This is a genomic window from Pseudomonas sp. 22189 (assembly GCF_052045635.1).
GTDB classification, from domain to species: Bacteria; Pseudomonadota; Gammaproteobacteria; order Pseudomonadales; family Pseudomonadaceae; genus Aquipseudomonas; species Aquipseudomonas parakoreensis.
In genome coordinates this window covers 1-57,671 of sequence record NZ_JBQEPG010000021.1, presented here as the reverse complement: position 1 = coordinate 57,671, position 57,671 = coordinate 1, and the positions used below count along the sequence as shown (strand labels likewise).

The following is a 57,671-nucleotide window of genomic DNA, read 5'->3' as shown; positions in this document are numbered from 1 at the left end:
GGCGAGCAGAATACCGACGACGATGCCGCTGGTGACCACGCCGACCACTCGACCGCGTTGCGCCGGGATGGCCAATGTCGCGGCGTAGGCCACCAGCACCTGCGTCACCACCGCGAGCAAACCGGTCAACGTCATGCCGAGCAGCAGCCACAGACTGTTGGGTGCCAGCGCAATCATCAGCAGGGCGACTGCCGAGAGCAGGGTCTGGGTGACGATCAGTCGGCGTCGGTTGAGCAGATCGCCGAGAGGAACCAGCAATACCAGGCCGATGCCATAGCCGATCTGCGTCAAGGTCATGACGATACCGATGCTTGCCGGTGACATGGCGAATGCGTCGGCCATGGCGTCCAGTAGCGGCTGCGCGTAATACACGTTGCCCACGGCCAGACCGCAGGCAATGGCGAACAGCAGCACCACGCTGCTTTTGAGCGGTTGAGGTTGCATGCCCTGATTCCTTTTTGGGTTTCAAATTAAAACCAGAATAAAAGTAAGCATTCTGGTTTTAATTTGCAACCTTGTTGGTCATGGCATTTGATCGCGCAAAAAAAAGATCGCAGACAATGCTGCGATCTTCGGGTGGAGCGGGGGAGGAATCAGCGCAGGGTGTCGACCATGTCGGCGATGGTGGTCAGCACGTCTTTGCCCAACTGTTTCGAGCGTTTGCCCGACCAGCCCGTTTCTTTGTTCGGATGATCGTCGTGATCCTTGAACGGCATTTCCAGGGTCAGCGACAGGCAGTCGTATTTTTGACCGACCGCGTTGCAGGCCAGCGTCATGTTGGCCTGGCCCGGTTCGTCGCGGGTGTAGCCGAACTGGGTCTGGAAGTCCTTGGTGGTGTGCTTGAGGTGCGTGCGGAAATGCTCTTCGAGCTTCTCGATGCGCGGCGTGTAACCCGGATTGCCTTCACAACCGGCGGTGAACACGTGGGGGATTTCCTCGTCACCGTGTACGTCCAGGAACAGATCGACGCCATACTTTTCCATCTGTTGTTGTACGAAAAGTACCTCGGGGCTGACGTCCTGACTGGCGCTCTGCCAGGCGCGGTTCAAGTCCTGGCCCATGGCGTTGGTGCGCAGGTGACCGTGGAAGGCGCCGTCCGGGTTCATGTTCGGCACCAGATACAAATCGGCGCTGGCCAGCAGTCTGTTCAGCACCGGATCGTCGTGGCGTTCCAGGCGCTCGATCACGCCTTCCATGAACCATTCGGCCATGTGCTCGCCCGGGTGCTGTTGCGCGATGATCCAGATTTTGCGCTGGCTCTCGGCACCGCTGCCCTTGCGCAGTAACTGAATGTCACGCCCTTCGACGCTCTTGCCGGTGGCCAGCAGTTCGGTGCCGGCCTTGGTCAGCGCCTGCTCGATCAACCAGTCATGACGACCGCGGCTGTAGGGTTCGAAGTAGGCGAACCAGGCGTGGGTTTGTTCGGCTTCAAGGCAAAAGCGCAGGCTGTCACCTTCGAAACTGGTGGGAATGCGGAACCAGTTGACGTGGTCGTAGGAAGCGACAGCCTGATAGCCGGTCCAGGCCTTGTTGTAGGAGGACTGGCTGGCGTTGACCAGGCGAAACCAGTGCTCTTGATGAACATGCAGGCCGCTGGCTTTGAAGTGGAACCATTGAAAATGCGCGCTGCGGGTATCCGGGCGGATGGCCAGAACCGGGTTGAGCGGATTGGAGATGTCGATGACTTGGATGTTGCCGCTGTCGAAGTTGGCGCTGATGTCGAACGAAGATTTGGCCACGGTCATAATCGATTCCTGAATATGATTTTTATGGCGGCTACTTTACACGCAAGGCTGAGGTGAAACCGAGGGAAATTGCGGCTTGCGGTAGGGGGGCGTCTTCCGTGACGCGCAAGCAGCTTAGAGACTGTGCGATTGATTCTCAAGTGCCAATTGTCATTGGTTTGCCCCAATCTGGCCGGGCCAGGCTTGCCAAGCGATATTCTTTTGATATTATCCGCGCCATCGAATTTGCAGCACCCACAGACTTCATTAGCCTGAAGCCATAAGCCCGAAAAACGGGCAAAAAAAGACCCGGCAAAAAGCCGGGTCAAAAACCGTGATTAGCCTGATGAGGAGATAGTCCAGAAGACCGACCTAAGGTCTCTGGTCCATCGACTGATCTCGCGACCAGTTGCTTGCAATAATAATCATTATCATTTGCAAGTCAAACGTTTTTATCTGCGCGATTGGAAAATTCTTTCCTGTCCGTTCATTTCCCGTGTTCGTCAGAGCTGCTCGCCATCAATCGAATGGTCGACCATCGCTCGCGCCATATCCACCATATGCACCACCGAAAAGGCCAGGTCACGGCTTGCGCCCTGCAGGTTTTCGGCTGCCTTGAAGGCGGTGGCCGCTGCGCAACGCAGCAGATCCGACGCATGCACCAGCGCCTCCTCGCCGCTGAGATGGCGTTTCACGTCAAAAAAACGCTCATCGACCTCGGGTTCTGACACAGCTGGTTTCAAGTAATAATCCAGCGCTCGCTGCGCTGCCGCGTTGCCTTGAGGGGAGGTAAACGTGGTGTCCATTTGCAGATCGGGCAAGTCTTTGCTGCTGATATTCATGGTGAAGGGTCACTCCTTGTTCGATTGGAAGTCCGTGCTTTCAGGATAGTACGATGCGTAGTTGTGACCAGAATTTAAATACTACAATATGTGTTTTGCCGGCCGAAGGCGGGGCAAGTAAGGTGCCGCACATGGATAAATGGATTGAGTTGGTCAAGGCCAAGATGAGTGAACTCAAAATCACTCAAACAGAGCTCGGAGAGCGCGTCGGCATGTCCCAGGGCGGCATCGGCCATTGGCTGAACAAACGCCGCGAACCGGGCATCACCCAAATGAACCGCGTGTTGCAGGCGCTGGGCATGGACTTCCTCGAAGTCGTGCTGGTGATCCGTGAACCGCAGGAAGCGGCGGATGACGAAATGCCATTGGCACAGAAGTACAACCCGTACTTCCGCTACCCGGTCAGTGACTGGTCCACCTCGTGCGAAATCCGCGAGAGTGCAGCCACAACCTATGCTCCGACGCAGGACAAGCAGCGCTTCGAACTGACGGATTATCACGCCCGTGGTGCGGCGTTCTGGCTGACGGTGGCGGGGGATTCCATGACCGCACCGACCGGCCAGAGCATTGCCGAGGGCATGCTGATTCTGGTTGACCCTGAGGTGGAAGCGCTGCCAGGCAAACTGGTGATCGCCCAGTGGCAAGGCTGCGATGAAGCGATCTTTCGCAAGCTGGACGAAGAGGGCGGCCAGCGTTATCTGGTACCGCTCAATCCGACCTGGCCCAAAGCCTTGTTCACCGATGAGTGTCGAATCATTGGCGTAGTGGTTCAGGCCACAGCGCGTTTCTAGCCAGATCGATCCTCGTTCGGCGCAGGATCGATCCTCTGGCTACAAGGCTTCCAGTTCAACCAAAGCGCTGCCTTCGCTGACCATTTCGCCTTCCTGGCAATACAGCGCTTTGATCACTCCCGCATGGGGCGCGCGAATGCTGTGCTCCATCTTCATCGCCTCCAGCACCACCAGTTGCGCGCCGGCCTCGACCGATTGCCCGGTCTCTACCAACACCCGCACGATGCTGCCGTTCATGGGCGCAGTCAGACCGCCCTGATGGCTGTGGCTGGCGTCGACGGCGCTGATCGGGTCGTAGGTCTGAATACGCCGTAACTCGCCGTCCCATTGCAGGTGCAGCGAATCGCCCTGGCGAATGGCGCGCAAGGTGCGGCGCACGCCGTCGCGCTCGACCACCAGCGTTTCACCGCAAAGTCGGGCGTGGCTGGTGATGCCCAGCGTCAACGCCCGGTCTTGGCCCTCGCAGCTCAAGTGCAGAGTGATTTCCGCCGGCAGGCCCGCGCGCAAACCACGGTTCAAGGCCCACGGCGATCCCGGATCATCTTCCCGAACAGCGCTCGGCAAACCCTGTGCGAAAGCCTGTGCTGCGGTTTGCCAGAACTCATCGCTCAACTCCCTCGGAGCAGGCAGCAGCGTTTCCTGATAACGCGGAATAAACCCGGTATCCAACTCCGCATCGGCAAATGCCGGATGCGCGATGATCCGCCGCAGGAAGTTGATGTTGGTCTTCAAACCGCCGATCGCGAACTCATCGAGCATGCTCAACAGCCGCAGCCGCGCCTGCTCGCGATCTTCGCCCCAGGCGATCAGCTTGCCGAGCATCGGGTCGTAGAACGGCGAAATTTCATCGCCTTGCTCGACACCGCTATCGACCCGACGCCCTGGTCCCGCAGCCGATTCACGATACAAATCCAGACGCCCGGTGGCGGGCAGGAAATCATTCGACGGGTCTTCGGCATACAGGCGCACTTCAATCGCATGGCCATTGAGCGGCACTTGATCCTGGGTGATCGGTAACGCTTCGCCGCGCGCCACACGAATCTGCCACGCCACCAGATCGAGTCCGGTGATCGCTTCGGTGACCGGGTGCTCGACTTGCAGGCGCGTGTTCATCTCCATGAAGAAAAATTCGCCACGCGCATCCAGCAGGAACTCCACGGTCCCCGCGCCGACGTAACCAATCGCCTGCGCCGAACGCACCGCCGCTTCGCCCATGGCGCGGCGCAGCTCCGGGGTCAGGCCCGGGGCCGGGGCTTCTTCGACGACTTTCTGGTGCCGGCGCTGAATCGAACAATCACGCTCGTTGAGGTACAGGCAGTTGCCATGCTGATCGGCGAACACCTGAATTTCCACGTGGCGCGGTTTGAGCAGGTATTTCTCCACCAGCATTCGCGAATCGCCGAACGACGACTGCGCCTCACGCTGCGCCGAGGCCAGGGCTTCGGCCAATTGGCTGACGTCCTCGACCACTTTCATGCCTTTGCCACCGCCACCGGCCGTGGCCTTGAGCAGCACCGGATAGCCAATACGTGCGCAGGCATCGCGGAAGGTATCGATATCCTGCGCCTCGCCGTGATAGCCCGGCACCAGCGGCACGCCGGCGGTTTCCATCAACGCCTTGGCCGCCGATTTGCTGCCCATCGCGTCGATGGCTGAGGCGGGTGGACCGAGGAAAATCAGCCCGGCTTGTTCAATGGCGCGGGCGAAGCCGGCATTCTCCGACAGAAAGCCATAACCCGGATGAATCGCCTGCGCGCCGCTGGCCTTGGCCGCCGCGATCAGTTTGTCGATTTGCAAATAGCTGTCAGCGGCTTTGCTGCCACCGAGATCAACGCGGACATCCGCTTCCCGGCTGTGCCGCGCTTCGCGGTCGATGGCGCTGTGCACGGCGACGGTGGTCAGGCCCAGCGCCTTGGCGGTACGCATGACCCGGCAAGCGATTTCGCCACGGTTGGCCACCAGCAGGGTGGTGAGAACAGGTGCGCTCATCAACGCGGCTCCTTGGGGGTGGTTGCAGCTTGCCAGCTTGGCGGGCGTTTTTGCAGAAAGGCGCGCAAGCCTTCCTGGCCTTCAGGGCTGACGCGGATCCGGGCGATGGCGTTTTCGGTGTAGCGGCGCAGCGCCGGGGTCAGTGCGCCGTTGCCGACTTCGCGCAGCAGATCCTTGCTGGCGCGCATTGCGGCGGGACTGTTGAGCAGCAGATTGTCGATCCATTGTTCGACGGCTTGATCAAGCTCGGCGACCGGGTAGCTCTCGGACAACAAACCGATTTCCCGCGCACGCTGCCCGCCGAAACGTTCAGCCGTCAGGGCGTAGCGACGCGCAGCCCGTTCGCCGATGGCCTGCACCACGAACGGACTGATCACCGCCGGGGCCAGGCCGATGCGCACTTCCGACAGACAGAACTGCGCGTCATCGCTGCCAATCGCCATGTCGCAGCAACTGATCAGACCCAGCGCGCCGCCGAACGCCGCCCCTTGCACCACGGCCACGGTCGGGACTTTCAGCTTGGCGAGGTTGTACATCAGCTCCGCCAGTTCCCGGGCGTCGTCGAGGTTGGTGTGGTAATCGAGCTCGGCCGATTGCTGCATCCACGCCAGATCGGCGCCGGCGCTGAAGTGTTTGCCGCGTCCGCGCACCAGCAGGAAACGCAGGCTGGCATCGCTGGCCACCTTGTCCAGCGCCAGAATCAGTTCGCGGATCATTTCGGCGTTGAACGCGTTATTCTTTTCTTCGCGGCTCAGCCACAGGGTCGCGAAACCCCGTGGATCGCTCTGCAATTCGAGGGTGTTGAAGTCGCTCATATTCTTCCGTCTCCACGGTTCTTGTGGGAGCGAGCCTGCTCGCGAAAGCGGTGTATCAGTCGAAGTATCCGGAGCTGACAGACCGTCTTCGCGAGCAGGCTCGCTCCCACAAAAAAAGCATCACATCCGGAACACGCCGAAGCGGCTCGGTTCGATAGGCGCGTTCAGCGACGCGGACAAGGCCAGAGCCAGCACGTCACGAGTCTGCGCCGGGTCGATGACGCCGTCGTCCCACAGTCGTGCGCTGGAATAGTAAGGGTGACCCTGCTCTTCGTATTGGTCGAGGATCGGTTGCTTGATCTCGGCTTCCTGCGCGGCGCTGAAGGCCTGCCCGCTGCGTTCGGCCTGCTCGCGCTTGACCTGCACCAACACGCCCGCTGCCTGCTCGGCGCCCATTACGCCGATGCGCGCATTCGGCCACATCCACAGGAAACGCGGGTCGTAAGCGCGCCCGCACATGCCGTAGTTACCGGCACCAAAGCTGCCGCCGATGATCACGGTGAATTTCGGCACTTTGGCGCAGGCCACGGCGGTCACCAGTTTCGCGCCGTGCTTGGCGATGCCGCCGGCCTCGTATTTCTGCCCGACCATGAAGCCGGTAATGTTCTGCAGGAACAGCAGCGGAATGCCGCGCTGGCAGGCCAGTTCGATAAAGTGCGCGCCTTTCTGCGCGGCTTCGGCAAAGAGAATGCCGTTGTTGGCGAGGATCGCGATCGGGTAGCCGTGCAGGTGAGCGAAGCCGCACACCAGCGTGGTACCGAACAAGGCTTTGAATTCATCGAACACAGAGCCGTCGACCAGCCGCGCAATCACTTCGCGCACGTCGAACGGCTGTTTGGCGTCGGCGGAAACCACACCGTACAACTCATCGTTGGCGTACAGCGGCGCAATCGGCGTGCGTTGTTGCACTTCACCGAGCTTGCGCCAGTTGAGGTTGGCGACGCTGCGGCGGGCGAGGGCGAGGGCGTGTTCGTCGCTCTCGGCGTAATGGTCGGCGACCCCGGAAATCTTGCAGTGCACATCGGCACCGCCGAGGTCTTCAGCGCTGACCACTTCTCCGGTCGCGGCTTTCACCAGCGGCGGGCCGGCGAGGAAGATGGTTGCCTGGTTGCGCACCATGATCGCTTCGTCCGCCATCGCCGGCACATAGGCGCCGCCAGCGGTGCACGAGCCCATGACCACGGCGATCTGCGGAATGCCCATCGCGCTCATGTTGGCCTGGTTGAAGAAGATCCGGCCGAAGTGTTCGCGATCCGGGAACACCTCGTCCTGACGCGGCAGGTTAGCGCCGCCCGAGTCCACCAGATAGATGCACGGCAATCGGTTCTGCTGGGCGATGGTCTGCGCGCGCAGGTGTTTTTTCACGGTCAGCGGGTAGTACGAGCCACCTTTCACTGTCGCGTCGTTGGCGACGATCATGCACTCGACGCCTTCCACGCGACCGATCCCGGCAATCACGCCAGCGGCGGGAACGTCTTCGCCATACACCGCGTGCGCGGCGAGCTGGCTGATTTCCAGAAACGGCGAGCCCGGGTCCAGCAGGCGATTGATCCGCTCACGTGGCAGCAATTTACCGCGCGAGGTGTGCCTTTCCTGGGCTTTCGCGCCGCCACCTTGCGCCACGTGGGCGAGCAGGGTGTGCAGGGCGTCGACCTGTTCGAGCATTGCCGCGCTGTTGGCGGCGAACTCCGCTGAACGGGGGTTGAGCTGGGTATGCAGGATAGCCATGGACAGCTCCGTTTAGCGGGTTTCGTTGAACAGTTCGCGGCCGATCAGCATGCGCCGGATCTCGCTGGTGCCGGCGCCGATTTCGTAGAGCTTGGCGTCACGCAGCAGGCGGCCGGCCGGGAATTCGTTGATGTAGCCGTTACCGCCGAGAATCTGGATCGCGTCGAGGGCCATTTGCGTCGCGCGTTCGGCGGTGTAGAGGATCACCCCGGCGGCGTCCTTGCGCGTGGTTTCGCCGCGCTCGCAGGCCTGGGCCACTGCATACAGGTAGGCGCGGCTGGCGTTGAGCTGGGTGTACATGTCGGCGACTTTGCCCTGGATCAGCTGGAACTCGCCGATGCTCTGGCCGAACTGCTTGCGGTCATGGATGTACGGCACGATCAGGTCCATGCACGACTGCATGATCCCGGTCGGGCCGCCGGACAGCACGACGCGCTCGTAATCGAGACCACTCATCAGCACTTTCACGCCACCGTTGAGCACGCCGAGGATGTTTTCTTCCGGCACTTCGACGTCATCGAAAAACAGCTCGCAAGTGTTGGAGCCGCGCATGCCGAGCTTGTCGAACTTGTTGCTGCGGCTGAAGCCTTTCCAGTCGCGTTCGACGATGAATGCAGTGATACCGTGCGGCCCTTTTTCCAGGTCGGTCTTGGCGTAGATCACGTAGGTGTTGGCGTCAGGGCCGTTGGTGATCCAGGTCTTGCTGCCGTTGAGGACGAAACGGTCGCCGCGTTTATCGGCGCGCAATTTCATCGAAACCACGTCGGAACCGGCGTTCGGCTCGCTCATGGCGAGGGCGCCGACATGTTCGCCGCTGATCAGCTTGGGCAGGTATTTGCTTTTTTGTTCGTGGTTGCCGTTGCGGTTGATCTGGTTGACGCAAAGGTTGGAATGCGCGCCGTAGGACAGCGCCACCGAGGCCGAACCGCGGCTGATTTCTTCCATCGCCACCACGTGCGCCAGGTAACCCAGACCCGCACCGCCGTACTCTTCCGGCACGGTGATGCCCAGCAGGCCCATGTCGCCGAACTTGCGCCACAGGTCGGCCGGGAACAGGTTGTCGTGGTCGATCTGCGCGGCGCGTGGGGCGATCTGATCGGCGACGAAGGACTGAACCTGATCGCGCAGCATGTCGATGGTTTCACCGAGGGCGAAATTCAGGGATGGGTAGCTCATGGGTCACCTTTTGGCTTTTTTGTAGGGTGGGGAGGGCAGTCGAACGGCTCTCACCTTTACGTTAACGTAAGCCTGCGCTGGTTGGCTGTCAATCACCCTTTACGTTAACGTCAACTTGAGCGAGAGTAGGGGCACCTCAGGATTGAAAGCGGACTGCTTTTTTGTGGGCGCGAGCTTGTGTGGCGAGGGGATTTATCCCCGATGGTTGGCGAAGCCGACCCAAAACCTGTGAATGCGGTTCGACAGGAAAAGCTGAGGGTACGCTTCGCACACCATCGGGGATGAATCCCCTCACCACAAGGCCACCCGCAAAAAAGTGAGCTCCGGTAAACCCACTAATAAAGACAATAGGGGTCATCATGGATCAACCCAGTGCAAACCCGCAGCGCAGCTACACCCGTGGTTCCCAGAGCAAAGCCTTGCTGGCGATGACCATCGGGCAGAAGTTCGACGAGACCGTCGCGCAGTACCCGGACGGCGAGGCGCTGGTGGTGCGCCACCAGCAGCTGCGTTACACCTGGCAGCAACTGGCCGACGCGGTGAACGTGCATGCCAGAGCGCTGCTGGCGTTGGGTTTGCAGGCCGGTGACCGGCTCGGCATCTGGGCGCCGAACTGCGCGCAGTGGTGCATCACACAGTTCGCCACCGCGAAGCTCGGCGTAATCCTGGTCAACATCAACCCGGCCTACCGCAGCTCCGAACTCGAATACGTACTCAAGCAATCCGGTTGTCATTGGCTGGTCTGTGCGGGAGCGTTCAAGAGCTCCAACTATCACGGCATGTTGCAAGGCTTGCTGCCGGAACTGGCCGAACAATCCATCGGCGAACTGCGCAGTGAGCGCCTGCCGGAGCTGCGCGGGTTGATCAGCCTCGATCCGCAGCCACCTTCGGGTTTTCTCCCGTGGTCGCAACTGGCAGATCTGGCCGCCATTGTCTCTGCCGAACAATTGCGTGAACGCAGCGACAGCCTGCACTTCGACCAACCCGTCAACATCCAGTACACCTCCGGCACCACCGGTTTCCCCAAGGGCGCGACCCTCAGTCACTACAACATCCTCAACAACGGTTACATGGTCGGCGAGAGCATCGGTCTGACCCCGGGTGACCGTTTGGTGATCCCTGTGCCGCTGTATCACTGCTTCGGCATGGTCATGGGCAACCTGGGCTGCATCACTCACGCCAGTACGATGATTTACCCCAATGACGCGTTCGATCCGCTACTGACCCTGCAAACCGTCGCTGAAGAGCAAGCCACCGGGTTGTACGGCGTGCCGACCATGTTCATCGCCATGCTTGATCAACCGCTGCGGGGCGAATTCGATCTGTCGAGCCTGCGCACCGGGATCATGGCCGGTGCCACCTGCCCGATCGAAGTGATGCGGCGGGTCATCAGTGAGATGCACATGAGCGAAGTGCAGATTGCCTACGGCATGACGGAAACGAGCCCAGTGTCACTGCAGACCGGTCCATCGGACGAACTGGAACTGCGCGTCACCACCGTCGGCCGCACTCAGCCACAGCTCGAAAGCAAGATCATCGACGAGGCCGGCAACCTGGTGCCGCGCGGTACCATCGGTGAGTTGTGCACCCGTGGTTACAGCGTGATGCTCGGTTACTGGAGCAACCCGCAAGCCACCGCCGAAGCCATCGATGAGGCGGGCTGGATGCATACCGGCGACCTGGCGAGCATGAACGATGAGGGTTACGTGAACATCGCTGGGCGTAACAAAGACATGATTATTCGCGGGGGCGAGAACATTTACCCGCGTGAGCTGGAAGAGTTTTTCTTCACTCACCCGGCGGTGGCAGACGTACAGGTGATCGGCATCCCGTGCTCGCGTTACGGTGAGGAGATCGTCGCCTGGATCAAATTCCACCCCAGCCACCATGCCTCCGAACTGGAACTGCAGACCTGGTGCAAGGAGCGCATCGCGCACTTCAAGACGCCGCGTCATTTCAAGTTTGTGGAGGAGTTTCCGATGACGGTGACGGGCAAGATCCAGAAATTCCGGATGCGTGAGATCAGTATTGAGGAGTTAAAAACAATCGAACGGTAACCACCACCCCTGTGGGAGCTGGCAAGCCAGCTCCCACAGGGATGTTCGGGAATTCGGGAATTGCAGAAAGCACAAAGGGGAGCCGAAGCTCCCCTTTAATTTTGTCGTCGCGTGCTCTTTTTTATTATTGAGGGGCGGTCTGTTGTTGTTTTTGGCAACCGTGGCCCTTTACCGCTGTTTTTGGCGACCCCCATCCGGGGTCAAGAGCAAACGTATTTTTTTGAGCGCTGATCTGCTTTCTCGTTAAACGATCCAACCGATTCGGGCGCTACCTGAAGGTAGTTTTATTGTTCTCTGCCCGGTTGCGGGTCATTCCGAGGAACACCCTGAAAAGCACACCTTCTCCAAAAAAATCTGTTAGCTGCGTCTCTGCCGTGTTGTTTTTGTTATGTCAGAGTCGGTACGTCTTATTTTTATTGGTTTGCTGCTTTTTATTCTTGTTATGCCATAGAGATAGCAGAAGCCGTGCCAACTTTTTAAAACTCTTTTAAATCAATGGCTTGAGATTTTTGAAGGATTTTTCCTTCAGGCAAAACCAGACAATTTGTTTCCGTGTTACTCGACTATGCCCACGTTTCAGACACCGCGGTAACACCTTCGCCCTCACTGGGCGTTACGGGCCTTGGCCACACGCGAACCGCTCGGGCGACCGAGCACCGCACTGATCTGCTGACCCGCTGCAATCAGGGCGTCGAGGTCGATACCGGTCTTGATACCCAGGCCGTTGAGCATGTACACCACGTCTTCGGTGGCGACGTTACCGCTCGCGCCTTTGGCGTACGGGCAGCCGCCCAGGCCGGCAATAGAGCTGTCGAACACCGCAATGCCTTCCAGCAGACTGGCATAGATGTTGGCCATGGCCTGGCCGTAGGTGTCGTGGAAGTGCCCCGCAAGCTTTTCCCGTGGCACTTGCGCCGACACCACTTCGAACAACCGACGGGTCGCGCCTGCGGTGCCGGTGCCAATGGTGTCGCCGAGGGACACTTCGTAGCAGCCCATCGCGTACAGTTCACGCGCAACCATCGCCACTTGTTCCGGCGCGACCTCGCCTTCATAAGGGCAACCCAGCACGCAGGAGACGTAACCGCGCACGGTAACGCCGTGCTGTTTCGCGGCTTCCATGATCGGTGCGAAGCGCGCCAGGCTTTCGCTGATCGAGCAATTGATGTTGCGCTGCGAGAACGCTTCGGACGCAGCGGCAAACACAGCGACTTCCTTGACCCCCGCAGCCAGTGCGTCTTCAAAGCCGCGCAGGTTCGGCGCCAGTGCGCCGTAGGTCACGCCGGGTTTGCGCTGGATCTGCGCGAACACTCCGGCGGAACCGGCCATCTGTGGCACCCATTTCGGTGAGACAAAACTGCCGACTTCGATGTAGCCAAGACCGGCGGCGCTCAGGGCGTCGACCAGTTGCACCTTGTCGGCCACGCTGATCGGTTGGGCTTCGTTCTGCAGGCCGTCACGCGGGCCGACTTCGATCAGGCGTACTTGGGAGGGGAGGGACATGGGGTTGACCTGTAATTATCTAAAGACTGCGGATGCCCCCTTGTGGGAGCGAGCTTGCTCGCGAAAGCGGTGGATCAGTCGACGAAAGATTTGAGTCGGACCGTATTCGCGAGCGAGCTCGCTCCCACAGGGGATAGGTTTTTCCGTTAAATAGCCTGCTGACCCTTGAGCGTCTGCTCCAACGCCTGCACGCAGCGTTCTTCCGCGGTGTCGAGTTCCAGCTTCATCTGTTCGATGTCGAGCAGCTGCTGCTCGAGCTGTGCCCGGCGCTCGCTGATTTTCGCCAGCATGCTGTTGAGCTGTTTGGTGTTACCGCTGGACGGGTCGTAAAGTTCGATCAACTCGCGGCATTCGGCGAGCGAGAAACCAATGCGCTTGCCGCGCAGGATCAGCTTCAGGCTGACCTTGTCGCGGGGTGAATAGATGCGTTCCTGGCCACGGCGCTCAGGGCTGAGCAGGCCTTGCTCTTCATAAAAGCGGATCGCCCGGGTGGTGATGTCCAGCTCGCGGGCGAGGTCGGAAATGCTGTAGGTCTGGCTGCTCATGAAAGCGCTCGAAAAAAGGTCTTGGCGCTAAGCTAATGGCGAGTTGACGTTTACGTCAAGGTTCAAAATGTGTGGCGCTAGTGCTGGCCTCTTCGCGAGCAGGCTCGCTCCCACAGGATCAGTGGCGTGCACAAGTCCATGTGGAAGCGAGCCTGCTCGCGAAGAACGAAAACGCGGTAGCCAGCCTTACACCTTATCGAGCTTCTTCTCCTGCGCCGCCACTTGCTGGCACAACTCGATGATCTGCTCACGCATCCAACGGTTGGCTGGGTCCTGGTCGGTGCTCTCATGCCAGTAAAGGTGAGTCTCCACCGGCGGCACGTCGTTGACTGGAAGGTTGAACGCATGCAAGTCGTTGCGCCGGGCAAAACGCTCGGGCACGGTCATGACCATATCGGTCTGCTGCATGACCTGCGACGCCATCAAGTAATGCTGCGAGCGCAGGGCGATCTTGCGCTGAATGCCCATTTTCCCCAGGGACAGATCGACATAGCCCAGACCGCTGCGGCGGCTGGAGATGTGGATATGTGTCAGCGACAGGTAATCGTCGAGGCTGAGTTTTTCCTTGCCCGCCAGCGGATGACCCTTGCGCATTGCACAGACGTAACGGTCTTCCATCAGCTTGACGTGACGCACTTGCGGATCGGTGTTGAGCGGCGCATCCACGGCGAAATCCAGACGCCCGGCCGCCAGTTCCTTGGTGGTTTCACGGCGTTTGGACAGGAAACTCTCGATGATCACCGTCGGCGCCAGACGCCGCAAACGCTGGAACAGCGGCGGCAGAATCACCGCCTCCGTCAGGTCGGTCATGCTGATGCGGTAAGTCTTCACCGCCTGCGCCGGGTTGAAAATCCGGCTCTCTTGGACCGACACCCGCAGTAGCGACAGCGCGTTGCGCACCGGGCCGATGATGTTCTGCGCCATCGGCGTCGGCACCATGCCCTGAGCGGTGCGCACGAACAGCGGGTCATTGAAGGTTTCGCGCAACCGCGCCAGCGCGTTGGACACCGCCGGCTGGGTAATCCCGACAATCTGCCCGGCGCGGGTCAGGTTGGCTTCGGTGTAGATCGCGTCGAAGACGATGAAAAGGTTGAGGTCGACCTTACTCAGATTCATTACGCGGCTTCTCTTGTTCTAGGGGCTGACGATCAGCGGATCATATATCGGTGATGAATGTTTATACACGCCGAGAATAGGCTAGGTAAATTATCAGCGCTGTTCTAGCATCGATTGCATGATCTGAACAACCTCTGCCCATAGAAGGTAATTGCTCATGGATTTCGCTTATTCGCCCAAGGTGCAAGAACTGCGTGAGCGCGTGACCGCGTTCATGGACACTTACGTTTACCCGGCCGAAGCCGTGTTCGAACGCCAGGTTGCCGAGGGCGATCGCTGGCAGCCGACCGCGATCATGGAAGAACTCAAAGCCAAGGCCAAGGCTGAAGGTCTGTGGAATCTGTTCCTGCCGGAGTCGGAACTCGGCGCCGGGCTGACCAACCTGGAATATGCACCGCTGGCTGAGATCATGGGCCGTTCGCTGCTCGGGCCAGAGCCGTTCAACTGCTCGGCGCCGGACACCGGCAACATGGAAGTGCTGGTGCGCTACGCCAACGAAGAACAGAAACAGCGCTGGCTCGAACCGCTGCTGCGCGGCGAGATCCGCTCGGCGTTCGCCATGACCGAACCGGACGTGGCCTCGTCTGACGCGACCAACATGGCCGCCCGTGCCGTGCGTGATGGCGACGAGTGGGTGATCAACGGCAAGAAGTGGTGGACCTCCGGCGCTTGCGATCCGCGTTGCAAGATCCTGATCTTCATGGGCCTGAGCAACCCCGACGCACCGCGCCATGCCCAGCACTCGATGATCCTCGTACCGGTCGACACCCCCGGGGTAAAAATCGTCCGTCCGCTGCCGGTGTTCGGTTACGACGATGCACCGCACGGCCACGCCGAAGTGCTGTTCGACAACGTGCGCGTGCCGTACGAAAACGTGCTGCTCGGTGAGGGAAGAGGCTTCGAAATCGCTCAGGGTCGCCTTGGCCCGGGCCGCATTCACCACTGCATGCGTTCGATCGGCATGGCCGAGCGCGCACTGGAATTGATGTGCAAACGTTCGGTGAGCCGCACCGCGTTCGGCAAACCATTGGCGCGTCTGGGCGGCAACGTCGACAAGATCGCCGACTCGCGGATGGAAATCGACATGGCGCGCCTGCTGACCCTGAAAGCGGCGTACATGATGGACACCGTGGGCAACAAAGTGGCGAAGAGCGAGATCGCACAGATCAAGGTTGTCGCGCCGAACGTCGCGCTGCGGGTGATCGACCGGGCGATCCAGATCCATGGCGGGGCCGGGGTGTCGAACGATTTCCCGCTGGCCTACATGTATGCCATGCAACGCACCCTGCGCCTGGCCGACGGCCCGGACGAAGTGCACCGCGCGGCGATTGGCAAGTTCGAGATCGGCAAGTATGTGCCGAAGGAAATGCTGCGCAGCGAGCGCTGATCCAGTACCGCGTCATCGTTCATCGCTGGCAAGCCAGCTCCCACAGGTTTGTTTGGTGTTCACAAACTTTGTGTTCACTGGAAATCTCTGTGGGAGCTGGCTTGCCAGCGATGACGTAAGCAGGTTCAACACATCAACATCAGATTCAGTACACCCAAACCTCAACCCGCCGATTCTTGATCCTGCCTTCATCCGCACTGTTCGCCGCCACCGGCATCAGCGCGCCAAACCCACGCACCTCGCGTATCACCACGCCGTTTCTCACCAGTTCGCGACGCACCGCCATCGCCCGCAGTTTCGACAGCAGGTCGGCCCGTGCCGGGTCGTCTTTCTCGTCGCCAAACCCCACCAGCGTCACCGCGCGCTCGGTCTTGGCGTGGCGCTTTATATAGTCGAGCACCCGCGCCAGATCCTGCCGCGCCTTGTTGTCGAGGCTGGCGCTGCCTTCCTCGAAACGGAAATTCACCGTCAGACGCTGGGCATGGCGGCTGAGGGATTGATAACCCTCGGGCATCAGCGCATTCGGGGTGACGGTCATCGCGTGCACGGTCTGGCTGATGAAACCGTTGGCCGCGACAATCTTCTGGCCCTGTGGGCTTTGCGCAAACGCCACCAGCGCCGATGCCCACGGATTCTGGTTGCTGGGCGGCAAATAAAAGAACAGGCGCCGCGACAGCGGATAGTCCTCGGTGGCAATCAGGCTGTTGAGCGGCAACATCGACTGCGATGCGCCGTCAGCGATGGCCACGGCTTTGGCCTGGCGCACATACGGCAGGCCGATGAAACCGATGCCTTGCGGATCGTTGCTCACCGCATCGGACAATTGCTCGCTGGATTCGAAGCGTTTCGCAGTGGAACTCAGGTGTTTCCCACGACGAACCAGCACCAGTTCCTTGAACGTGTCGTAGGTACCGGACTGATCATCCCGCGCATATAAATGAATCGATCCGCCGTGCCCGCCGACGTCTTCCCAGGTTTTCACCTCACCGCTGAAGATCCGCGCCAGTTGCTCGGTGTCCAGTTGCTGCAGGGGGTTGCCGGGGTGAAGGATGATCGCCAAGCCGTCGATGGCGATCACTTGCTCGGCCTCAGCGCTTTTCAGGTCGCCGAGCGCTTCCAGGTTGAGCAGTTCGCTGTCCTTGATTGGGCGTGAGGAGGCGGCGAGGTCGGCGCTGGCGGTTTTCAGTGCGGTGAACCCGGTGCTGGAACCATGGGCGGCGACTTCAATCACCACCCGTTGGCCTTGCGCAGTCTGAGCCACGATGTGTTGTTCGTTGGCGTTGTCGGGGTTTTCGCGGTGAATCTTCAGCAGACCCTGCTCTTGCAGAAAACCTTCGACCAGCGCCGGGCCGAGATCGGCGCCGATGGTGTTGGAACCCTGAATGCGCAATGCCGGGCCGTTTTCGGGGACGGGCAGGGTGGCGGCACTGACCGTCAGCCATGCACTCGACAGAAAAGCGAACAGAACACGCAGGGTCATGCCGGCACCGAATCAGGCCAAGGGGATTGCCGGGGAGATTAAGTCAGGTGCATGACCAAAACATGACAGATCAAAAGATCGCAGCCTGCGGCAGCTCCTACAGGAAAACGCGTTCNTTCCAATGTAGGAGCTGCCGCAGGCTGCGATCTTTTGATCATGACCAATATCAGCTCAACTCAAGCCAGATTGGCGCATGATCCGACGGCTTTTCCATGCCCCGCAGTTCGTAGTCCACGCCCGCATCCTTGACCCGCGGCAGCAAGCCATGGGAGGCGAGAATCACGTCGATGCGCAGACCACGCTTGGGCTCATCCTCAAACCCGCGGCTGCGGTAGTCGAACCAACTGAACATGTCGGTCACGTCCGGGTTCAGGTGCCGATAGCTGTCAGTCAGGCCCCAGTTTTTCAGGCGGGCCATCCATTCACGTTCTTCCGGCAGGAAGCTGCATTTGCCGGTTTTTAACCAGCGCTTCATGTTGTCCGGGCCGATGCCGATGTCGCAGTCTTCCGGGGAAATGTTTACATCGCCCATCACTACCAGCGGCTGTTCGTTGTGGAACTGGCTTTCCAGCAGGGTTTGCAGGTCGCTGTAGAAGCGCTGCTTGGCCGGGAATTTGGTTGGGTGGTCGCGGCTTTCGCCCTGCGGGAAGTAGCCGTTCATGATGGTCACCGGTACGCCATTGGCGTCGGCGAAGGTGCCCCAGATAAAGCGGCGCTGGGCGTCTTCTTCATCGCTGGCGAAGCCTTTGTGAATCGCGATCGGCTCACTGCGCGAAAGCAGGGCAACGCCGTAATGGCCTTTCTGACCGTGGAAATAAACGTGATAACCCAGCGCACGCACTTCTTCCAACGGGAATTGGTCGTCGTGGACCTTGGTTTCCTGCAGGCCGATCACGTCCGGCTGATGCTTTTCGATCAGCGCTGCCAGCTGATGCGGACGGGCTCGCAGTCCATTGATGTTGAAGGAAACGATCTTCATGGTCGGCAGTCCTGGCAAAAGGGCGATGCTAGCTGACATGTGGGATGGGGGCCAGTGTGGGGTAAGCAGATTCGCTGTGTTCTGTCAGATGTGTGCTGTCTGTGGGGCCCCATCGCTGGCAAGCCAGCTCCCACAGGTTCAATGGTGTTCACATATTTTGTGTGCGACGCAGGCACTGTGGGAGCTGGCTTGCCAGCGATGAGGCCCGCCCGGTCGATGAAGATCCCGAGTTGGTCTATACCTGTGGGGAACTGCGCCACCTGCAACAGGTTCGTACCATCAAGAGCGCAGTCATTTGCGCTGCGCCCCGGGGGAGAATCACCGTCATGCCTGAAACCCAGACTGCCATCGCCGACATCCACATGCTCGACCGCGGTTACTCGCGCGAAGCCCGATCGTTGCTGTATCAGGCGTACCGCCACGAGCCGACCTTCGGTTACTTGTTCGAGGCCGAGCGGCCGGGCTACGAGCAGCGCGTACGGGCCACGGTGCGTGAGCTGGTCAAGCAGCATTTCCTGCAGGACCTGCCGGCCATCGGTCTGCTGGTCAACGACCGCCTGATCGGGATTGCCCTGATCGCGCCGCCGCAACGGCGTCTGGGGATCACCGAGAGCTGGGCGTGGCGCCTGCGCATGGTGCTCAGCACCGGTTTCCGTTGCACCCGACGTTATCTGGCCTATCACGATGCGGTGGCGGCGTGCGTGCCCAGCGACTCGGTGCACATGTTGCCGCTGCTGGGAATCCACCCGCAGTTTCAGGGCAAACACTTCGGTGAGCAGTTGCTGACGGCGGTGCACAACTGGTGCGCGGTGGACGAAACCTCGCAAGGCGTGGTACTCGACACCGGCAACCCGCGTTACCTGGAATTCTATAAACGCCAGGGCTACGAAGAGATTGGCGAAGTGGCCGTGGGCCCGGTGCGTGAACACGTGTTTTTCCACGCCAATCCGCAGGTGTTACAAACTGCAACAGCATAGCAATCGAACTTCTTCGGAAATTTCCTGTTCTATCACGCTCCCAAGCCCGTGATAGCATCCGCGCCTATGAAGTTTCCAGGAAGATTTACCAGTGGCGTGCTCCTGCTGTTAACCAGCTGCGCGGCGCTGGCGCAAAGTGAATTGGACGTGCGGATCAAACCGTCCAACGACGAACTCAAGGCCAATATAGAAGGCTATATCGGCAGCCTCGGCGATCGTGACGAACAAGCCTTGCTGCGCTTCAGTCGCGGGGCCGAGGAGCAGGCGCGCAAAGCCGCGCAAGCCTTGGGTTATTACCAGCCGCAGATCGACAGCGATGTGAAGGGCGGTGATAAACCGCGCCTGGTGCTGAACATCGATCCTGGCGAGCCGATTCGTCTGCGCAATGTGACCATCCGCGTCGACGGGCCCGCGGCCTCCCTCAAATCCTTTCGTGTGCCGAGCAGTGACACGCTCAAGTCCGGCGCGGTGCTCAACCATGGGCGTTATGAAGACGCCAAACGCCTGATCCAGAACCAGGCCTCGCGCTTCGGTTTCTTCAGCGGCCATTTCACCAGCCAGAAACTCCTGGTCGACCCGCGTGCCGGGGTGGCCGACGTTGAATTGATCTACGACAGCGGCCCGCGTTATGCGCTGGGCAGCGTCAGTTTCGAGGGCGACACGCCGTTCGACGAAGACCTGCTGCAGCGCATGGTGCCGTTCAAGGCCGGCGACCCGTATGACTCCGAGCTGATCGCCGAACTCAACCGCGACCTGCAATCGAGCGGCTATTTCGAAGGCGTGCGCGTCGATGCCGCACCGACGGCGGCGAAGAACGACGTGATCCCGGTCGACGTCAAACTCGATACACGCAAGCCGCGCACCATGGGCCTGGGCCTCGGTTATTCCACCGACGTCGGCCCCCGGATCAAAGCCAACTGGACCCGCCACTGGGTCAACCCGCAGGGCGACAGCTACGGCTGGGAAGCCGAACTGTCGGCGCCACGGCAAAACGTCGGTCTGTTCTACGACATCCCGCTCGACCCGCCGCTGACCGACAAACTGCGCTGGGCCGGTGGTTATCAATATGAAAACATCGACGGCTCCGACACCCTGAGCAAGCTGCTGACCTTCGGCCCGGAATGGCACAGCAAGTTGCCCAGCGGCTGGCAGCGAGTGATCTCGCTGAAATGGCAGCGCGAAGAATATGAACTCGGCGACGACTCTGGCCTCAGCACCTTGCTGATGCCCGGCATCAGTTACTCGTACCTGAAAAGCGACAACCGCATCGACCCGCATAACGGCTATCGCCTGACCTTTGAAAGCAAGGTCGCGAAGGAAGGCCTCGGTTCGGACAACAACCTTTTATATGGCACGGCGTTGATCAAAGGCCTGACCACGGTGTTCGACAACCACCGCTTTCTCGGTCGGGTGCAGGTCGGCGGCAGCGCCACCAACGGTTACAACTCGGTACCGCCGTCGCTGCGTTTCTTCGCCGGTGGCGATCAGAGCGTGCGCGGTTACGACTACCAGAGCCTGTCCCCGGAAAACGCCAAGGGCGACCGCATCGGCGGACGTTACATGGTCGCCGGCAGCGTCGAGTACCAGTATTCGATTGCCGAGAAGTGGCGGGTCGCGACCTTCGTCGACCAGGGCAACTCCTTCAACAAACTCGAACTGCCGAACCTCAAGACCGGGGTCGGTATCGGTGTGCGCTGGGTCTCGCCGGTGGGGCCGATCCGCCTCGACCTGGCTCACGCGCTGGACGACGACGGCGGCATCCGGCTGCACTTTTCCATGGGGCCTGAGCTGTGAAGCGTGGTTTGAAAATAGCGGCACTGGCGTTGTTGACGCTGGTGCTGTTGGTTGTATTGAGCATCGCAGCCGTACTCGGGACGCAGGCCGGCAGCCGTTGGGCGCTGAGCCTGGTGCCGGGTTTGAGCGTGGAGAATTTCCAGGGGCGTCTCGGTGGCCAATGGAGCGCCGATCATCTGCTGTGGCAGCAGGACAGCAGTCGCGTCGAGCTGAGCAAGGCGATTTTTGCCTGGTCGCCGCTGTGCCTGACGCGCATGACCCTGTGCATCGAACAGCTCAAGGCTGATCAGGTGATTCTGCAATTCCCGCCGAGTGAAGAAACCACCGACAGCGGCCCGATCAAACTGCCGGATCTGCAACTGCCGGTGGCCATCGAACTCGGTGACGTACAAGTCGGCAGCCTGCTGTTCAACGGCAGCGAGCAGCTCAAGGGCCTGCAACTGGCGGCGCACTGGACCGCCCAGGGCCTGCAGATCGACAGCGTGAAACTGCAGCGCGACGACCTCAGCCTGAACCTCTCCGGCCTGCTGCAACCGACCGGCAACTGGCCGCTGAACATCGCCGGTGACCTGAGCCTGCCGTCCCCTGGCACTGGCCCCTGGACGCTGGCGTTGAAAGTCGACGGCGATCTGCTGAAAACCCTCAACCTGTACGCCGACAGCCACGGTTACCTTGACGGCCAGTTGAGCGGCGAGCTGCAACCGCTGGCGGAAAATCTGCCGGCCAAGGTGCGGATCACCAGCGATGCGTTCAAACCGAGCGCTGACCTGCCGGACACCCTGCAATTGAATCAGCTGCTCTTGACCGGCGAAGGTGATCTGAAAAACGGTTACCAGCTCAATGGCAACGCCACGCTGCCCGCCGACAAGGGGCCGGTGGCGCTGCTGCTCAAAGGCAAAGTCGACGCCAGTGGCGCGCAGATTGCCGGCCTCGACCTGACGGCCAACGACAAACAAAGCCTCAAACTCACCGGCAGTGTCGACTGGAGCAAGGGCCTCACGGCGCAAGCCAACATCAACTGGCAGGACTTTCCGTGGCATCGGCTCTATAACGAAATCGATGAACCCCAAGTCGCCTTGCGCACCTTCACTGGCGAAGTCTCCTACACCGACGGTCAGTACATCGGTAACTTCGCCGCTGCACTGGACGGTCCGGCGGGCGCATTCAGCCTCAGCAGTCCGTTCAGCGGCAGCCTGAAACAGATCGCCTTGCCGCAATTGAAGATGGAAGCCGGGCAGGGCAAGGCTGAAGGGCATGTGAACGTGCAGTTCGCCGACGGCATCGCCTGGGACACCGCGCTGGATCTCTCTGCGTTGAACCCGGCGTACTGGGTCGCGGAACTGCCGGGCACGTTGGCCGGGCCATTGCGCAGCAAAGGCGAAATGAAGAACGAACGCCTGAGCCTCACCGCCGACCTCGACCTCAAGGGCAAACTGCGCGGGCAACCGGCCGTCCTCCAGGCCAAGGCGGACGGTGCCGGTGAGCAATGGAACCTCAACGCCCTGCAAATCCGCCTCGGCGACAACAGCATCAGCGGCAAGGGCAGCCTGCAACAGAAACTCACCGGGCAGATCGACATCAAGCTGGCGCGCCTGGCCCAGCTCTGGCCGCAGTTGCGCGGGCAGGTCACGGGGCTGGTCAATGTCGCCGGTACGCTGAAGGCACCGCAAGGCAAGCTCGGTTTGCAAGGTTCGCAACTGGCGTTTCAGGACAATCGTCTGCAAAGCCTCAATCTCGATGCCACGCTCGACAGTGCGCAACGGGCAAAGATCGACCTCAAGGGCAGCGGCATTCAGGCCGGTGACACCAACCTCGGTGTGTTGACCGCCAGCGCCCAAGGCGACATCAAGCACCAGAAACTCAACCTCGACCTGCTCGGGCCGAAGCTGAAACTGGCCCTCGGTCTGGACGGCAATCTGGATCAGGGCAACTGGCGCGGACGTTTGGCCAGTGGCGACATTCAGGCCGGCGGCCAGGATTGGAAACTGCAGAACCCGGCCAGACTCGAACGCCTCGCTGACGGCAGGATCAACTTCGGCGCGCATTGCTGGATGTCCGGCAATGCCAGCCTGTGCGGCGAAGATCAGCGCCTGCTGCCGGAGCCGAAACTGCGTTACCACCTCAAGCAGTTCCCGATCGAAAGTCTCGCGCAATGGTTGCCGAAAGACTTTGGCTGGCAAGGCAGGCTCAACGCCGATCTGCAATTGGATCTGCCGGCCAGCGGCCCCAATGGCGTGGTCAGCATCGACGCCAGCGGCGGCACCTTGCGCATGAAAGAAAAGGATCAGTGGCTGGACTTCCCGTACCAGACCCTGAAGCTCACCAGCAAACTCACACCCAAGCGGGTGGACACCGAACTCAACTTCGTCGGCGGCAAACTCGGCGAGTTGATGGTGCAGGCGCAGCTCAATCCGCTGCCGAAAAACAAACCGTTGAGCGGCTCTTTCCGCCTGAGCGGGCTGGACCTGTCTGTGGCGCGGCCGTTTGTGCCGATGGTCGAAAAACTCACCGGACGCCTCAACGGCAGCGGCACGATTTCCGGCGGGCTGCTGGCGCCGCTGGTCAACGGCACCGTCAAACTCAGCGACGGCGAAGTGTCCGGTGCCGAGCTGCCGATGGAACTCAAGGACCTGCAGCTGCAAGCGGTGATTGCCGGCGAATCGGTGCGCCTCGATGGTGGCTGGAAAAGCGGCAAAAGCGGGCAGGGCAGCTTGAACGGTAACGTCGCCTGGGGGCAGGCGCTGATGGTCGATGTCGCGCTCAAAGGCACGCAACTGCCGGTGACCGTCGAGCCTTACGCCAAACTGGAAGTGGCGCCAGACCTGAAAATTTCCATGGCCGGCGACGAGCTGAAAATTGCCGGCAAGGTCCAGGTGCCGCGAGGCGAAATCACCGTGCGTGAACTGCCGCCGTCAACGGTGAAGGTGTCCGACGACACGATCATCGTCGGGGCACAGACCGAAGAGGGCAAACCACCGCTGGCCATGAAGATGGACATCGACGTGGTGGTCGGCGAAGACAAACTGAGCTTCGCCGGGTTCGGCCTGACCGCCAACCTGCAAGGTCACGTGCACATCGGCGACAACATGGACACCCGTGGCGAGCTGTGGCTCAACGACGGCCGTTACCGCGCCTACGGCCAGCGCCTGAACGTGCGCCGTGCGCGACTGTTGTTTGCCGGCCCGATCGATCAGCCGTACCTGGACATCGAGGCGATTCGCCAGACCGACGACGTGATCGCCGGTATTCGCCTGAGCGGCAGTGCCGAGCAACCGACCACGCAGATCTTCTCCGAACCGGCCATGAGCCAGGAACAGGCGTTGTCGTATCTGGTGCTCGGGCGTCCGCTGAGCACCAACGGCGAAGACAACAACATGCTCGCGCAAGCGGCGTTGGGCCTGGGCTTGATGGGCAGCTCCGGGGTCACCAGCAGTCTGGCCAAGGACCTGGGGATTCAGGACTTCCAGCTCGATACCCAGGGCAGCGGCAACACCACCAGCGTGGTCGCCAGCGGCAACATCTCCGAGAAACTCAGTTTGCGTTACGGCGTTGGCGTGTTCGAACCGGCCAACACCATTGCGCTGCGTTACAAGCTGAGCAAGAAGGTTTATGTCGAAGCGGCCAGCGGTGTCGCCAGTTCGCTGGATATCTTCTACAAGCGCGATTTCTAGATCGCGCTTCCTCCTTAAACCGAGTCGCCTCCATCGCTGGCAAGCCAGCTCCCACAAGTCTCTCTGGTGCACCTGAATGTTGTGACCGGCAAGGACCCTGTGGGAGCTGGCTTGCCAGCGATGGCGTCTTCTCAGTCGTCGGCGCAGACGTTGGATCACTGGAGATCTGCGGATTTCTCAGAGGCTGTCGCGTGGCACACCAGCGCCACCCGCTCATAGTTCAGCGCCTTGTTGCGCTCCGGCAACGCGTAAGGCGCTTCGCAGCGCTGGTTCTGCCAGTTGATGATCAGGGTGCCGGCGTCGGCCTCCACCAGCGCCAGTGCCTTGCCGCCCGGGTCGGAGATCGCCAGTTGCTTGCCGGCGCTGTCCTCCAGCGAGGCGCCAAACGGGATCGGCTGGTGCTGCGCATCGAATAAGGCGAACTGCACGCGGCGTCCGGTCTTGCTGGTGTAACGCGCCAGCACCACGGCACCACGGCGTGGCACCACTTGTCGGGTCGCATTGTCGATCTCGACATCGCCGCCCAGATCGCGGGTGTCGAGGTTGATCCAGTTCACGCGATAGGGCTGCGCATTGGGCACCACGGCGAAGCCGTTATTGCCGGTGCTGGCCCCGGTGAAACTGCCGATTTTCACTCCTTCCACGCCTTCGACCTGAGCCAGCGCGAACGTCTCGCCCACGGTTTGTCCGAGGTTGATCCCGCCGGCATGGCCGACGATCGAACCTGCCAGGTTCAGGTTCTGCGAGTTGTAACCGCGGCCCTGACTGTAACCGGCACTGATATCCATCACCGAGGTGCGGGTGCTGAGGTTGACCGAACCGGAGCTGCCAGCGGTGCTGCTGTTGCCGGCTTGTACCGAGTAATAGGTGTCGCTGTCTTCCGACAGATAGCCGTTGATGCCCATTTGCGTGGTGTCGCTGGATTTCTGCGTGCTGGCCGAGACAAACGCCCGGGGAGCGCGGGGCTTGGAACCCAGCGGGAACGACACCGACAGGTTGACCAGTGTGTCGTTGTTCGCCGGCCCGTAATTGCCGACATCCTTGGTATACGTCGCGCCGAGGTTGTAACTCACATCCCCCCAATAGTTGCTGTAACCGGCCGACAGGCTTTGTGAACCGCCGCGTCCCCAGTAACGCTGGTCGCTGGCGTTGATGTAGACGCTGCCATATTCCTGGTTGCGCCCCAGGCTCTGATTGACGGTCAGGTCGGTACGGGTTTTCGAGTTGCCGGTACGTGGCTGGCCATCGCGGCTCAACTCCTCTACGTGCTCGGTGAGGGTGCGATAGCCCTCGGTCGAGTAGCGATAGGCGGCGAGAGTGAAGTTGGTGTCGGTGCCAGTGAACGTCTTCGCATACAGGGCACGCAAGCTGTTGCCGGTGAGCGTTTCGCCGAAGGTGTTGCTCATGGAGTGGGTCAAGTCCAGTGAGATCGCACCGATGGCGGTATTGCGGCCAGCGCCGACGGACAATGCCTTGAAGTTGTCCGTGGCCTGCACCCCGACGATCCCGGACAAGTTGCTGCTGATGCCATACGCCAGTGTGCTGCTGACAAACTGCGGGGTCTTCTGATCCTCGCTGTTGCTGTTGTACTGGCCGGCCGAGACGCTGTACTTCAACTGGCCTTGGCGAACCATGATCGGCAAGCTGGAAAACGCTTGCACCGTCACTCGGCGCCGACCATCGGCTTCGATGATTGTCACTTCCAGGTCACCGTTGGAGCCGCTGGGGTAGATATCGCTGATCTCGAACGGCCCCGGCGGCACGTTGGCGGTGTAGAGGATGTAGTTGTTCTGGCGAATTTCCACGGTCGCGCTGGACTGCGCAATGCCGCGAATCACCGGCGCATAACCGCGTTCGCTGTCGGCACGCATACCGTCGTCGGACGCCAGCTTCAGCCCGCGGTAGCGCACGCTGTCGAACAGGTCGGCATCGGAGAAAATATCCCCGGCGCTGAACTGGCCTTTCACGGCGGTCACGTCATGTTGCAGGTAACTGCGGTTGCTTTTGAACGTGCTGGGGCGGCCAGTGCTGCTGTTGAAGTTCGATTCGTTGCGCAGGCGCCAGCCACCCAGGTTGATCCCGTTGCGCAAGCCGAGGTTGTTGGACAGGGTGTTCTCGGTTTGGGTGCTGTTGCGGCTGCTGCTCAACTGATAATTGATGAACGCGGCGGGTACGCCTTCGTCCCACAGCGCCGAGTCGACGTAACCCCGTCGGCCACGCTCCATGGCACTTTGCGGGACACTGACCATCAGCCGCAGACGCGGCACGTCGTAACGGACAGTAGCGTGATCGATCAACGCGGGCAGATCGACGCAGGCGTTCGGGTCATCGCCGAGCAGTTTGCCGGCGGCCTGCAGTTTGCCGATGTCGACCCCCAGTTGCTGCACCATCTCCAGGGTCAGACAGGCTTCGATCTTTCCCGTACCAGGATGGCGACGGAAATCGATATCGCGCCGGCCGACCAGCGTTTCGTTGCCGTAAAGATCGACCCGATAAATGCCGGGCAGCACGCGACTGCTGGCGAGCAGTGATTGCAGGTCGACAGATGAGGGGGCGCCTTGCAGAAACGATGTATTGAATTGTTCTTCGTCATCGGCCAGGCAGGTGCAACTGATAACCAGAGCAACCGAAAATGGCGCCCATCCGTCGCGCTTGAGTAAAAACATGCAGGAACCCTATATCACCTCCGATACGAACTAACGGAGCGAAGAGAAATACAGTGAATGTGTGCGATCAGTGCGATTCGCGAGTTATGGCGTTTCTTTCTTTGGACTGGCGCGAGTGTCGACGCTGTTGGAAAGTTGCGCGGTGAAGCGATCTTGGGCGCCATAGTCATTAATGCTGCTGAACAACAAACTTGCCGCATTCGTCGAGTGAAGTTGTTTAAGCACGAACTCTTTGCGTTCGCCGGGCGCGATCATCATCGAATCAAACGGGTGCTCACTGAGTGCGCCGGATTGCAGAGTGATATCGGCGATGGACACGTGATAAAGACCGGGGTTATTCACCATCAGCACGCTTTTGCCGGCGCGCTCGGCCAGGCGCCAGGTCAATTCGCCCGGTGCCAGATAGGCGTTGTTTTTCAGGCCCGGCGGGCGGAAGAACACCTTGATGCGCTGGCGCACGGCGAGTTGCAGGGTGTTCTGGGTCTTCGCATTCTGGGGGATTTCCTGCACGTTGAGCCAGACCACCGACTCGCGGTCGGTCGGCATGCCCGCGCCTTCGTAGATCACCCGCAGGATCTGCTGTTCGTCGCCACTGACGCGTACCAGTGGCGGAGTGACGGCAAACGGTACCGCGGCAGTTTCACTGGAGTCGGTGTCGATCCATGATTGAATCAATACATCAGCACCACTGTTACGCACGGTGATTCCGGCTTCCTTGTGCTGGCCGTCGAAGACCAGACGGGTGCTGCTCAAGGAAATGCCGGCCATGGCCTGATTGGCCACGAGCAGGCCCAAAAGGCCCGCGCAAAGGGACAATGAGTGACGATAAAACATAAGGGGTACCGCGCTGTTGATTGAGGGTGCAGGGCCGGCNCCCTGCACCAGGCGTGAGTGTTCGCGCGGGTTATTCGTATTGCAGCGTGAACGGCAGGGTGGCGTCACCGCGACCGGCAACGGCGGTTGTCACGTCGCCAGTGGTGACGTAGGCGGCCGAGAATTTCAGCGTGGTGTTGCTGTCTTGCAGAGTATTTTCGATCTTCGCAGTTGACGGCGAGCTCAGGTCGATCAACGCTCCGTTGGAGTCGAGCAAGGCGATACCAATGTTCTTCGCAGCACCAAGACCGTCGATCAGCTTCAGCACTTTGGTTCCGGCAACGATGCCCGAACCTGCGCCCTTGGTCGGCTCGAAGATCATCGCAACCTTGGTCCCGGCGTTGCAGTTGATCTTCATGTCGAAGTTCTCGACGCTCAGGGTGCCGTTGCCTTTAGGCGCAGTGGCGGTGCCCATGTCCTTGATCGACACTTCACCCATGTCGACCGAAATGGTTTTGTTCTTGCCGGCGCCTGCAACCGAGCAGGCATCGTTGTTGATGGTGCCGGTGAAGTTGATCGTGCCGGTGCCGGCCTTGGTCGGGGTCAGTGGCGGGTCGGCTGCCAGGACATTGCCGGCCGCAGCGAAGATCGAAAGGGTGAGAAGCGTTCGGGACAACTTTTTCATGTTGCTTTTTCCATTGATGGGGTTAAAGCAACACAATAAAGCGCGGTTTACTAACGGAACATCAGACGATTCCTAGATGTACGAAAGTATCAGAGAGGTGGCTGCTTTATTAGTTGAACAAGTTGCGCTCAATACAATAGGCCATTAACTCTTGGTCGCTACTGACTTCAAGTTTGCGCATTGCCGATATTTTTTGTGTACTGATGGTTTTTGCACTTCTGTTCAGGTGACGGGCAATGTCGTTGACGCCTTGGCCCTGAACGAACAAACGCAGAATTTCATGCTCCTTGGGCGACAGCCGGGAAAAACGTTCATCCAGAGCGGCGCCGTCGCTCACTACGGATGTCGGCGCGGGTGCTTGCCAGCGCACCGGGCTGCCTTTGGCGATGGCTTTGAGGGCGGTCTCGATTTCGTCGTGCAGTTGGTTTTTCTGAATGACCGCCAGCACGCCCAGCTCCCGCAGGCGCGTCAGGATCAAGGGGTTGGAAATCATGGTCAGCACCAATACCCGGAGCTTGGGAAAGTGTCGTGTCAGGTATTCCATCAGTTTCAGACCGTCTCCGTAAGGCGAATCGGCGGGCATGTTGAAATCGGTGATCAACAGATCTACAGGCTTGGTCTCCAGCAGCTTGATCAGCTCATCGGAGCTAACGGCTTCGCCCACCACGCGAAAGCGTTGGTCACGCTCAACCAGTTCCCGCACCCCCAGCACCACGATGGGATGATCATCGGCAATGACAACGTTGAAGGTTTCCATGAGTGATTTATCCAGAGTGAAGTTATTCGAGGGAGTCGAGCAGATCTTGCAGACGCGTCAGATTTTGTCGCACCGCCACGGCCAGAGCGGGCGTCACGGCCATGCCGGTCAAGCGACATTCCAGCTCGACAAAAGCGCTGGCCAAGACGTTGACCTGCACCGCTCCCAGCGCCCCCGCCATGCTGTGCAGTTGCTGCGCCACGTTATTGGCGTCGGCCGCATCCAGTGCCGTCAGGGTGGTCTGAATATCCTGGCGCAGGGTGGTGACAAACAACTCGCGCATTTTTGCAGATAGCGACGGCGGGGCATCGATAACGGGGGCCATAGCGATTTTGCAATGTTGTTCAAGTTGCGCGCGCAGGGTGGCAAGGTTCAGTGGCTTGACCATCCAGGCGTTCATTCCGACGGCTGCGCAACGCTCGCCTTCTTCGCGCAGAGCGTTGGCGGTGACGCCGATGATCGGTAGCGTTGTGTCCTGTTGGCGTATCGCTTCGGCGAGTCGGTAGCCATTCATGACTGGCATGTTGACGTCGGTCAGCAGCAGATCGAAGCGGCCGGGTGTCCACTGCGCCAAGGCCTGTTCGCCATTCGCGGTGACGACCACCGTGCAGCCCAGTGCTTCCAGTTGTTCCTTGATGATTGCCGCGTTGATCACGTTGTCTTCGGCCACCAGCACTTGCAGATTCAACGGGCGGGTCTTTGCCTGCAACGAGGCTGGGCGCTGCGCATTGGCGCCGAGTTGGGCCAGATGAATCGCCCATGCGATCGCGCGCACATCATCGGCATCGACCGCCCAGTCGGTGCCGTTTGACTGCGCCGGATTGGGGCCACCCGGCACGGCGACGATCCGTTGCCCGTTCCGGAGTGGGGCATTGTCGATGGGCGAAAGGTCCACCAGCAGCGACGACGGCAGCGGCATCTCGCTCACCACCAAGCGGCAATCAAGACCAAAACGATTGAGCCAGGCAATAAGGTGCTGCGCCAGTTCGCTGACGGGGGCACGAACATAAACGGTGGGACTGCCGGCAGCGAAAGCAGGGCAGTCAGCCAATGCCCCCGGCACGGTCTCCAGCGCGAGCTGCAGGGTAAAACTGCTGCCCAGTCCCGGTTCGCTGACCACGTTCAACTTCCCTTGCATCAACTCGCACAGCCACTTGCAAATAGCCAGGCCCAGACCCGCGCCGGCCTGACTGTCGGCGTCGTTGACCTGATAGAACGGGTCGAACAACTGCTGCTGTTGTGTCAGGGAAATCCCCACGCCGGAATCACTGACCTGCCACTGCACCTCGGTGTTGCCAGCGGCGTTTTGCAACATGCGTAGGCGCAGCGCCACGCGGCCGTTGTCGGTAAACTTGATCGCGTTGCTCAGCAGGTTGTTGAGGATCTGGCGGATGCGCAACGGGTCACCGCGCAGTCGATCCGGCAAGGTCGAATCGATGCAGGCATACAGTTGCAGGCCTTTCGCGCGGGCAAATGCGCTGTAAGTACGCACGACGTCTTCAGTCAGCTCCAGCGGGCAGAAGTCCTGAAGCTCAAGAGTCATTTGCCCGGCCTCGATCTTCGACACATCCAGCACATCGCTGATCAGCTTGAACAGGCTGGCGGAGGAGCGCTGGATGGTGTCCAGATAATCCTGCTGGCGCGGGGCGAGTGGTGTCAGTCCGAGCAATTCAAGGGTGCCCAGTACACCGTAGAGCGGGGTGCGAATCTCATGGCTCATGGTGGCGAGGAAGCGGCTTTTGGCCTGGTTGGCCGAGTCGGCGGCCTGACGGGCCTCTTCCAGCGCTGCTGCGTCTTCGATATGCCGGGTCACGTCATGCAGTGCACACAGCCAGGCATCCTGGCCTTGGTAACGCGTCGACACGAAATCGACGTGCACGTGGCGGCGGTCAATCTCCAGTTCCGCGTGACCAGGCCCGGTCGACTGCTGGAGCAGACTCATCAGATCGCGGGTGTCCTGCCATTGCTGCGCACGCTGGTTTTGCAACAGTACGCGGTGATCGCTACGGCGGATCACGCACAGGCCTGTGGGAGCCGTGTCGATGATCGCGCGGCCGAAAGCCTCGCTTTCGGCGATGCTGGCGTGAGCGCTCTGCGCCGGCAGGATGACCCGGTTCATGTACCAGCGATTGAACGCGCGGCCACATCCGAGCATGGTCAGGACCAGAGCGAACAGGCCCAGCAGTGGCCACAGCGCGTAATCCATAAAACTCTGCACGCTGATGACGTAGATCGCCGTCCAGCGCTGATCTTCGGCACTGCTAAGTTTGAACACCAGACCGTCGCGATTGAAGTTCACGCCCTCATCCAGCGCCTGAGCAGATCGCTGTGCGCCGGTCAAAACCTCGCCAGCGGGACTGATCAAGGTGAAGTCATCGTAAATCGACCACTCCATCAATCGCTCTATGTTGTTCACCTGAGACAGTTTCAGCAACGTGCCGAGCACCACCCAGGAATCGGCGCCCTCAATGGTCAGTGTGGGCTGCAGCAGATTGATCCTGACGTAGGCCAGCAGCGTCGGTGTCGCTTCGTTGTCCTGAGTGGGCGGGTAGGGTGCCCAATGCACTTGATGATCGGCCGTCGATGAAGCCTGTTCGCGTGTGTGCTGGTTCATCTGGCTGATGATCTGGGCAACCGCGCCGATTTGTATCGGGCCGGCACCGCGCAAGCGCCCGGCGGAGGGAACGGCCACGTCGAAGTTGTCGGGGCCATTAAGCAGGATCACTTGCGGCGATTGATAGTGCGATGCCGCCCAGAACGCGCTGTAGTAGGCGGCCAGATAACTGCCCAGCGCGAAAACCTTGGGGTATTGGTCGGCGGCGATTCTCTGCGGATCAATCTTTACACTGAACGGCAGTGAGAACGGCAAGCCACGCCCCTCATAGACATTCGGGCCTTCTTCTGGCAGCGGTTTTTGCGAATAAGTGGGCAACACGACCAAAGGAAAATATTGACCCTTGGCACTGGCCTGAGAGATATCGCGAAGGAACGCTTCCTGCTCATGGATATTTTCCATCAAACGGGCGAAGTGAAACTGCAGCGTGTCGCGCTGTTCTTCAATCATGCGCTGCGCGCCCAGATAACTGACGCCGAGCAAAAACAACACCAGCGCGCCGAGCACTGGCAGGCTTTTGTTCAAACGCAACGAACTGCTGGCCAGTTTATCCAGAAATGCATTGGTCTGCGGCATTAGAGCGCCTGACCAGCGGTGATGGGGCAGCCTTGGGACACAGTGACCTCGGTAGCGAGCGACGTTCAATAACCGCCACGTGCCGCTCAATAGGCAGTCGCCGGCCCGTCGTGGGTCAGCAAGTGCTGGAACTGATCGGCTGAAACGGCATGGGAGATCAGGAAACCCTGAACCTGAGTGCAGTCGATTTTACGCAATAGGGCAAGTTCTTGCGCGGTTTCCACGCCTTCGGCGACTACGGTCAGGCCCAGTTGGCGACCGAGGCTGACAATGCTGGTCAGGGCTTGCGCGAGTTCGGCGTTGGCGTTGCAGCCTTGCACCAGCGCGCGGTCGATTTTCAGTTCGGTGAACGGTGCCGACACCAGGTTCATGTACGAGCTGTAGCCTTTGCCAAAATCGTCCTGCGACAGACCAAAACCTTTGATCCGCAAGCGGCAGGCGCCAGCGTAGAAATTGCTGATGTCGTCGGGCACCGAGCACTCCATCAACTCGAAACAGATCCGCGCGGGCAGGCCTTGATGGGTCAGAACGAACGCGAGAATGCGGTCGGGCAGGTCGTGGCTGTTGAGCAAGTGCGTGGGCAGGTTGACCGAGACCGGAATGTCATAGCCCTGTTCGCGCCAAGTCGCTTGGGCGGCGATCGCCTGTTTCAGCACGCACCAGAGCAGAGGCTCTTCGAGACCGAACGCAATCAACGCCGGCAAAAATACCCCGGGTAACAGCGTGCCATGTTCAGGGTGATTCCAGCGTACCAGCGCTTCGGCGGCGACGATCCGGCCATTGCTCAAAGCCTTCTTCGGTTGAAACCAGGCTTGCAGTTCACCGTTGTCGAGGGCGTTGCGAATACTCTGGCGATCAATGCCGGGATGGCTCGCCGCCGGGGCGCTTTGGCGCAGTGCCTGCAATTGATCGATCAGGCAGCGCAGGGCGGCGGCATTCACCGGTTTGGAAATCAGCCCGATGACTTTCACTTGCAGGTTGCTCGCCACCAGGCTCGCGCCCATCAACATTCGTCGTGAAGCGGCGCTCATGATCGCCAGTGCCGGGCGTGAGCGTTGCGCGGCGAGGCTCTGAATGAATTGCACACCGTCCATGCCCGGCATCAACAGGTCGGTAAGGACCATATCGAAGTCGCGTTGTTTCAGGCAGTCCAATGCTTCTTCGCCGTCCCTGGCGCACGCCAGATCGAAGTCACCCAACTCGCTGAACAGGTTCTGCAAATACAGGTGCTGGAAGGGGTGGTCTTCGACAATCAAAATGCTACAGGGCTTCATGAGCAACTCGTTCGTAGGGAGCCAGGATCGCGGACAAGGCTCGCAGCGTAAAAGGTTTGACCAGACAGTGATTCATCCCGGCCGCCAGACACAGGGCGTCTTCACCGCGCAGGGCGTTGGCGGTGGCGCCGATGATCGGGGTGACACAGCCGGCATGGCGCAGGGCTGCGGTCAATTCGTAGCCGTTGAGCCGGGGCATGTTGACGTCGGTGAGGACAATGTCGAACGCGCCTTCGCGCCAGAGCGACAAGGCTTCTTCGCCATCGCTGGCCAATGTCACGGTGCAGCCGAGCTCTTCGAGCTGATCGCGCAGGATCAACTGATTGATGACGTTGTCTTCTGCCACCAGTATGTGCAGTTGTAATGGCCGTAACGTATGGGTTTTTCGATGCTGTGGATGCGGGGCGGTCGCGCCGCCCTGAGCCTGGCTGACCGCGCGCTGGATCGCGGCCAGATCGTTCAGATTAATTTTCCAGCCGTCTCCGCTGAACTGCGGTTCGTGGGCGCCGTCGCTGCTGGCGAGTACGCGCGGCCCGTACCATGCCGGGTTCGAAAACTGTCCGCAGGGTGCGGGATGCAGCTCCAGCAGTACAGCCGTCGCGCCAGCTTCCTGGCTGTCAGGTGCACCGATTTGTGGACGCGCGCCCCAGCGGCGCAACCAGCCGCTGATGCTGTCGGCCAGTTCGCGGATGGGCGATACCACATAAACGATGTCTGCCGCCAATTCCGGCAAAGCGATAATGGAGGCGCCTGAGGAGGGTTGCTCCAGCGGCACGCTCAAGGAAAAACTGCTGCCCAGTCCCGGCTCGCTGACCACGCGCAGGCTTCCGTTCATCAAGTGCGTCAGCCGCTGACAAATCGGCAGGCCCAGACCCGTGCCGGCCACTACGTTGGTGTGGCCTTCAGTCTGGTAGAACGGTTCGAAAATGAACGCCTGATCGTCATGGGCGATGCCTTTGCCGGTGTCCGAGACTTGCCATTGCAGGCACACCCGTTCACCTTCGCGACCGAGCAGTTTGACCCGCAGCACCACGCGCCCGGAGTCGGTGAACTTGACCGCGTTGCTCAGCAGATTGTTGAGGATCTGCCGCACGCGGCTGACATCTCCGATCAACCGGTCCGGCAATTGCGAGTCAAGGCATGCGTACAGTTGCAAACCTTTGCTTTGCGCCGCCGCCGCGTAACCCTGCACCACTTCCTGCACCAGTGTCGCCGGGCAAAACTCGCTCAATTCCAGAGCCAGTTGCCCGGCCTCGATTTTCGAAACATCAAGCACGTCGCAAATCAATTGCAGCAGAGTCGCCGAGGAGCCTTCGATGGCGTGCAGGTAACCTTTCTGCTGGGTATCGAGTTGCGTACGGGCGAGCAGTTCCAGGGTGCCGAGCACGCCGTAAAGCGGGGTGCGGATTTCGTGGCTCATGGTCGCGAGGAACAAGGTCTTCGCCTCGTTGGCGGCGTCGGCCGACTGGCGAGCCTGTTCCAGCGCCGCTTCGATTTGCCGGCGTGCACTGATGTCGCTGAAGGCACACAACAAAACGTCTTCACCTTTGTAGCGGGTAGGTGCGCAGCTCAGGTACAGGTGGCGGCCATCGGCGGTCTCGAAATAATCCGTCAGGAGAGGTTCGCTGGCGTCAAAGGCACCGCGAATCCAGCCTGCACCCAGTTGCTTGCTGCAGCCGCCCAACCACTGCCGGGCGAGGGTGTTTTCCAGCACCACCTGGCCGTCGCTGCGTCGCAGCACGCACAGCGCTACCGGGGCGGTCTGGATCACGTCGCGGCTGAACAGCTCGCTTTCCACCAGTGCCTGAATACGGTGAATGGCCGGGTTGATCACGCGGTGTTCCAGACGCCGGGTCAGCAGGCACACCAGGCTGACACTCAGCAGACAGAACAGCAGCGCACCGAGCATTTGCGGCCATAGTGCCCACAGTACCGCGAGCAGATCGAAGGAGTAGGTGAGCTGCCAATCCGATGATTTCAGCTGCTTGCGCAATACCAACTGTTCGGGCAGCCAGCCGTCACCGACAAAACCGAAAAAATCCTGTTGCCGCAGCAGCGGCAGATGTTGCCCGGGCGGTGGTCTGTGGCTGTTGCTGAACAGCGGCATGCCTTGCGCGTTGAACATGGTGAATTCGCCGGCACTGTGGTCGCTCAAGGCGCTGGAGACTTCGCGGTCGTCCATCTCCAGACCGAGCCAGCCGGAGTTGATGTCGCGCTCGTCCAGCCGAATGAATATGTACAACTGCGAGTGCCCGTCAGCGGCATGAGTCAGCCAGAGTTCCTTCAGATTTTCGCGATTGTGGTGCTTGAGGGTTTGCAGTTGCTCAAGCGTGGCCCGGGGAAAAGCACTGGGCACCGGCGTCGCGTTGTACAGGCGCCACACTTGAGGCTGGGGGGCGCTGCTGACATAGACCAGGTTGAGTTGCCGGGCTTTGAGGTAGTCGCGCATGCGTTGGGTCAGCCAGATGCTCCATTGGCGGCCCGGCGTTTGCCCGAGTAACAGACGGATCTCTTCCTCGGAGACCGGCAGATCTGGGTGGGCCATGCGCGTGGCCGAAAGGCTCAGGCTTTCCAGGAGCGCTTCGCGGGTGGTGAAAAAAGTATGCGCTTCCGCAATGGCGCTGCTCATGTAGCTGCGCCGCTGGGAGATTTCACTGTTGAAGGTAAACAACAGGAAGCTGTATACGCCGCCGAGAATGCCCGCCAGCAGCACCAGGGCAAAAATGCGCAACAGGCGACGCGCCGCGTGGGGCGAGGACAGGATCGGGCTGATCTGGTGGAGGTAGTTCTTCAATCTCATCCCGGCACTCTAGGGACGGCCAGGTGCCGGGAACATCAGATGATCCTTAGTTTTAAAGGTAGTTGACGATGAAGGTGACCTCGGTGTTGGCGCTGCCGGCCTTGAGTTCATCTGTCGCCAGACGGTAGTACGAAGCCGATAAAGGAATTTTGAAGTTGGTGCCAGTAGTGGTGAATGCGCCGAACGGGTAGGTGGTGCCCAGTGCAATGGGCTGTCCGGTGTCGTTCATCAATTGCAGGCCGATGCCCTTGGCGGTGGAACTGTCGTTGAGCGCGACGATGCCTTTGGCTGCATCGATCACAGGGGTGTTGGCCTTGAGCGTATAGGTGACCTTGTTGATGCCGGTCTGGCACTGGTTCAGGTCAATGTTGAATCGCACGGTACGCGGTTTGGCGCCTGACTCACTGAACTCGTGAAGTTGATAGTCGTCGCCCATGGCGACCGGCACAGTCGGGGTTTGGCAGGAGGCCGCATTCAGCACAAATGCATTGGTCAGGTTGAATTTGTTCAGGATCAGCTCACTGGACTGCAGGTTGCCCAGATTGCCGGCATCAATCCTGACTTGCGACGCCAGTGGGCCGGTCTTGACGATTTCCAGTCGGATTGTGCCGGCGTCGACGCGGTAGTGGTTGCCTGGGCTTGGCTTGATCGCATACGGAGAGGGTTCATAGCGACTTAACGAATCCATCCAGATACGGAACGAGAGCCCGGTCTTGCCTATGGGAAAGGTCGTTACGCTCCCGGGTGGTGTGCCTAATGCGGGATTGACTGCCACGCCGTATTGCGAAGTTGCACTGCACGACCAGTTGTGCTCGCTCGATTGCTGCGCGGTGTCCTGGTAGACCACTGTGCCATCGGGTGTGTCGGCGGGGATTGTCAGCCCACCATTGGCAAGGCTTGCGCCAAAGTTGAGCGTTTGGGTGTACGAAGAATTGATGAATGTGCAATTCGCCGCCATCGCGTCCGACGCGCACATGACTACCAGGGTGAGCAATGGGCGCTGAAGTTTTGATCGCTTCATGAAAAGGCTATACGTGTTGGCCAGGGAGGCCCTTACGTTAAACACGCAGTCTGCCGTGTGAAATCAGGCGATTCCTAGAAATCGCGTTCGCGATTCGGAAATGTCAGGATGTATTAGACTCAGCGAAGCCTGAAAGCTCGGTAGGTTGCAACTGCCCCAATGCAACAGGAAGCGCCTATGGTCCGCTTGAGTATGGTCCTGCTCGGTAACGACTTTGTCCGCAAGCGTTGGTCAGCACTGGCGCTGACCGGAATTGTCTGGGGTGCGGCCGGGGTGGCGATCTTCATCGATGCGCTGGATGGCGTTTTGTATTTTCCGCTGCATCTCTTTGGCTATCTGTTGTTGCTCGAAGCGTTGATCCTGCTGCTGGTGCCGGCCCCGCAAACCGGGACCGCTGCGGCCCTGCGTAAAGCGCGAGGTCTGGCATTTCTCTTGCTGGGGCTGCTGATCGTCGACCGGCAACATGCCGCCAGCCTGATTCTGGCGGTGCTGTTTGGTGTGGCGTTTCTGCTCGACGGCGGCTTTCGGCTGGCGGCGGCGGTGGTGGTGCGCTTTGTCGGCTGGCAAGTGTCGCTGCTGGCGGGGTTGTTCGAACTCGGCTTTGGCGTGTTTATCCTTGAGCCGTATCCGACGCTGTACAAGGGCACGGTGCCATTCTGCATCGGCATGAGCCTGTTTCTCTCGGGCTGCGCGTTGTTGCGCCAAGCCGTGCGCTTCAGGCACCTGCCGCCGCTGACAAACCCTGTTGCGCTCAGTGCGCCGGCCAGCAGCGACGCATTGGTCATTCATGTCTGGACACCCAGCGGCACCGTGGATGACACTCTGGTGCGCAACCGTCTGCTCAACCGCTATATCGCCGCAGTCGATATCAACGGCGTGATCTCGGCCGGTCACGCGGCGCTGGAATGTGGCCCGGAGATTTACATCAGCCACTACCCGCTGGATGACATCGATCGTTCGGCGGGGGATTTCGTGCGCTTGCTGCGGGCGACGCCGAACAACGATGTCGCCGGGCGGTTTCTGCCGGACTATGCGGGGGAGGTGGCGGACTGGTGCCCGTCTTCGGTTCAGGTCAGTTTTGCTCACTACGACGCCCGGCGGTTGCAGGCGTTCTGGGCTGAGTATCGACAGAACAGCACATACAACCTCACCAGCCGCAACTGCTCGAGTGCCGTCGCCCACAGCCTCGAAGCAGCCCTTGAAGGGGCGATGAATCGCGGGCATTCGAGCATGCTCGATTTCGCCAGAGTGATACTCAGCCCCGAGTTCTGGGTGGCGGCGCAGGTGCGTAAACGCGCCGAAGTGATGGCCTGGACGCCCGGTTTGCTGCTTGATTACGCCCGGGCGCTGCATGCCGCGATCGAGCCGGCACCGCCGGGCTGGCACAGCGTGTATGCGGTGATCAAACGCGCTTGCGGTTATGCGCTGACGGCCTTGCGCGGGCGTGAAGTGCATCCCCTCCAGCCGCCGGCGGCTGCCCGTCCTTCCGATGAAACCTGAGCGTCTTTAAACCGAGTTGCCCCAATCGCTGGCAAGCCAGCTCCCACAGGGTCAGTGGTGTACTCAAAATTCACGTACGCCATAGAAACCTGTGGGAGCTGGCTTGCCAGCGATAGCGTCCGCCCGCCAAACACAAAACCCAGTCCACTGGTCAACTAATTACAAAGCAACCTAACTATTGCGTTGACATTCGCTGCCTAGGCAGTAACATCTCGACATACATTCACTGCCTAGGCAGTTATTAGGTGAGCACATGAAGCATTTCACCCCGGACGAATTCAAACATTGCCATCTCGGCCTGTTGCTGGGCCGTGCTGCGCTGCTCAAGGACCGGATCATCGACACCCACATGGAACCCCACGGCATCACCGCCGCGCAGTTCAAGGTGTTGATCATCATGGCCCAGTACGGCGTCGACACGCCGGCCGAGCTGTGCCGGCACCTGTCGCTGGACAGCGGTTCGATGACGCGCATGCTCGATCGTCTGGAGCAGAAAGGTTTCCTGGTTCGCCAACGCAGCGAAGGCGATCGCCGTCAGGTGCAGCTCAAGCTCACCGAGCAGGGCCAGCAACTGGCCGATCGCCTGCCCTACATCGGCGCCGATGCGATGAATGAACTGGCCGGCGCCATCTCTCGTGAAGAGCTGAAAACCCTGGAATACATTCTCAAGAAAATCCTGCTGGCAGCCGGTGACCCGATCACTATCCAGCGCTTAGGTGAACATAATGAGCGGTAAAACCTTGCGCAGCAGCCTGACCCTGCTGCTGTCGGCGATGATCCTCGCCGGTTGCGCCAACTACAGCGGCCTCGACACTCAAGGCCAAAACCTCGATGCGAAAAGCCTCAACGCCAGCCAATCACTCAACGGCGTGACCCTGTCGCCGGCCGCCTGGCCGAAAAGCGACTGGTGGACCAGCCTCGGCGATCCGCAACTCGACGGGCTGATCCGCGAAGCGCTGCACGACAGCCCGGACATGCAGATCGCTGCAGCCCGCGCCCATCAGGCCAGCGCCGCCGCGTATGCCGCCGATGCCGAACGTTATCCGACCCTCGACGCCAGCGCCGGCATCAGCCGTTCGCGTCTGGCCAAGGATCAGGACCCGCGAGGGCAGGGCGATGCTTACGCAACGGTGCGTAACGTCAGCGCCGGCTTCAACTACAACTTCGACCTGTGGGGCGGCCAGCGTGATGCCTGGGAAGCCGCACTCGGTCAGGCCCGCGCCGCCGAAGTCGATCGTCAGGCTGCGCAGTTGACCCTCGCCGCCGACGTGGCCCGGGCTTACAGCGATCTGGGTCAGGCGCACATCGTCTACGACCTGGCCAGCGACGACCTCAAGCGCACCAAACAGATGCTCGATCTGAGCCAGCATCGCTTGAGTGCCGGGATCGACAGCCAGTACCAGTTCCAGCAAACCCAAAGCCTTGAGGCCAGCTCCGAAGCCAGCCTGATCGACGCGGAAAAACGCTTGAACAGCGCCAAGATCGCTTTGGCCGTGCTGCTCGGCAAAGGCCCGGATCGCGGCAACGAAATCGCCCGGCCGAAAGTCCTGCAAGCCAGCGCCGTGGCGGTGCCGTCGGTGCTGCCGGCGGAACTGCTCGGTCGGCGTCCGGATCTGGTCGCTGCGCGCTGGCGCGTAGAAGCGGCGAGCAAAGACATCGACTCGGCGAAAACCCGCTTCTATCCCAACTTGAACCTCACGGCCTCGGCCGGTGCCGAATCCTTGTTGGGTGACGCGATGTTCGGGTCGGCCAGTCGCTTCTTCAGCATCGCCCCGACCATTTCGGTGCCGATCTTCGACGGCGGGCGCCTGCGCGCCAACCTCGATGCGCGTGACGCCGATTACGATCTGGCGGTGGCGCAGTACAACAAAAGCCTGGTGAAAGCCCTAGGTGATGTCAGCGACACGATCAACCAGTTGCGTGACATCGGTCGGCAGATCGGCGCGCAGCAACACGCCACCGAGATTGCCCAGGATTCTTACAACACCGTCGTCCAGCGTTACGGTTCCGGCATCGGCAACTACCTGGACGTGCTCAGCATCGAGCAGCAATTGCTGCAGGCCCAGCGTCAGCTGGCCAACCTCAATGCCGAGCAGATCGACCTGTCGATTCAACTGATGCAAGCGCTGGGCGGCGGCTTTCAGGGTGAAACCCTGACCGCAGCCAACGCCACCCCAGCCACGTCGCACAACTAATTCAGGTATTTGTCATGGCCACTGCCGAAAACACCCAAACTCAAGCCAACACGTCCGACACCGGCAATCCGCGCAAGCGCAAATTCATGCTGCTGGTGCTGGCCGTCGTGGTCCTGCTCGCCGGTGCTGGCGTGTGGGCGTATCACGAATTCATCGGGCGCTTCAACGAAAGCACCGACGACGCCTACGTCAACGGCAACGTCGTCGAGATCACGCCGCTGGTCACCGGCACAGTGGTCAGCATCGGCGCCGACGATGGCGATCTGGTCCACGAAGGTCAGGTGCTGGTCAACTTCGACCCGAACGACGCCGAAGTCGGCCTGCAAAGTGCCCAGGCGAAACTGGCGCGCACCGTGCGTCAGGTGCGCGGCCTGTACAGCAACGTTGACGGCATGAAAGCCCAGGTCAACGCGCAACAGGCCGAAGTACAGAAAGCTCAGGACAACTACAACCGCCGGAAAAACCTCGCTGCTGGCGGGGCGATTTCCCAGGAAGAACTGTCCCACGCCCGCGACGACCTGACCTCGGCGCAAAACGCCCTGGCCAACGCTAAGCAACAACTGAAAACCACCAGCGCGCTGGTCGATGACACCGTGGTCTCGTCGCATCCGGACGTGATGCAGGCCGCTGCTGAACTGCGTCAGGCTTACCTGACCAACGCCCGCAGCACCCTGATCGCGCCGGTTACCGGTTACGTCGCCAAGCGCACTGTGCAGCTCGGTCAGCGCGTACAGCCGGGCACCGCACTGATGGCGGTGATTCCGCTGGATCAACTGTGGATCGACGCCAACTTCAAGGAAACCCAACTGCGTGACATGCGCATTGGTCAACCGGTGGACATCGAGTCCGACATCTACGGCAGCAGCGTGAAATACAGCGGCACCGTCGACAGCCTCGGCGCCGGTACCGGCAGCGCGTTCGCTCTGTTGCCAGCGCAGAACGCCACCGGTAACTGGATCAAGATCGTGCAGCGTGTGCCGGTGCGGATTCACATCAACGCCGAAGAACTGGCCAAGCACCCGCTGCGGGTCGGGCTGTCGACCAACGTTGAAGTGAACCTGCACGACCAGAGCGGCCCGGTGCTGGCCCAGCAACCGCCGCAAAAGGCCTCGTTCAGCACTAACGTCTACGACCGCCAACTGGCTGAAGCCGACGCGATGATTGCGCAACTGATCCACGACAACAGCGCTGCGGTGAGCAAGACCGCGCAACGCTGAATCTTTCCCTGTGGGAACAGGTTCTCAAGGTGATGAGATTTACCGTGGTGAGGGGATTTATCCCCGATGGACTGCGCAGCAGGCCCGGCTTTTCTGAATCAAAAGACGGGCCGCTTTGCGACCATCGGGGATAAATCCCCTCACCACAGAGGAACTTCCTCATCACAAGAGCCTGTTCCTTATGGGCAACTGCTTCTTTAACAGACGCAGCGTCAACCTGGTTTCATAGGATTCACAATGAGCAATAACGCCTCTTTCACGCCGCCCAGCCTGTTGCTCAGCACCATCGGCCTGTCGCTGGCGACGTTCATGCAAGTGCTCGACACCACCATCGCCAACGTGGCGCTGCCGACCATCTCCGGCAACCTCGGCGTGAGTTCGGAGCAGGGCACCTGGGTGATCACCTCGTTTGCCGTAAGCAACGCCATCGCGCTGCCGCTGACCGGCTGGCTCAGTCGGCGTTTTGGCGAGGTGAAGCTGTTTTTGTGGGCCACCATTCTGTTCGTGCTGGCCTCGTTTCTCTGCGGTATCTCGACGTCGATGCCGGAACTGATCGGCTTTCGCGTGCTGCAAGGCCTGGTGGCCGGCCCGCTATACCCGATGACGCAGACGTTGTTGATTGCCGTGTATCCGCCCGCGAGGCGCGGCATGGCTCTGGCATTGCTGGCGATGGTCACGGTGGTCGCGCCGATTGCCGGGCCTATTCTGGGTGGCTGGATCACGGACAGCTACAGCTGGCCGTGGATCTTCTTCATCAACGTACCGATCGGCATCTTTGCGGTGATGGTGGTGCGTTCGCAGCTGGCCAAGCGTCCGGTGGAAACCAGTCGGCAGCCGATGGACTACGTCGGTCTGATCACGCTGATCATCGGCGTCGGCGCGTTGCAGGTGATCCTCGACAAGGGCAATGACCTGGACTGGTTCGAATCGAACTTCATCATCATCGGTGCGGCGATTTCGGTGATCGCCCTGGCGGTGTTCGTCATCTGGGAAATGACCGACCAGCACCCGGTGGTCAACCTGCGCCTGTTCGCCCATCGCAACTTCCGCATCGGTACGCTGGTGCTGGTGCTGGGTTACGCCGGTTTCTTCGGCATCAACCTGATCCTGCCGCAGTGGCTGCAAACCCAGATGGGTTACACCGCGACCTGGGCCGGTCTGGCCGTGGCGCCGATCGGTATTCTGCCGGTGCTGCTGTCGCCGTTTGTCGGCAAGTACGCGAACAAGTTCGACCTGCGCCTGCTGGCCGGTCTGGCGTTCCTCGCGATTGGCTTGAGCTGCTTCATGCGCGCCGAGTTCACCAATGAGGTGGACTTCCAGCACATCGCCCTGGTGCAGCTGTTCATGGGGATTGGCGTGGCGCTGTTCTTCATGCCGACCCTGAGCATCCTGATGTCCGACCTGCCACCGAGCCAGATCGCCGACGGCGCCGGTCTGGCGACGTTCCTGCGCACCTTGGGCGGTAGCTTTGCGGCATCGTTGACCACGTGGATCTGGATCCGCCGCGCCGATCAGCATCATGCGTACATGAGCGAAAGCATCAGTACCTTCGAGCCGGCGACCCGCGAGACCTTGAACCATTTAGGCGGCGCGAGCCAATCGGCTTATGCGCAGATGGATCAGATCCTCACCAGCCAGGCGTACATGCTCTCCACCGTGGATTACTTCACGTTGCTGGGCTGGGGGTTCATGGGGCTGATTCTGATTGTGTGGCTGGCGAAGCCACCGTTTGCGGCGAAGGCCGGGCCGGCTGCTTCCGGTCATTGATTGTGCGGTGATCGCTAAAAGATCGCAGCCTGCGGCAGCTCCTACATTGGAATGCGTNTTCCTTGTAGGAGCTGCCGCAGGCTGCGATCTTTTGATCTTGGCTTTTAGATTGCGGGAGCGGGCAGGGCCGGTGGCGGGGCAAAGTCGAACGGCGCCAGGGCAAACCCGTTCTCATCCACCTGCAGCGCCCAACCCTGACGATCCCAATCCCCCAGCACAATCCGCTTCGCCGCCTGCTCGCCGAGCTGCAGCTTGTGGATCGCCGGGCGATGGGTATGGCCGTGAATCAGGGTTTTCACCCCGTATTGCTGCATGATCCGCGGAATTTCCTCCGGGGTGACATCGACAATGTCGTTGGCCTTCATCCGTGTCTGCGCACGGCTTTCACTGCGCAGCTTGCGCGCCAGTTTGTGGCGGGTGCTCAGTGGCAGGTGGCGCAGGATGAACAGGGTGATCGGGTTGCGCAGGTAGCGCCGCAGCTTCATGTAGGCTTCGTCGCGGGTGCAGAGGCTGTCGCCGTGCATCAGCAGCACCGGCTCGCCGTAAAACTGCACGACACTCGGGTCCTTCAACAGCGTACAGCCGGCTGCTTTGCAGAAGGCCTTGCCGAGCAGGAAGTCGCGATTGCCGTGCATCAGAAAGATTGCCGTGCCGCTGTCGCTCAATTGGCGCAGGGCCTGGCAGATGGAACGCTGGAAGGGCGTCATGGCGTCGTCGCCAATCCACGCCTCGAAGAAGTCGCCGAGGATGTACAACGCACTCGCCGAGCGGGCGCGTCCGGCGAGCAAATCCAGAAACGCCCGGGTGATGTCCGGGCGCTCCTCTTCCAGATGCAAATCTGAAATCAGCAATATCACGCTTCGATGATCTCGGCTTTCTCGATGATCACGTCGTCTTTCGGCACGTCCTGGTGGCCGGCCTTGGAAGTGGTGGCAACGCCTTCGATCTTGTCGACGACGTCGGTACCGGCAACCACTTTACCGAACACGGCATAACCCCAGCCCTGAGCGGTCTTGGCGGTGTGGTTGAGGAAGCTGTTGTTGGTGGCGTTGATGAAGAACTGCGCCGAGGCCGAATGCGGGTCCATGGTGCGGGCCATGGCAACGGTGTACTTCTCGTTCTTCAGACCGTTGTCAGCTTCGTTCTGAATGCTTGGGCTCTTGTCTTTCTTTTCCTGCATGCCAGGCTCGAAACCGCCGCCCTGGATCATGAAGCCCTTGATCACGCGGTGGAACACTACGTTCTCGTAGTGACCTTTCTTGACGTATTCGATGAAGTTGGCAGCGGTGATCGGCGCTTTTTCCGCGTCCAGTTCGATGACGATGTCGCCGTAGTTGGTGGTCAGTTTGACTTGAGTCATGATCGCTACTCTTTATAAGGAATTCGTGGGTAATGGGACATTTCGGCCCGTTACCGGTTCAGCCCATGGGCCAAGGTGCGCAGTTTAGCGTGACAGGCGCGAATTTCGAGGCTGTTTTTCCAAAACCCGTCGATTAAATGCACGCCTTTATAGGCCGCGCTCTGTCAGCCCCTTGACAGCATCGGCTATGATAGCGGCTTTGTTTTGTCTGGCCCCCTTTGCGGCCGCGCACATGTAAGTCAAGGATCCTATGAGCAAGCCCACTGTCGACCCTACCTCGAATGCCAAGTCCGGCCCTGCCGTGCCGGTCAATTTCCTGCGGCCGATCATCCAGGCAGACCTGGACTCGGGCAAGCACACCCAGATCGTCACCCGTTTTCCTCCTGAGCCCAACGGCTACCTGCACATCGGCCACGCCAAGTCGATCTGCGTGAACTTCGGCCTGGCCCAGGAGTTCGGCGGCGTCACGCACCTGCGTTTCGACGACACCAACCCGGCCAAGGAAGACCAGGAATACATCGACGCGATCGAAAGCGACGTCAAATGGCTGGGCTTCGAGTGGTCCGGCGAAGTGCGCTACGCCTCGCAGTATTTCGACCAGTTGCACGACTGGGCGGTGGAGCTGATCAAGGCCGGCAAGGCCTACGTCGACGACCTGACCCCGGAGCAGGCCAAGGAATACCGTGGCAGCCTGACCGAGCCGGGCAAGAACAGCCCGTTCCGCGACCGTTCGGTGGAAGAGAACCTCGACTGGTTTGCGCGCATGCGCGCCGGTGAGTTCCCGGACGGTGCCCGCGTGCTGCGCGCCAAGATCGACATGGCCTCGCCGAACATGAACCTGCGCGACCCGATCATGTACCGCATTCGCCACGCCCATCACCATCAGACCGGTGACAAGTGGTGCATTTACCCGAACTATGACTTCACCCACGGTCAGTCGGACGCCATCGAAGGCATCACCCACTCGATCTGCACCCTGGAATTCGAAAGCCATCGTCCGCTGTACGAGTGGTTCCTGGAAAACCTGCCGGTGCCGGCCAACCCGCGCCAGTACGAGTTCAGCCGCCTGAACCTGAACTACACCATCACCAGCAAGCGCAAGCTCAAGCAACTGGTCGATGAAAAACACGTCAATGGCTGGGACGACCCGCGCATGTCGACGCTGTCGGGCTTCCGTCGCCGTGGCTACACGCCGGCGTCGATCCGCAACTTCTGCGACATGATCGGCACCAACCGTTCCGACGGCGTGGTCGACTTCGGCATGCTCGAGTTCAGCATCCGTCAGGACCTGGACGCGAACGCGCCGCGCGCCATGTGCGTGCTGCGCCCGCTGAAAGTCGTGATCACCAACTACCCGGAAGGTCAGGTCGAGAACCTCGAACTGCCGCGTCATCCGCAGAAAGAAGAACTCGGCGTGCGCCAGCTGCCGTTCGCCCGTGAAATCTACATCGACCGCGATGATTTCATGGAAGAACCGCCAAAGGGCTACAAGCGCCTGGAGCCGAACGGCGAAGTGCGTCTGCGCGGCAGCTACGTTATCCGTGCCGACGAAGCGATCAAGGACGCCGACGGCAACATCGTCGAACTGCGTTGCTCGTACGACCCGGACACCCTCGGCAAGAACCCTGAAGGCCGCAAGGTCAAGGGCGTGATCCACTGGGTGCCGGCGGCTGCCAGCATCGAGTGCGAAGTGCGCCTGTACGATCGCCTGTTCCGTTCTCCGAACCCGGAGAAGGCCGAAGACAGCGCGAGTTTCCTCGACAACATCAACCCTGACTCACTGCAAGTGCTGACCGGTTGTCGTGCTGAGCCATCGCTTGGCAACGCACAGCCGGAGGACCGTTTCCAGTTCGAGCGCGAAGGCTACTTCGTTGCCGACATCAAGGACTCGAAACCAGGTCAGCCGGTATTCAACCGTACCGTGACCCTGCGTGATTCGTGGGGCCAGTGATTCGCGTCAAGGAAATATAAAGTGCTGACGATCTACAACACGCTCACCAAGAGCAAAGAAGTCTTCAAACCGCTGGATGGCAACAAGGTGCGCATGTACGTGTGCGGCATGACCGTGTACGACTACTGCCACCTCGGCCACGGCCGCAGCATGGTCGCGTTCGATCTGGTGACCCGCTGGTTGCGGTTCAGCGGTTACGACCTGACTTACGTGCGCAACATCACCGACATCGACGACAAGATCATCAATCGTGCCCGCGAGAACGGTGAGTCGTTCGAAGCGCTGACCGAGCGCATGATCGCCGCGATGCACGAAGACGAAGCGCGCCTGAACATCAAGAAGCCGGACATGGAGCCGCGCGCCACGGATCACATTCCGGGCATGCACGCGATGATCCAGACCCTGATCGACAAGGGCTTCGCTTATGCTCCGGGCAATGGCGACGTGTACTACCGCGTTGCCAAATTCATGGGCTACGGCAAGCTGTCGCGCAAGAAGATTGAAGACCTGCGCATCGGTGCGCGCATCGAAGTTGACGAGTCGAAAGAAGATCCGCTGGACTTCGTGCTGTGGAAAGCCGCCAAACCGGGCGAGCCGAGCTGGGAATCGCCGTGGGGCGCCGGGCGTCCGGGCTGGCACATCGAGTGCTCGGTGATGTCCACCTGCTGCCTCGGCGAGACCTTCGACATTCATGGCGGCGGCAGCGACCTCGAGTTCCCGCACCACGAAAACGAAATCGCCCAGAGCGAAGCGGCCACCGGCAAGACCTACGCCAACGCGTGGATGCATTGCGGCATGATCCGCATCAATGGCGAGAAGATGTCCAAGTCCTTGAACAACTTCTTCACCATTCGCGACGTGCTCGACAAGTACCACCCGGAAGTCGTGCGTTACCTGCTGGTGTCGAGCCACTACCGCAGCGCGATCAACTACTCGGAAGACAACCTCAAGGACGCCAAGGGCGCACTCGAGCGTTTCTACCACGCGTTGAAAGGCTTGCCGAGCGTTGCTCCGGCTGGCGGCGAAGCCTTCGTCGAGCGTTTCACCACGGTGATGAACGACGACTTCGGCACGCCGGAAGCCTGCGCGGTGCTGTTCGAGATGGTGCGTGAGATCAACCGTCTGCGCGAGAACGATCTCGACGCAGCGGCCGGTCTGGCGGCACGTCTGAAAGAACTGGCGAGCGTGCTGGGTGTGTTGCAGCTGGAAGCCGATGATTTCCTGCAAGCGGGCGCCGAAGGGCGTGTCGATGCCGCTGAAGTCGACGCGCTGATTGCTGCACGTCTGGCGGCACGCGCCGGCAAGGACTGGGCCGAATCCGACCGCATCCGCGACCAGCTCACCGCCATGGGCGTGGTGCTGGAAGACGGCAAGGGCGGCACGACCTGGCGTCTGGCTGACTGATTGCCTGATCCGCTTTAAAACAAAACCCGCCTTGTGCGGGTTTTGTTTTTTCTTCCTCAGGACCAGCGTTGACCGGGCTAACGCCTTCGCGAGCAGGCTCGCTCCCACAGTGGACTTTCGTCATGTCCGTTNTTCTCTGTGGGAGCGAGCCTGCTCGCGAAGAGGCCCTCAAGGCTGAGTTGTCATTCAGCCTGCCGCAACCGCTTGTACAGCGTATTCCGACTCACCCCCAACCGCCGCGCCAGGTGCGAAATATTCCCCCCGGCCGCCTTCAACTCGCGGTTCAACGCTTCAACGTCATTCAAGTCCAGCCCCAACGGCGCTGCCGTTTCCACCGGCTCCATATCCAAATCGACAAAAAAATCATCCGGCAAATGCTCTGGCCGCACCGGTTGTTCCTCGGCCATGGCCAGCGCCACCTGCATCACGCTGCTGACCTGGCGCAGATTGCCTGGCCATGGATGACGACTGAACAACTCCAGCACTTCGCGGCTGAGCCCGGCCCATTGTGTCGGTTCACGATGCTGCTCCCACAGGCGTTTGAACAGCGCCTCCTTGTCACTGCGCTCTCTGAGCGGCGGCAGTTCCAGTGTCAAACCGCCAATTCGGTAGTACAAGTCCTCACGAAATCGGCCCAATTGCACTTGCTCGCGTAAAGAGCGGTTGGTCGCCGAGATGATCCGCAAGTCCACCGCGAACAACTCGCTGCTGCCCACCGGTTGCACGCAGCGCTCCTGCAACACCCGCAACAACCGCGCCTGAGTCGGCAACGGCATGTCGCCGATTTCGTCGAGGAAGAGGGTGCCTTTGTCAGCCTTGCGGATCAGGCCGATGCTGCCTTTCTGGTTGGCGCCGGTGAACGCGCCTTTTTCATAGCCGAACAGTTCTGATTCCACCAGTTCGGCGGGGATCGCCGCGCAGTTGACGGCGATGAATGCCTGTTTGCTGCGCGAACTGGCTTGGTGCAGCGCTTTGACGAAGACTTCCTTGCCGACCCCGGTTTCGCCGTGGATCAACAGTGGAATGTCTTTCTCCAGCAGGCGTTCGGCCTGGCGCACGGCTTTTTCTACGCGACTGTCACCAAAATGCAGAGAGTTGAGGCTGATCACGCCCGGTGCTTTGATCGGCGCCGTTTTCGGTTCGGCAAATACCCGAGGCTGAATCGGCGCCTGTTGCGGTCGCTTCAACAGGCACTGGAAACGGTTGCGCCCCGAGGTCTGCAAGGCAAACGGCAAGCCGTCCGGCTGATTCATCAGTTCCAGCAGCGACACGTTGAACAGGCTCTCGACACTGACCCGCGACAGGCGCACGCCGAGCAGATTGTCCGCCCGGCGATTAGCCGACAGCACCTGCCCGCTCTCATCGAAAATCAACAAACCGGCCCACTGACTGTCGAGGTTGTTCAACCCGGTGTTGAAGGTCAGTTGAAAGTGCTGGCCATGGAACAGGTTGAGGATCAGCCGGTTCTCCACGGTCTGGCTCATCATCTTGACCATGCCCAAGGTGTGCGAGGGCGGCAGGTAGCTGTCGCTGGACACGTCGAGCACGGCGATGATCTTGCGCTCGGCATCGAAAATCGGCGCGGCAGAACCGGTCATGAAGCGGTTGGCTTTCAGAAAATGTTCATCGTGTTCGATGTGCACCGCCTGTTCGCAGGCCAGCGCGGTGCCGATGGCATTGGTGCCGCTGCAGCGTTCCATCCAGCTCGCCCCGGCGCTAAACCCTCGGGCCAGGTTCGGCTCGATAAAACGCTGGGTGCCCCACGAGGTCAGCACCTGACCTTGATGGTCGGCGAGCATGATCAGGCAGTTGGAATTGCTGAGGATGTTCTCGTAGTACGGCAGCACTTCCTCATGGGTGGTTTGCACCAGCGCGTGGTGACGGTCGAGCAATTGCGCAATGCCGGCGGCAGGCAGTTGGTCGAAGGCCGGGGCACTTTGATGGTCGAGGCCGAAGGCGCGGCAACGTTGCCAGGAGGTCTGGACAATCGCGTCGTGGGACAGCGGCGGGGCAGGTGCGGCCATGGTGGTGGGCCTCAGCGTCTTTATTATTGTTATGGCCCACACAATTCCCCTGTAGGAGCTGCCGAAGGCTGCGATCTTTTGATCTTGTTGTTGAAAACAAAAGTCAAAAAATCGCAGCCTTCGGCAGCTCCTACAGAGGGGGCGTGAACAGTTCATAGAGTGTTGTTCACTATTGTTCATTGTCAATCGCCAAGCTGTTCAAATGTGTTCAGCAATGAACGCCCGTTCCCCACGTTTTCGACACTTTTCACGACAAATCAACCACTTGCCATTTCTGGCACGAATGTCGCTCTGCTGCACAGGTCGCTTGACTCCAATAATAAAAAGGCCGAGCCATGTCACTCACCCTGGAGCACGTCAGCCGTACCGTCGAGGGCCAGAACTGGATCGACGATGCCTGCCTGACCTTCGAACCCGGATCCTTCAACGTTCTGCTCGGCCGCACGCTGTCCGGCAAGACCAGCCTCATGCGTTTGATGGCCGGTCTGGACAAGCCCGACAGCGGCCGCGTCCTGATGAACGGCGTCGACGTCACTCAGCGCCCGGTGCGCTTGCGCAACGTGTCGATGGTCTATCAGCAGTTCATCAATTACCCGACCATGACCGTGTTCGAGAACATCGCCTCGCCGCTGCGTCAGGCCGGTGTCGCCAAGGACATCATCCACAGCAAGGTGCAGGAAACCGCACGGATGCTGCGCATCGAGAAGTTCCTGCAGCGCCATCCGCTGGAGCTGTCCGGCGGTCAGCAGCAGCGCACGGCGATGGCCCGGGCGCTGGTCAAGGATGCCGAACTGATCCTGTTCGACGAGCCGCTGGTCAACCTCGACTACAAGCTGCGCGAAGAACTGCGCCAAGAGATGCGCGAGCTGTTCAAAGCCCGCCACACCATCGCGATCTACGCCACCACCGAGCCCAACGAAGCGTTGGCCTTGGGCGGCACCACGACCATCCTTCACGAAGGCCGGGTGATCCAGAGCGGCCCGTCGACTTCGGTGTATCACCAGCCGCAAACCGTGCTGGCAGCGGAGTTGTTCTCCGAACCGCCGATCAACCTGATGCCCGGGCGCATTGCCGGCAACGAAGTCAGCTTTGCCAACTTCGTGCACTTCCCGTTGAACGTCGATCTACGGCCGGTGGGCGAGGGCGAATTCCGCTTCGGCGTGCGCCCCAGCCACATTTCGCTGGTGCCGAGCAACGATGACGATCTGGAACTGGCGGTCACCGTCGAGGTGGCCGAGATCAGCGGTTCGGAAACCTTCCTGCACGTGCGCAACGAACATTTCCTGCTGGTGCTGCACCTGCCCGGGGTTCACGAATACGACGTTGATGCACCGATCCGCATTTACATCCCGACCCACAAACTGTTCGTGTTCGATGCGCAGGGCCGTCTGGTGCAGGCACCGGGCCGGCGTGTCGCGAGGGTTGCCTGATGGCCGAAATTCGTTTGCAGCACCTGGCCCACAGCTACAGCAAGCAGCCGAGCGGGCCTGACGATTACGCGATCCGCGAAATGGACCATATTTGGGAGCAGGGCGGCGCCTATGCCTTGCTCGGCCCTTCGGGTTGCGGCAAGTCGACGTTGCTCAACATCATTTCCGGCCTGCTCAGCCCCTCGCAGGGGCATGTGCTGTTCGATGGCAAAGCGGTCAATGACCTGACCCCGGAGAAGCGCAACATCGCCCAGGTGTTCCAGTTCCCGGTGGTCTACGACACCATGACCGTGTTCGACAACCTGGCCTTTCCCCTGAGAAATCAGGGCATGGCCGAGGCGAAAGTGCACAGCAAAGTGCAGGAAATCGCCGAAGTCCTCGACCTGCAAAACCTGCTGAGCAAGAAGGCCCGCAACCTCACCGCTGACGAAAAGCAAAAAGTCTCCATGGGCCGTGGCCTGGTGCGTGACGACGTCTCGGCAATCCTCTTCGACGAACCGCTGACGGTGATCGACCCGCACCTGAAGTGGAAGCTGCGACGCAAGCTCAAGCAGATCCACGAGCAGTTCAACATCACCATGGTCTACGTCACCCACGATCAACTGGAGGCCTCGACCTTCGCCGACAAGATCGCGGTGATGTACGGCGGCCAGATCGTGCAGTTCGGCACCCCGCGGGAATTGTTCGAGCGGCCGAGCCACACCTTTGTCGGCTACTTCATCGGCAGCCCGGGGATGAACCTGATCGAGGTGCAGCCGCAGCCGGGCGGGGTCGGTTTCTCTTCGACGCACCTGCCACTGTCCGACGCCTTGCAGCGGCATATCGAACATGGTCAGTGGAAAAATCTGAAGGTCGGCATCCGCCCCGAGTTCATCCATGTCTGGGATGAACCGTTTGACGAAGCGATGCAGGCGCGGGTGGTCCACGTCGAAGACCTGGGCACCTACAAGATCCTCACCCTCGACCTCGACGGCGCGCCGTTGAAGGTGCGTCTGGCCGAAGACAAACCGGTGCCGCAGGGCACCGCGTACATCAGTTTTCCGGCGCAGTGGCTGATGGTCTACGCCGACGAGTTTCTTCTTGATGACACCGACTCTACCGAGGTGCAGCCATGAACAAGGTGCAGAACAACAAGGCCTGGTGGCTGGTGTTGCCGGTGTTCCTGCTGGTGGCGTTCAGTGCGGTGATCCCGATGATGACCGTGGTCAACTATTCGGTGCAGGACATCTTCGATCAGTCCAGCCGCTACTTCGTCGGCGCCGACTGGTACAAACAGGTGCTGCTCGATCCGCGTCTGCATGACTCGTTGCTGCGCCAGTTCATCTACTCGGCCTGCGTGCTGTTGATTGAAATTCCGCTGGGTATCGCCGTCGCCCTGACCATGCCGACCAAGGGTCGCTGGTCGTCAGTGGTGCTGATCATCCTGGCGATTCCGCTGCTGATCCCGTGGAACGTGGTCGGCACCATCTGGCAGATCTTCGGCCGCGCCGACATCGGTCTGCTCGGGTCGAGCCTGAATGCGCTGGGCATCAGCTACAACTACGCGGCCAACACCATGGACGCCTGGGTCACGGTGCTGGTGATGGACGTCTGGCACTGGACTTCGCTGGTGGCGCTGCTGTGTTTCTCCGGGTTGCGGGCGATTCCTGACGTGTATTACCAAGCGGCGCGCATTGACCGCGCCTCGGCCTGGGCGGTGTTCCGCCATATTCAGTTGCCCAAGCTGAAGAGCGTGCTGCTGATCGCGGTGATGCTGCGCTTCATGGACAGTTTCATGATCTACACCGAGCCGTTCGTGCTCACCGGCGGCGGGCCGGGTAATGCCACGACCTTCCTCAGTCAGACCTTGACGCAGATGGCGGTCGGCCAATTCGATCTGGGCCCGGCAGCGGCATTCTCGCTCGTGTACTTCCTGATCATCCTGCTGGTCTCGTGGCTGTTCTACACCGCCATGACCCATTCCGACGCCAATCGCTGAGGGCCCGGCCATGCACAAAAGAAAGCTGATTCCGTTGCTGGTGTACATCCTGTTCCTGCTGGTGCCGATCTACTGGCTGCTGAACATGTCGTTCAAGAGCAACACCGAAATCCTCGGCGGGTTGACCCTGTTTCCGCAGGATTTCACCTGGCACAACTACAAGGTGATTTTCACCGACCCGAGCTGGTACACCGGTTATCTCAATTCGCTGTATTACGTCAGCCTCAACACGTTGATCTCGCTGAGTGTGGCGTTGCCGGCGGCGTACGCGTTTTCTCGCTATCGCTTCCTCGGTGACAAGCACCTGTTCTTCTGGCTGCTGACCAACCGCATGGCGCCGCCAGCGGTGTTTTTGCTGCCGTTCTTTCAGTTGTATTCGTCGATCGGGCTTTTCGACACGCACATCGCCGTGGCCTTGGCGCATTGCCTGTTCAACGTGCCGCTGGCGGTGTGGATTCTGGAGGGCTTCATGTCCGGCGTGCCGAAAGAAATCGACGAAACCGCCTACATCGACGGCTACAGCTTCCCCAAGTTCTTCGTGAAGATTTTCATCCCGCTGATCGGCTCCGGGATCGGCGTCACGGCGTTCTTCTGCTTCATGTTTTCCTGGGTCGAACTGCTGCTGGCGCGCACGCTGACGTCGGTGAATGCCAAGCCGATTGCTGCGGTGATGACGCGCACGGTTTCCGCTTCGGGCATCGACTGGGGCGTGCTGGCGGCGGCGGGGGTGTTGACCATCCTCCCGGGAATGCTGGTGATCTGGTTTGTTCGCAACCACGTGGCCAAGGGCTTTGCTCTGGGTCGGGTCTGAGGAACGCATGATGGAATGGATGAGCTGGACCACCCCCACGGCGGGGTTCTTTATTGCCATCGGCCTGTTGCTGGTGGGCATGACCACCTGGGAACTGCGCTCGCCGAGCATCCTGCGCCGCGGTTTTCTGCCGATTGCCACCACCCGTGGCGATCGCTTGTTCATCGGTCTTCTCGGCAGCGCCTACCTGCATCTGCTGGTAATCGGCGTCACCGACTGGAGCATCTGGGTGGCGTCCGCGCTGTCTCTGGTGTGGCTGTTGGTTGTGATGCGCTGGGGCTAGTCGAGTCGCTCGGCAATCGTGCTCCGAAACTCTAACTGGAGGTCTCTATGTTCGATAAAAACAATAAGCTGCGACATAGCATTTCATTGGCAGCCATGCTCGCACTCAGCGGTTTGAGCGCTTCGGCCTGGGCCGATGCCTACGAAGACGCTGCGAAAAAGTGGATCGGCAGCGAATTCAAACCGTCAACCCTGACGGCGGATCAGCAGCTCGAAGAATTGAAGTGGTTCATCAAGGCCGCCGAGCCGTTTCGCGGCATGGAAATCAAAGTGGTTTCCGAGACCCTGACCACCCACGAGTACGAGTCCAAGGTGCTGGCCAAGGCGTTCAGCGAAATCACCGGGATCAAGCTCACCCACGACCTGCTGCAAGAAGGCGACGTGGTGGAAAAAATGCAGACGGTGATGCAGTCGGACAAGAACATCTACGACGGCTGGGTCAACGACTCGGACCTGATCGGTACGCACTTTCGCTACGGCAAGACCGAATCGATCACCGACCTGATGGCCAACGAAGGCAAGAACTTCACTTCGCCGACCCTCGACATCAAGGATTTCATCGGTATCTCGTTCACCACCGCGCCGGATGGCAAGGTTTATCAACTGCCCGATCAGCAGTTCGCCAACCTGTACTGGTTCCGCGCCGACTGGTTCGAACGCGCCGACCTGAAAGCCAAGTTCAAGGAAAAGTACGGCTACGAACTCGGCGTGCCGGTGAACTGGTCGGCCTATGAAGACATCGCCAAATTCTTCAGCGAAGACGTCAAGGAAATCGACGGCAAACGCGTCTACGGGCACATGGACTACGGCAAGAAAGACCCGTCGCTGGGCTGGCGCTTCACCGATGCCTGGTTCTCCATGGCCGGTGGCGGCGACAAGGGCTTGCCCAACGGTCTGCCGGTGGACGAGTGGGGGATTCGCGTCGAGGACTGCCATCCGGTCGGTTCCAGCGTGACCCGTGGCGGCGACACCAACGGACCGGCGGCGGTGTTCGCCACGCAGAAATATGTCGATTGGCTCAAGGCCTACGCGCCACCGGAAGCGGCGGGCATGACCTTCTCCGAGTCCGGCCCGGTGCCATCGCAAGGCAACATCGCCCAGCAGATTTTCTGGTACACCGCGTTCACCGCTGACATGACCAAACCGGGCCTGCCGGTGGTCAACGCCGACGGCACGCCGAAATGGCGCATGGCGCCGTCGCCGCGCGGGCCGTATTGGGAAGAGGGCATGAAGCTCGGCTATCAGGACGTGGGGTCGTGGACGTTCATGAAATCCACGCCGGAGAAACAGAAGCTGGCGGCGTGGCTCTACGCGCAATTCGTCACCTCGAAAACCGTGTCGCTGAAGAAAACCATCGTCGGCCTGACGCCGATCCGCGAGTCGGACATCAACTCGCAGGCGATGACCGATCTGGCGCCGAAGCTCGGTGGTCTGGTCGAGTTCTACCGCAGCCCGGCCCGCGTGCAATGGACCCCGACCGGGACCAACGTGCCGGACTATCCGCGTCTGGCGCAATTGTGGTGGAGCCACATCGCCGAAGCGGCCAGCGGCGAGAAAACTCCGCAGCAGGCGCTGGATGGCCTGGCCAAGGATCAGGACGCGATCATGACGCGTCTGGAACGCTCCAAGGCGCAAGCCACGTGCGCCCCGAAAATGAACCCGGAACGTGACGCGCAATACTGGTTCGACCAACCGGGCGCACCGAAACCGAAACTGGCCAACGAGAAGCCGAAGGGCGAGACCGTGAGCTACAACGAACTGCTGAAATCGTGGGCGGATGCGCGTAAGTGATGGTTGATGTGTGAAAGCAAACGGCACCGTAAGGTGCCGTTTTTTTTGCTGCCTGATCTACCGTAATCGCTTGCAGGCAAGCTCCCACAGGTTTCAGTGGTGTCCACAACCCCCAAAAACACCCCGACACTCTGTAGGAGCTGCCGCAGGCTGCGATCTTTTGCTCCTGATCTTCAAAGGC

General features: G+C 60.4%; 42 protein-coding genes (1 of these 42 running past the window's edge). 19 read left to right on the top strand and 23 right to left on the bottom strand.

Translation table 11 applies throughout. From position 1 onward, the window contains the following. The 3 genes from ACTJKS_RS20970 to ACTJKS_RS20960 form a co-directional block, all read right to left on the bottom strand. Nucleotides 1–444, bottom strand: the start of a protein-coding gene (locus ACTJKS_RS20970; RefSeq protein WP_262949241.1) for an MFS transporter. 756 nt of this gene lie to the left of the window's left edge; only the first 444 of its 1,200 coding nucleotides appear in the window; the start codon lies at nucleotides 442–444; the stop codon falls past the left edge of the window. Between the two features lie 149 nt (nucleotides 445–593). Then, nucleotides 594–1,745 carry a M14 family metallopeptidase gene (locus ACTJKS_RS20965; protein WP_262949240.1) on the bottom strand — a complete coding sequence of 384 codons (1,152 nt, stop codon included), beginning with the start codon at nucleotides 1,743–1,745 and terminating at the stop codon, nucleotides 594–596. 482 nt (nucleotides 1,746–2,227) lie between these two features. Then, nucleotides 2,228–2,566: a DUF6124 family protein gene (locus ACTJKS_RS20960; protein WP_003223691.1), complete on the bottom strand. Its 339-nt coding sequence runs from the start codon at nucleotides 2,564–2,566 to the stop codon at nucleotides 2,228–2,230. 131 nt (nucleotides 2,567–2,697) lie between these two features. Between ACTJKS_RS20960 and ACTJKS_RS20955 the strand changes: the two genes are divergently transcribed. Then, nucleotides 2,698–3,357: a LexA family protein gene (locus ACTJKS_RS20955; RefSeq protein WP_086794635.1), complete on the top strand. Its 660-nt coding sequence runs from the start codon at nucleotides 2,698–2,700 to the stop codon at nucleotides 3,355–3,357. A 39-nt stretch (nucleotides 3,358–3,396) separates the two neighbouring features. Here ACTJKS_RS20955 and ACTJKS_RS20950 read toward each other — a convergent pair whose 3' ends face one another. The 4 genes from ACTJKS_RS20950 to ACTJKS_RS20935 form a co-directional block, all read right to left on the bottom strand. Then, nucleotides 3,397–5,346 (bottom strand): acetyl/propionyl/methylcrotonyl-CoA carboxylase subunit alpha, encoded by a 1,950-nt coding sequence (locus ACTJKS_RS20950; RefSeq protein ID WP_108182298.1) that lies wholly within the window; start codon nucleotides 5,344–5,346, stop codon nucleotides 3,397–3,399. Beyond that, on the bottom strand, nucleotides 5,346–6,161 hold the full coding sequence (locus tag ACTJKS_RS20945) for a gamma-carboxygeranoyl-CoA hydratase (RefSeq protein WP_108182299.1): 816 nt from the start codon (nucleotides 6,159–6,161) through the stop codon (nucleotides 5,346–5,348). Before ACTJKS_RS20945 ends, ACTJKS_RS20950 begins: the two co-directional genes overlap by 1 nt. Before the next feature lie 120 nt (nucleotides 6,162–6,281). Further along, complete coding sequence (locus tag ACTJKS_RS20940) at nucleotides 6,282–7,889, bottom strand: carboxyl transferase domain-containing protein (RefSeq protein ID WP_262949238.1); 1,608 nt, start codon at nucleotides 7,887–7,889, stop codon at nucleotides 6,282–6,284. A 12-nt stretch (nucleotides 7,890–7,901) separates the two neighbouring features. Continuing rightward, the gene (locus ACTJKS_RS20935) at nucleotides 7,902–9,065 is read right to left on the bottom strand and encodes an isovaleryl-CoA dehydrogenase (RefSeq protein ID WP_108182300.1); all 1,164 of its coding nucleotides are present in this window, start codon (nucleotides 9,063–9,065) and stop codon (nucleotides 7,902–7,904) included. Between the two features lie 359 nt (nucleotides 9,066–9,424). Between ACTJKS_RS20935 and ACTJKS_RS20930 the strand changes: the two genes are divergently transcribed. After that, complete coding sequence (locus ACTJKS_RS20930) at nucleotides 9,425–11,122, top strand: AMP-binding protein (RefSeq protein WP_262949236.1); 1,698 nt, start codon at nucleotides 9,425–9,427, stop codon at nucleotides 11,120–11,122. 603 nt (nucleotides 11,123–11,725) lie between these two features. Here ACTJKS_RS20930 and ACTJKS_RS20925 read toward each other — a convergent pair. The 3 genes from ACTJKS_RS20925 to ACTJKS_RS20915 all read right to left on the bottom strand — a co-directional run bounded on the left by ACTJKS_RS20925 (nucleotide 11,726) and on the right by ACTJKS_RS20915 (nucleotide 14,286). After that, nucleotides 11,726–12,625, bottom strand: coding sequence for a hydroxymethylglutaryl-CoA lyase (locus tag ACTJKS_RS20925; RefSeq protein ID WP_440828984.1), 900 nt, complete (start codon nucleotides 12,623–12,625; stop codon nucleotides 11,726–11,728). A gap of 146 nt (nucleotides 12,626–12,771) precedes the next feature. After that, nucleotides 12,772–13,170 (bottom strand): MerR family transcriptional regulator, encoded by a 399-nt coding sequence (locus ACTJKS_RS20920; RefSeq protein ID WP_262949234.1) that lies wholly within the window; start codon nucleotides 13,168–13,170, stop codon nucleotides 12,772–12,774. A 186-nt stretch (nucleotides 13,171–13,356) separates the two neighbouring features. Next, complete coding sequence (locus ACTJKS_RS20915) at nucleotides 13,357–14,286, bottom strand: LysR family transcriptional regulator (protein ID WP_041075049.1); 930 nt, start codon at nucleotides 14,284–14,286, stop codon at nucleotides 13,357–13,359. A 157-nt stretch (nucleotides 14,287–14,443) separates the two neighbouring features. Between ACTJKS_RS20915 and ACTJKS_RS20910 the strand changes: the two genes are divergently transcribed. Next, a complete protein-coding gene (locus ACTJKS_RS20910; RefSeq protein ID WP_041075051.1) occupies nucleotides 14,444–15,673 on the top strand; it encodes an acyl-CoA dehydrogenase in 1,230 nt (409 codons plus the stop codon). A gap of 145 nt (nucleotides 15,674–15,818) precedes the next feature. Here the strand turns inward: ACTJKS_RS20910 and ACTJKS_RS20905 are convergent, their stop codons facing one another. Then, nucleotides 15,819–17,153: a phosphate ABC transporter substrate-binding/OmpA family protein gene (locus tag ACTJKS_RS20905; RefSeq protein WP_262949233.1), complete on the bottom strand. Its 1,335-nt coding sequence runs from the start codon at nucleotides 17,151–17,153 to the stop codon at nucleotides 15,819–15,821. A gap of 166 nt (nucleotides 17,154–17,319) precedes the next feature. Further along, nucleotides 17,320–18,132, bottom strand: coding sequence for an exodeoxyribonuclease III (gene xthA / locus ACTJKS_RS20900; RefSeq protein ID WP_108182305.1), 813 nt, complete (start codon nucleotides 18,130–18,132; stop codon nucleotides 17,320–17,322). Nucleotides 18,133–18,458: 326 nt separating this feature from the next. On the opposite strand from xthA, the gene ACTJKS_RS20895 reads away from it, so the two are divergent. The 3 genes from ACTJKS_RS20895 to ACTJKS_RS20885 all read left to right on the top strand — a co-directional run bounded on the left by ACTJKS_RS20895 (nucleotide 18,459) and on the right by ACTJKS_RS20885 (nucleotide 24,574). Then, a complete protein-coding gene (locus ACTJKS_RS20895; protein WP_086794616.1) occupies nucleotides 18,459–19,109 on the top strand; it encodes a GNAT family N-acetyltransferase in 651 nt (216 codons plus the stop codon). 66 nt (nucleotides 19,110–19,175) lie between these two features. After that, the gene (locus tag ACTJKS_RS20890) at nucleotides 19,176–20,903 is read left to right on the top strand and encodes an autotransporter assembly complex protein TamA (protein WP_047291673.1); all 1,728 of its coding nucleotides are present in this window, start codon (nucleotides 19,176–19,178) and stop codon (nucleotides 20,901–20,903) included. Beyond that, nucleotides 20,900–24,574 carry a translocation/assembly module TamB domain-containing protein gene (locus ACTJKS_RS20885; protein WP_262949230.1) on the top strand — a complete coding sequence of 1,225 codons (3,675 nt, stop codon included), beginning with the start codon at nucleotides 20,900–20,902 and terminating at the stop codon, nucleotides 24,572–24,574. The genes ACTJKS_RS20890 and ACTJKS_RS20885 overlap by 4 nt, the downstream gene beginning before the upstream one ends. Nucleotides 24,575–24,729: 155 nt before the next feature. Here ACTJKS_RS20885 and ACTJKS_RS20880 read toward each other — a convergent pair whose 3' ends face one another. The 8 genes from ACTJKS_RS20880 to ACTJKS_RS20845 form a co-directional block, all read right to left on the bottom strand. Continuing rightward, a complete protein-coding gene (locus ACTJKS_RS20880; RefSeq protein ID WP_108182308.1) occupies nucleotides 24,730–27,240 on the bottom strand; it encodes a fimbria/pilus outer membrane usher protein in 2,511 nt (836 codons plus the stop codon). A gap of 84 nt (nucleotides 27,241–27,324) precedes the next feature. Further along, nucleotides 27,325–28,074, bottom strand: coding sequence for a fimbrial biogenesis chaperone (locus ACTJKS_RS20875; protein WP_108182309.1), 750 nt, complete (start codon nucleotides 28,072–28,074; stop codon nucleotides 27,325–27,327). 70 nt (nucleotides 28,075–28,144) lie between these two features. Continuing rightward, entirely contained in the window at nucleotides 28,145–28,738 is a 594-nt protein-coding gene (locus ACTJKS_RS20870) for a fimbrial protein (RefSeq protein WP_108182310.1), read from the bottom strand. 109 nt (nucleotides 28,739–28,847) lie between these two features. Next, the gene (locus ACTJKS_RS20865; RefSeq protein ID WP_108182311.1) at nucleotides 28,848–29,495 is read right to left on the bottom strand and encodes a response regulator; all 648 of its coding nucleotides are present in this window, start codon (nucleotides 29,493–29,495) and stop codon (nucleotides 28,848–28,850) included. 22 nt (nucleotides 29,496–29,517) lie between these two features. Beyond that, a complete protein-coding gene (locus tag ACTJKS_RS20860) occupies nucleotides 29,518–32,685 on the bottom strand; it encodes a hybrid sensor histidine kinase/response regulator (protein ID WP_198759121.1) in 3,168 nt (1,055 codons plus the stop codon). Between the two features lie 86 nt (nucleotides 32,686–32,771). Next, nucleotides 32,772–33,959: an EAL domain-containing response regulator gene (locus ACTJKS_RS20855; RefSeq protein WP_108182313.1), complete on the bottom strand. Its 1,188-nt coding sequence runs from the start codon at nucleotides 33,957–33,959 to the stop codon at nucleotides 32,772–32,774. Continuing rightward, a complete protein-coding gene (locus ACTJKS_RS20850; protein ID WP_262949229.1) occupies nucleotides 33,946–36,759 on the bottom strand; it encodes an ATP-binding protein in 2,814 nt (937 codons plus the stop codon). Before ACTJKS_RS20850 ends, ACTJKS_RS20855 begins: the two co-directional genes overlap by 14 nt. Nucleotides 36,760–36,811: 52 nt before the next feature. Next, nucleotides 36,812–37,780: a fimbrial protein gene (locus ACTJKS_RS20845; RefSeq protein WP_198759119.1), complete on the bottom strand. Its 969-nt coding sequence runs from the start codon at nucleotides 37,778–37,780 to the stop codon at nucleotides 36,812–36,814. A 177-nt stretch (nucleotides 37,781–37,957) separates the two neighbouring features. Between ACTJKS_RS20845 and ACTJKS_RS20840 the strand changes: the two genes are divergently transcribed. The 5 genes from ACTJKS_RS20840 (at nucleotide 37,958) to ACTJKS_RS20820 (ending at nucleotide 44,459) form a co-directional block, all read left to right on the top strand. Then, nucleotides 37,958–39,280: a hypothetical protein gene (locus tag ACTJKS_RS20840; RefSeq protein WP_262949228.1), complete on the top strand. Its 1,323-nt coding sequence runs from the start codon at nucleotides 37,958–37,960 to the stop codon at nucleotides 39,278–39,280. 253 nt (nucleotides 39,281–39,533) lie between these two features. Then, nucleotides 39,534–40,016: a MarR family winged helix-turn-helix transcriptional regulator gene (locus ACTJKS_RS20835; RefSeq protein ID WP_041073261.1), complete on the top strand. Its 483-nt coding sequence runs from the start codon at nucleotides 39,534–39,536 to the stop codon at nucleotides 40,014–40,016. Continuing rightward, nucleotides 40,006–41,475, top strand: coding sequence for an efflux transporter outer membrane subunit (locus ACTJKS_RS20830; protein ID WP_262949226.1), 1,470 nt, complete (start codon nucleotides 40,006–40,008; stop codon nucleotides 41,473–41,475). The genes ACTJKS_RS20835 and ACTJKS_RS20830 overlap by 11 nt, the downstream gene beginning before the upstream one ends. Nucleotides 41,476–41,489: 14 nt before the next feature. Beyond that, on the top strand, nucleotides 41,490–42,692 hold the full coding sequence (locus ACTJKS_RS20825; protein WP_262949225.1) for an HlyD family secretion protein: 1,203 nt from the start codon (nucleotides 41,490–41,492) through the stop codon (nucleotides 42,690–42,692). Between the two features lie 237 nt (nucleotides 42,693–42,929). Further along, the gene (locus ACTJKS_RS20820) at nucleotides 42,930–44,459 is read left to right on the top strand and encodes a DHA2 family efflux MFS transporter permease subunit (RefSeq protein ID WP_027614637.1); all 1,530 of its coding nucleotides are present in this window, start codon (nucleotides 42,930–42,932) and stop codon (nucleotides 44,457–44,459) included. Nucleotides 44,460–44,563: 104 nt separating this feature from the next. On the opposite strand, the gene lpxH is transcribed toward ACTJKS_RS20820, so the two are convergent. Both lpxH and ACTJKS_RS20810 read right to left on the bottom strand, forming a co-directional pair. Beyond that, nucleotides 44,564–45,316 carry a UDP-2,3-diacylglucosamine diphosphatase gene (lpxH, locus tag ACTJKS_RS20815; RefSeq protein WP_262949223.1) on the bottom strand — a complete coding sequence of 251 codons (753 nt, stop codon included), beginning with the start codon at nucleotides 45,314–45,316 and terminating at the stop codon, nucleotides 44,564–44,566. Next, the gene (locus ACTJKS_RS20810) at nucleotides 45,313–45,819 is read right to left on the bottom strand and encodes a peptidylprolyl isomerase (RefSeq protein ID WP_027614639.1); all 507 of its coding nucleotides are present in this window, start codon (nucleotides 45,817–45,819) and stop codon (nucleotides 45,313–45,315) included. Before ACTJKS_RS20810 ends, lpxH begins: the two co-directional genes overlap by 4 nt. A gap of 250 nt (nucleotides 45,820–46,069) precedes the next feature. Between ACTJKS_RS20810 and ACTJKS_RS20805 the strand changes: the two genes are divergently transcribed. Then, nucleotides 46,070–47,770 carry a glutamine--tRNA ligase/YqeY domain fusion protein gene (locus ACTJKS_RS20805; RefSeq protein ID WP_047291683.1) on the top strand — a complete coding sequence of 567 codons (1,701 nt, stop codon included), beginning with the start codon at nucleotides 46,070–46,072 and terminating at the stop codon, nucleotides 47,768–47,770. Between the two features lie 21 nt (nucleotides 47,771–47,791). After that, nucleotides 47,792–49,174 carry a cysteine--tRNA ligase gene (cysS, locus tag ACTJKS_RS20800; RefSeq protein ID WP_041073270.1) on the top strand — a complete coding sequence of 461 codons (1,383 nt, stop codon included), beginning with the start codon at nucleotides 47,792–47,794 and terminating at the stop codon, nucleotides 49,172–49,174. A gap of 182 nt (nucleotides 49,175–49,356) precedes the next feature. Here the strand turns inward: cysS and ACTJKS_RS20795 are convergent, their stop codons facing one another. Next, on the bottom strand, nucleotides 49,357–51,198 hold the full coding sequence (locus ACTJKS_RS20795) for a sigma-54-dependent Fis family transcriptional regulator (RefSeq protein WP_262949221.1): 1,842 nt from the start codon (nucleotides 51,196–51,198) through the stop codon (nucleotides 49,357–49,359). Nucleotides 51,199–51,533: 335 nt separating this feature from the next. On the opposite strand from ACTJKS_RS20795, the gene ACTJKS_RS20790 reads away from it, so the two are divergent. From ACTJKS_RS20790 to ACTJKS_RS20765, 6 genes are read left to right on the top strand one after another with little or no spacing between them, the layout of a single operon-like run. Continuing rightward, nucleotides 51,534–52,628, top strand: coding sequence for an ABC transporter ATP-binding protein (locus ACTJKS_RS20790; RefSeq protein ID WP_262949220.1), 1,095 nt, complete (start codon nucleotides 51,534–51,536; stop codon nucleotides 52,626–52,628). Next, nucleotides 52,628–53,743, top strand: coding sequence for an ABC transporter ATP-binding protein (locus tag ACTJKS_RS20785; protein ID WP_108182321.1), 1,116 nt, complete (start codon nucleotides 52,628–52,630; stop codon nucleotides 53,741–53,743). The genes ACTJKS_RS20790 and ACTJKS_RS20785 overlap by 1 nt, the downstream gene beginning before the upstream one ends. Next, nucleotides 53,740–54,606, top strand: a complete 867-nt coding sequence (locus ACTJKS_RS20780) for a carbohydrate ABC transporter permease (RefSeq protein ID WP_007961995.1) — start codon at nucleotides 53,740–53,742, stop codon at nucleotides 54,604–54,606. Before ACTJKS_RS20785 ends, ACTJKS_RS20780 begins: the two co-directional genes overlap by 4 nt. A 10-nt stretch (nucleotides 54,607–54,616) precedes the next feature. Next, a complete protein-coding gene (locus tag ACTJKS_RS20775; protein ID WP_108182322.1) occupies nucleotides 54,617–55,417 on the top strand; it encodes a carbohydrate ABC transporter permease in 801 nt (266 codons plus the stop codon). A gap of 10 nt (nucleotides 55,418–55,427) precedes the next feature. Continuing rightward, entirely contained in the window at nucleotides 55,428–55,700 is a 273-nt protein-coding gene (locus tag ACTJKS_RS20770; protein ID WP_027614647.1) for a DUF2160 domain-containing protein, read from the top strand. A gap of 47 nt (nucleotides 55,701–55,747) precedes the next feature. After that, on the top strand, nucleotides 55,748–57,490 hold the full coding sequence (locus ACTJKS_RS20765) for an ABC transporter substrate-binding protein (protein WP_041073279.1): 1,743 nt from the start codon (nucleotides 55,748–55,750) through the stop codon (nucleotides 57,488–57,490). Nucleotides 57,491–57,671: the final 181 nt, after the last annotated feature.

Excerpts from the sequence above, each read along its gene's own strand:
- ACTJKS_RS20875 (WP_108182309.1), bottom strand. The coding sequence starts at position 28,074 with ATGTTTTATCGTCACTCATTGTCCCTTTGCGCGGGCCTTTTGGGCCTG.
- ACTJKS_RS20830 (WP_262949226.1), top strand. The coding sequence starts at position 40,006 with ATGAGCGGTAAAACCTTGCGCAGCAGCCTGACCCTGCTGCTGTCGGCG.
- ACTJKS_RS20765 (WP_041073279.1), top strand. The coding sequence starts at position 55,748 with ATGTTCGATAAAAACAATAAGCTGCGACATAGCATTTCATTGGCAGCC.
- ACTJKS_RS20930 (WP_262949236.1), top strand. The coding sequence starts at position 9,425 with ATGGATCAACCCAGTGCAAACCCGCAGCGCAGCTACACCCGTGGTTCC.
- ACTJKS_RS20825 (WP_262949225.1), top strand. The coding sequence starts at position 41,490 with ATGGCCACTGCCGAAAACACCCAAACTCAAGCCAACACGTCCGACACC.
- ACTJKS_RS20785 (WP_108182321.1), top strand. The coding sequence starts at position 52,628 with ATGGCCGAAATTCGTTTGCAGCACCTGGCCCACAGCTACAGCAAGCAG.
- ACTJKS_RS20840 (WP_262949228.1), top strand. The coding sequence starts at position 37,958 with ATGGTCCGCTTGAGTATGGTCCTGCTCGGTAACGACTTTGTCCGCAAG.
- ACTJKS_RS20920 (WP_262949234.1), bottom strand. The coding sequence starts at position 13,170 with ATGAGCAGCCAGACCTACAGCATTTCCGACCTCGCCCGCGAGCTGGAC.
- ACTJKS_RS20945 (WP_108182299.1), bottom strand. The coding sequence starts at position 6,161 with ATGAGCGACTTCAACACCCTCGAATTGCAGAGCGATCCACGGGGTTTC.
- ACTJKS_RS20890 (WP_047291673.1), top strand. The coding sequence starts at position 19,176 with ATGAAGTTTCCAGGAAGATTTACCAGTGGCGTGCTCCTGCTGTTAACC.
- ACTJKS_RS20860 (WP_198759121.1), bottom strand. The coding sequence starts at position 32,685 with ATGCCGCAGACCAATGCATTTCTGGATAAACTGGCCAGCAGTTCGTTG.
- ACTJKS_RS20870 (WP_108182310.1), bottom strand. The coding sequence starts at position 28,738 with ATGAAAAAGTTGTCCCGAACGCTTCTCACCCTTTCGATCTTCGCTGCG.
- ACTJKS_RS20940 (WP_262949238.1), bottom strand. The coding sequence starts at position 7,889 with ATGGCTATCCTGCATACCCAGCTCAACCCCCGTTCAGCGGAGTTCGCC.
- ACTJKS_RS20905 (WP_262949233.1), bottom strand. The coding sequence starts at position 17,153 with ATGACCCTGCGTGTTCTGTTCGCTTTTCTGTCGAGTGCATGGCTGACG.
- ACTJKS_RS20820 (WP_027614637.1), top strand. The coding sequence starts at position 42,930 with ATGAGCAATAACGCCTCTTTCACGCCGCCCAGCCTGTTGCTCAGCACC.
- xthA (WP_108182305.1), bottom strand. The coding sequence starts at position 18,132 with ATGAAGATCGTTTCCTTCAACATCAATGGACTGCGAGCCCGTCCGCAT.
- ACTJKS_RS20925 (WP_440828984.1), bottom strand. The coding sequence starts at position 12,625 with ATGTCCCTCCCCTCCCAAGTACGCCTGATCGAAGTCGGCCCGCGTGAC.
- ACTJKS_RS20780 (WP_007961995.1), top strand. The coding sequence starts at position 53,740 with ATGAACAAGGTGCAGAACAACAAGGCCTGGTGGCTGGTGTTGCCGGTG.
- ACTJKS_RS20865 (WP_108182311.1), bottom strand. The coding sequence starts at position 29,495 with ATGGAAACCTTCAACGTTGTCATTGCCGATGATCATCCCATCGTGGTG.
- ACTJKS_RS20960 (WP_003223691.1), bottom strand. The coding sequence starts at position 2,566 with ATGAATATCAGCAGCAAAGACTTGCCCGATCTGCAAATGGACACCACG.
- ACTJKS_RS20805 (WP_047291683.1), top strand. The coding sequence starts at position 46,070 with ATGAGCAAGCCCACTGTCGACCCTACCTCGAATGCCAAGTCCGGCCCT.
- ACTJKS_RS20965 (WP_262949240.1), bottom strand. The coding sequence starts at position 1,745 with ATGACCGTGGCCAAATCTTCGTTCGACATCAGCGCCAACTTCGACAGC.
- ACTJKS_RS20775 (WP_108182322.1), top strand. The coding sequence starts at position 54,617 with ATGCACAAAAGAAAGCTGATTCCGTTGCTGGTGTACATCCTGTTCCTG.
- ACTJKS_RS20790 (WP_262949220.1), top strand. The coding sequence starts at position 51,534 with ATGTCACTCACCCTGGAGCACGTCAGCCGTACCGTCGAGGGCCAGAAC.
- ACTJKS_RS20895 (WP_086794616.1), top strand. The coding sequence starts at position 18,459 with ATGCCTGAAACCCAGACTGCCATCGCCGACATCCACATGCTCGACCGC.
- ACTJKS_RS20880 (WP_108182308.1), bottom strand. The coding sequence starts at position 27,240 with ATGTTTTTACTCAAGCGCGACGGATGGGCGCCATTTTCGGTTGCTCTG.
- ACTJKS_RS20850 (WP_262949229.1), bottom strand. The coding sequence starts at position 36,759 with ATGAGATTGAAGAACTACCTCCACCAGATCAGCCCGATCCTGTCCTCG.
- ACTJKS_RS20935 (WP_108182300.1), bottom strand. The coding sequence starts at position 9,065 with ATGAGCTACCCATCCCTGAATTTCGCCCTCGGTGAAACCATCGACATG.
- ACTJKS_RS20845 (WP_198759119.1), bottom strand. The coding sequence starts at position 37,780 with ATGAAGCGATCAAAACTTCAGCGCCCATTGCTCACCCTGGTAGTCATG.
- ACTJKS_RS20855 (WP_108182313.1), bottom strand. The coding sequence starts at position 33,959 with ATGAAGCCCTGTAGCATTTTGATTGTCGAAGACCACCCCTTCCAGCAC.
- ACTJKS_RS20795 (WP_262949221.1), bottom strand. The coding sequence starts at position 51,198 with ATGGCCGCACCTGCCCCGCCGCTGTCCCACGACGCGATTGTCCAGACC.
- ACTJKS_RS20810 (WP_027614639.1), bottom strand. The coding sequence starts at position 45,819 with ATGACTCAAGTCAAACTGACCACCAACTACGGCGACATCGTCATCGAA.
- ACTJKS_RS20835 (WP_041073261.1), top strand. The coding sequence starts at position 39,534 with ATGAAGCATTTCACCCCGGACGAATTCAAACATTGCCATCTCGGCCTG.
- ACTJKS_RS20915 (WP_041075049.1), bottom strand. The coding sequence starts at position 14,286 with ATGAATCTGAGTAAGGTCGACCTCAACCTTTTCATCGTCTTCGACGCG.
- ACTJKS_RS20910 (WP_041075051.1), top strand. The coding sequence starts at position 14,444 with ATGGATTTCGCTTATTCGCCCAAGGTGCAAGAACTGCGTGAGCGCGTG.
- ACTJKS_RS20770 (WP_027614647.1), top strand. The coding sequence starts at position 55,428 with ATGGAATGGATGAGCTGGACCACCCCCACGGCGGGGTTCTTTATTGCC.
- ACTJKS_RS20950 (WP_108182298.1), bottom strand. The coding sequence starts at position 5,346 with ATGAGCGCACCTGTTCTCACCACCCTGCTGGTGGCCAACCGTGGCGAA.
- ACTJKS_RS20955 (WP_086794635.1), top strand. The coding sequence starts at position 2,698 with ATGGATAAATGGATTGAGTTGGTCAAGGCCAAGATGAGTGAACTCAAA.